This window comes from Ensifer sp. GW101-20A05, from assembly GCF_059424735.1.
This window is the reverse complement of record NZ_JBWKZT010000001.1, coordinates 948600-1004356: the sequence shown is the minus strand read 5'-3', so window position 1 is coordinate 1004356 and position 55757 is coordinate 948600. Positions and strand designations below refer to the sequence as shown.

The 55757-nt window shown below is 62.7% G+C and carries 56 protein-coding genes (2 of these 56 cut by a window edge); 41 read left to right on the top strand and 15 right to left on the bottom strand.

What is annotated here, in order from left to right; translation table 11 throughout:
- The 4 genes from AC070A_RS05055 to AC070A_RS05040 all read right to left on the bottom strand — a co-directional run.
- On the bottom strand, positions 1-160 hold the beginning of the coding sequence (locus AC070A_RS05055; protein ID WP_058326489.1) for a carbohydrate ABC transporter permease. 776 nt of this gene lie to the left of the window's left edge; the window shows 160 of its 936 coding nt (coding positions 1-160); it begins with the start codon at positions 158-160; its stop codon lies off the left edge, out of view.
- Between the two features lie 149 nt (positions 161-309).
- Positions 310-1572 carry an ABC transporter substrate-binding protein gene (locus AC070A_RS05050; protein WP_057248983.1) on the bottom strand — a complete coding sequence of 421 codons (1263 nt, stop codon included), beginning with the start codon at positions 1570-1572 and terminating at the stop codon, positions 310-312.
- Between the two features lie 83 nt (positions 1573-1655).
- On the bottom strand, positions 1656-2828 hold the full coding sequence (locus AC070A_RS05045) for a PLP-dependent transferase (RefSeq protein WP_113737705.1): 1173 nt from the start codon (positions 2826-2828) through the stop codon (positions 1656-1658).
- The gene (locus tag AC070A_RS05040) at positions 2825-3541 is read right to left on the bottom strand and encodes a FadR/GntR family transcriptional regulator (RefSeq protein ID WP_113737706.1); all 717 of its coding nucleotides are present in this window, start codon (positions 3539-3541) and stop codon (positions 2825-2827) included. Before AC070A_RS05040 ends, AC070A_RS05045 begins: the two co-directional genes overlap by 4 nt.
- A 143-nt stretch (positions 3542-3684) precedes the next feature.
- Here AC070A_RS05040 and AC070A_RS05035 point away from each other — a divergent pair, with 143 nt between their 5' ends.
- Positions 3685-3942 carry a hypothetical protein gene (locus tag AC070A_RS05035; protein ID WP_113737707.1) on the top strand — a complete coding sequence of 86 codons (258 nt, stop codon included), beginning with the start codon at positions 3685-3687 and terminating at the stop codon, positions 3940-3942.
- Between the two features lie 80 nt (positions 3943-4022).
- Here the strand turns inward: AC070A_RS05035 and AC070A_RS05030 are convergent, their stop codons facing one another.
- A complete protein-coding gene (locus AC070A_RS05030) occupies positions 4023-5126 on the bottom strand; it encodes a M24 family metallopeptidase (RefSeq protein ID WP_113737708.1) in 1104 nt (367 codons plus the stop codon).
- 326 nt (positions 5127-5452) lie between these two features.
- Positions 5453-6145, bottom strand: coding sequence for a GntR family transcriptional regulator (locus AC070A_RS05025; RefSeq protein WP_058326486.1), 693 nt, complete (start codon positions 6143-6145; stop codon positions 5453-5455).
- A gap of 119 nt (positions 6146-6264) precedes the next feature.
- Between AC070A_RS05025 and AC070A_RS05020 the strand changes: the two genes are divergently transcribed.
- The 3 genes from AC070A_RS05020 to AC070A_RS05010 all read left to right on the top strand — a co-directional run bounded on the left by AC070A_RS05020 (position 6265) and on the right by AC070A_RS05010 (position 10252).
- On the top strand, positions 6265-7632 hold the full coding sequence (locus tag AC070A_RS05020; protein WP_057248989.1) for a glutamine synthetase family protein: 1368 nt from the start codon (positions 6265-6267) through the stop codon (positions 7630-7632).
- Positions 7629-8942 carry an NAD(P)/FAD-dependent oxidoreductase gene (locus AC070A_RS05015; protein WP_162771019.1) on the top strand — a complete coding sequence of 438 codons (1314 nt, stop codon included), beginning with the start codon at positions 7629-7631 and terminating at the stop codon, positions 8940-8942. Before AC070A_RS05020 ends, AC070A_RS05015 begins: the two co-directional genes overlap by 4 nt.
- Before the next feature lie 395 nt (positions 8943-9337).
- Positions 9338-10252, top strand: coding sequence for a transglutaminase-like domain-containing protein (locus AC070A_RS05010; protein ID WP_113737710.1), 915 nt, complete (start codon positions 9338-9340; stop codon positions 10250-10252).
- 298 nt (positions 10253-10550) lie between these two features.
- On the opposite strand, the gene AC070A_RS05005 is transcribed toward AC070A_RS05010, so the two are convergent.
- Together AC070A_RS05005 and AC070A_RS05000 are read right to left on the bottom strand one after the other, a co-directional pair.
- Complete coding sequence (locus tag AC070A_RS05005) at positions 10551-10943, bottom strand: YybH family protein (RefSeq protein ID WP_057248992.1); 393 nt, start codon at positions 10941-10943, stop codon at positions 10551-10553.
- 54 nt (positions 10944-10997) lie between these two features.
- Positions 10998-11615 carry a TetR/AcrR family transcriptional regulator gene (locus AC070A_RS05000; RefSeq protein ID WP_057248993.1) on the bottom strand — a complete coding sequence of 206 codons (618 nt, stop codon included), beginning with the start codon at positions 11613-11615 and terminating at the stop codon, positions 10998-11000.
- A 119-nt stretch (positions 11616-11734) separates the two neighbouring features.
- Between AC070A_RS05000 and AC070A_RS04995 the strand changes: the two genes are divergently transcribed.
- The 7 genes from AC070A_RS04995 (at position 11735) to AC070A_RS04965 (ending at position 18956) form a co-directional block, all read left to right on the top strand.
- Positions 11735-12829, top strand: a complete 1095-nt coding sequence (locus AC070A_RS04995; RefSeq protein ID WP_057249122.1) for an ABC transporter substrate-binding protein — start codon at positions 11735-11737, stop codon at positions 12827-12829.
- Between the two features lie 104 nt (positions 12830-12933).
- Positions 12934-13818 (top strand): ABC transporter permease, encoded by an 885-nt coding sequence (locus AC070A_RS04990; RefSeq protein ID WP_112994659.1) that lies wholly within the window; start codon positions 12934-12936, stop codon positions 13816-13818.
- A gap of 2 nt (positions 13819-13820) precedes the next feature.
- Complete coding sequence (locus tag AC070A_RS04985) at positions 13821-14612, top strand: ABC transporter permease (protein ID WP_093235635.1); 792 nt, start codon at positions 13821-13823, stop codon at positions 14610-14612.
- Positions 14609-15709, top strand: coding sequence for an ABC transporter ATP-binding protein (locus AC070A_RS04980; protein WP_113737711.1), 1101 nt, complete (start codon positions 14609-14611; stop codon positions 15707-15709). Before AC070A_RS04985 ends, AC070A_RS04980 begins: the two co-directional genes overlap by 4 nt.
- 4 nt (positions 15710-15713) lie before the next feature.
- Entirely contained in the window at positions 15714-16448 is a 735-nt protein-coding gene (locus tag AC070A_RS04975; RefSeq protein WP_057248997.1) for an MBL fold metallo-hydrolase, read from the top strand.
- 16 nt (positions 16449-16464) lie between these two features.
- Positions 16465-17898, top strand: coding sequence for an aldehyde dehydrogenase family protein (locus AC070A_RS04970; protein ID WP_113737712.1), 1434 nt, complete (start codon positions 16465-16467; stop codon positions 17896-17898).
- A 212-nt stretch (positions 17899-18110) separates the two neighbouring features.
- Complete coding sequence (locus AC070A_RS04965) at positions 18111-18956, top strand: DMT family transporter (protein WP_113737722.1); 846 nt, start codon at positions 18111-18113, stop codon at positions 18954-18956.
- A 24-nt stretch (positions 18957-18980) separates the two neighbouring features.
- On the opposite strand, the gene AC070A_RS04960 is transcribed toward AC070A_RS04965, so the two are convergent.
- Together AC070A_RS04960 and AC070A_RS04955 are read right to left on the bottom strand one after the other, a co-directional pair.
- Entirely contained in the window at positions 18981-20159 is a 1179-nt protein-coding gene (locus AC070A_RS04960; protein ID WP_113737713.1) for an aminotransferase, read from the bottom strand.
- A gap of 80 nt (positions 20160-20239) precedes the next feature.
- A complete protein-coding gene (locus AC070A_RS04955) occupies positions 20240-21286 on the bottom strand; it encodes a LysR substrate-binding domain-containing protein (protein WP_057249123.1) in 1047 nt (348 codons plus the stop codon).
- A 223-nt stretch (positions 21287-21509) separates the two neighbouring features.
- On the opposite strand from AC070A_RS04955, the gene speB reads away from it, so the two are divergent.
- The 11 genes from speB to AC070A_RS04900 all read left to right on the top strand — a co-directional run bounded on the left by speB (position 21510) and on the right by AC070A_RS04900 (position 31517).
- The gene (gene speB / locus AC070A_RS04950; protein WP_065374416.1) at positions 21510-22571 is read left to right on the top strand and encodes an agmatinase; all 1062 of its coding nucleotides are present in this window, start codon (positions 21510-21512) and stop codon (positions 22569-22571) included.
- An 86-nt stretch (positions 22572-22657) separates the two neighbouring features.
- On the top strand, positions 22658-23452 hold the full coding sequence (locus tag AC070A_RS04945) for a transporter substrate-binding domain-containing protein (protein ID WP_057249002.1): 795 nt from the start codon (positions 22658-22660) through the stop codon (positions 23450-23452).
- A gap of 61 nt (positions 23453-23513) precedes the next feature.
- Positions 23514-24182: an amino acid ABC transporter permease gene (locus AC070A_RS04940; protein ID WP_057249003.1), complete on the top strand. Its 669-nt coding sequence runs from the start codon at positions 23514-23516 to the stop codon at positions 24180-24182.
- The gene (locus AC070A_RS04935; protein WP_113737714.1) at positions 24179-24826 is read left to right on the top strand and encodes an amino acid ABC transporter permease; all 648 of its coding nucleotides are present in this window, start codon (positions 24179-24181) and stop codon (positions 24824-24826) included. Before AC070A_RS04940 ends, AC070A_RS04935 begins: the two co-directional genes overlap by 4 nt.
- 110 nt (positions 24827-24936) lie before the next feature.
- Positions 24937-26016, top strand: coding sequence for an ABC transporter substrate-binding protein (locus tag AC070A_RS04930; RefSeq protein ID WP_058326474.1), 1080 nt, complete (start codon positions 24937-24939; stop codon positions 26014-26016).
- 119 nt (positions 26017-26135) lie between these two features.
- Positions 26136-27173: an ABC transporter ATP-binding protein gene (locus tag AC070A_RS04925; RefSeq protein ID WP_113737716.1), complete on the top strand. Its 1038-nt coding sequence runs from the start codon at positions 26136-26138 to the stop codon at positions 27171-27173.
- Complete coding sequence (locus AC070A_RS04920) at positions 27170-28024, top strand: ABC transporter permease (protein WP_058320742.1); 855 nt, start codon at positions 27170-27172, stop codon at positions 28022-28024. Before AC070A_RS04925 ends, AC070A_RS04920 begins: the two co-directional genes overlap by 4 nt.
- Positions 28021-28821: an ABC transporter permease gene (locus tag AC070A_RS04915; RefSeq protein WP_112994650.1), complete on the top strand. Its 801-nt coding sequence runs from the start codon at positions 28021-28023 to the stop codon at positions 28819-28821. Before AC070A_RS04920 ends, AC070A_RS04915 begins: the two co-directional genes overlap by 4 nt.
- Entirely contained in the window at positions 28818-29597 is a 780-nt protein-coding gene (locus AC070A_RS04910) for a carbon-nitrogen hydrolase family protein (RefSeq protein ID WP_112994649.1), read from the top strand. The genes AC070A_RS04915 and AC070A_RS04910 overlap by 4 nt, the downstream gene beginning before the upstream one ends.
- Before the next feature lie 180 nt (positions 29598-29777).
- Positions 29778-30731 (top strand): ring-cleaving dioxygenase, encoded by a 954-nt coding sequence (locus tag AC070A_RS04905; RefSeq protein ID WP_058326472.1) that lies wholly within the window; start codon positions 29778-29780, stop codon positions 30729-30731.
- A gap of 222 nt (positions 30732-30953) precedes the next feature.
- Positions 30954-31517, top strand: coding sequence for an NADPH-dependent FMN reductase (locus tag AC070A_RS04900; RefSeq protein ID WP_057249011.1), 564 nt, complete (start codon positions 30954-30956; stop codon positions 31515-31517).
- A gap of 144 nt (positions 31518-31661) precedes the next feature.
- Here the strand turns inward: AC070A_RS04900 and AC070A_RS04895 are convergent, their stop codons facing one another.
- Both AC070A_RS04895 and AC070A_RS04890 read right to left on the bottom strand, forming a co-directional pair.
- Positions 31662-33218 (bottom strand): VOC family protein, encoded by a 1557-nt coding sequence (locus tag AC070A_RS04895; RefSeq protein ID WP_113737717.1) that lies wholly within the window; start codon positions 33216-33218, stop codon positions 31662-31664.
- Positions 33219-33310: 92 nt separating this feature from the next.
- A complete protein-coding gene (locus AC070A_RS04890) occupies positions 33311-34168 on the bottom strand; it encodes an SDR family NAD(P)-dependent oxidoreductase (RefSeq protein WP_058320747.1) in 858 nt (285 codons plus the stop codon).
- A 189-nt stretch (positions 34169-34357) separates the two neighbouring features.
- Between AC070A_RS04890 and AC070A_RS04885 the strand changes: the two genes are divergently transcribed.
- A complete protein-coding gene (locus AC070A_RS04885) occupies positions 34358-35113 on the top strand; it encodes a Crp/Fnr family transcriptional regulator (protein ID WP_113737723.1) in 756 nt (251 codons plus the stop codon).
- Positions 35114-35179: 66 nt separating this feature from the next.
- Here the strand turns inward: AC070A_RS04885 and AC070A_RS04880 are convergent, their stop codons facing one another.
- Positions 35180-35692 carry a Dps family protein gene (locus AC070A_RS04880; protein WP_058320748.1) on the bottom strand — a complete coding sequence of 171 codons (513 nt, stop codon included), beginning with the start codon at positions 35690-35692 and terminating at the stop codon, positions 35180-35182.
- A gap of 223 nt (positions 35693-35915) precedes the next feature.
- On the opposite strand from AC070A_RS04880, the gene AC070A_RS04875 reads away from it, so the two are divergent.
- Positions 35916-36290 carry a response regulator gene (locus AC070A_RS04875; protein WP_058320749.1) on the top strand — a complete coding sequence of 125 codons (375 nt, stop codon included), beginning with the start codon at positions 35916-35918 and terminating at the stop codon, positions 36288-36290.
- Positions 36291-36309: 19 nt separating this feature from the next.
- On the opposite strand, the gene cysQ is transcribed toward AC070A_RS04875, so the two are convergent.
- Entirely contained in the window at positions 36310-37086 is a 777-nt protein-coding gene (gene cysQ, locus AC070A_RS04870) for a 3'(2'),5'-bisphosphate nucleotidase CysQ (RefSeq protein WP_058320750.1), read from the bottom strand.
- Positions 37087-37317: 231 nt separating this feature from the next.
- Here cysQ and AC070A_RS04865 point away from each other — a divergent pair, with 231 nt between their 5' ends.
- The 11 genes from AC070A_RS04865 (at position 37318) to AC070A_RS04815 (ending at position 50911) form a co-directional block, all read left to right on the top strand.
- Positions 37318-38568, top strand: a complete 1251-nt coding sequence (locus AC070A_RS04865; RefSeq protein WP_113737718.1) for a sarcosine oxidase subunit beta family protein — start codon at positions 37318-37320, stop codon at positions 38566-38568.
- 72 nt (positions 38569-38640) lie between these two features.
- The gene (locus AC070A_RS04860) at positions 38641-38919 is read left to right on the top strand and encodes a sarcosine oxidase subunit delta (protein ID WP_113737719.1); all 279 of its coding nucleotides are present in this window, start codon (positions 38641-38643) and stop codon (positions 38917-38919) included.
- Positions 38916-41873, top strand: coding sequence for a sarcosine oxidase subunit alpha family protein (locus AC070A_RS04855; RefSeq protein WP_113737720.1), 2958 nt, complete (start codon positions 38916-38918; stop codon positions 41871-41873). The genes AC070A_RS04860 and AC070A_RS04855 overlap by 4 nt, the downstream gene beginning before the upstream one ends.
- A gap of 10 nt (positions 41874-41883) precedes the next feature.
- The gene (locus AC070A_RS04850; RefSeq protein WP_057249020.1) at positions 41884-42438 is read left to right on the top strand and encodes a sarcosine oxidase subunit gamma; all 555 of its coding nucleotides are present in this window, start codon (positions 41884-41886) and stop codon (positions 42436-42438) included.
- 245 nt (positions 42439-42683) lie between these two features.
- Positions 42684-45110 carry a GcvT family protein gene (locus tag AC070A_RS04845; RefSeq protein ID WP_113737721.1) on the top strand — a complete coding sequence of 809 codons (2427 nt, stop codon included), beginning with the start codon at positions 42684-42686 and terminating at the stop codon, positions 45108-45110.
- Positions 45111-45399: 289 nt separating this feature from the next.
- Positions 45400-46302: a branched-chain amino acid ABC transporter permease gene (locus tag AC070A_RS04840; protein WP_053248038.1), complete on the top strand. Its 903-nt coding sequence runs from the start codon at positions 45400-45402 to the stop codon at positions 46300-46302.
- A 4-nt stretch (positions 46303-46306) separates the two neighbouring features.
- Complete coding sequence (gene livM / locus AC070A_RS04835; RefSeq protein WP_057249022.1) at positions 46307-47692, top strand: high-affinity branched-chain amino acid ABC transporter permease LivM; 1386 nt, start codon at positions 46307-46309, stop codon at positions 47690-47692.
- Entirely contained in the window at positions 47692-48585 is an 894-nt protein-coding gene (locus tag AC070A_RS04830; RefSeq protein ID WP_057249023.1) for an ABC transporter ATP-binding protein, read from the top strand. Before livM ends, AC070A_RS04830 begins: the two co-directional genes overlap by 1 nt.
- The gene (locus tag AC070A_RS04825; protein ID WP_057249024.1) at positions 48582-49307 is read left to right on the top strand and encodes an ABC transporter ATP-binding protein; all 726 of its coding nucleotides are present in this window, start codon (positions 48582-48584) and stop codon (positions 49305-49307) included. Before AC070A_RS04830 ends, AC070A_RS04825 begins: the two co-directional genes overlap by 4 nt.
- 24 nt (positions 49308-49331) lie before the next feature.
- Positions 49332-49676, top strand: coding sequence for a DUF6867 family protein (locus AC070A_RS04820; RefSeq protein WP_057249025.1), 345 nt, complete (start codon positions 49332-49334; stop codon positions 49674-49676).
- Between the two features lie 116 nt (positions 49677-49792).
- Positions 49793-50911 carry a branched-chain amino acid ABC transporter substrate-binding protein gene (locus AC070A_RS04815; RefSeq protein ID WP_058320754.1) on the top strand — a complete coding sequence of 373 codons (1119 nt, stop codon included), beginning with the start codon at positions 49793-49795 and terminating at the stop codon, positions 50909-50911.
- 155 nt (positions 50912-51066) lie between these two features.
- Here AC070A_RS04815 and AC070A_RS04810 read toward each other — a convergent pair whose 3' ends face one another.
- A complete protein-coding gene (locus AC070A_RS04810) occupies positions 51067-51519 on the bottom strand; it encodes a MarR family winged helix-turn-helix transcriptional regulator (RefSeq protein WP_110879262.1) in 453 nt (150 codons plus the stop codon).
- Positions 51520-51715: 196 nt separating this feature from the next.
- On the opposite strand from AC070A_RS04810, the gene AC070A_RS04805 reads away from it, so the two are divergent.
- From AC070A_RS04805 to AC070A_RS04780, 6 genes are all read left to right on the top strand, one after another.
- Complete coding sequence (locus AC070A_RS04805; protein ID WP_492384729.1) at positions 51716-52732, top strand: alpha/beta fold hydrolase; 1017 nt, start codon at positions 51716-51718, stop codon at positions 52730-52732.
- A gap of 141 nt (positions 52733-52873) precedes the next feature.
- Positions 52874-53848 (top strand): 2-hydroxyacid dehydrogenase, encoded by a 975-nt coding sequence (locus AC070A_RS04800; protein WP_113479279.1) that lies wholly within the window; start codon positions 52874-52876, stop codon positions 53846-53848.
- A gap of 176 nt (positions 53849-54024) precedes the next feature.
- The gene (locus AC070A_RS04795) at positions 54025-54858 is read left to right on the top strand and encodes an urease accessory protein UreD (protein WP_058320758.1); all 834 of its coding nucleotides are present in this window, start codon (positions 54025-54027) and stop codon (positions 54856-54858) included.
- 122 nt (positions 54859-54980) lie between these two features.
- Positions 54981-55283, top strand: coding sequence for an urease subunit gamma (locus tag AC070A_RS04790; RefSeq protein ID WP_034794185.1), 303 nt, complete (start codon positions 54981-54983; stop codon positions 55281-55283).
- A gap of 60 nt (positions 55284-55343) precedes the next feature.
- Positions 55344-55598, top strand: coding sequence for a DUF1272 domain-containing protein (locus tag AC070A_RS04785; protein WP_065374393.1), 255 nt, complete (start codon positions 55344-55346; stop codon positions 55596-55598).
- A gap of 10 nt (positions 55599-55608) precedes the next feature.
- On the top strand, positions 55609-55757 hold the 5' portion of the coding sequence (locus AC070A_RS04780; protein WP_058326461.1) for an urease subunit beta. The gene runs 157 nt beyond the window's last position; 149 of the gene's 306 nt are visible here — the first part of the coding sequence; its start codon is at positions 55609-55611; its stop codon lies off the right edge, out of view.

The following is a 55757-nucleotide window of genomic DNA, read 5'->3' as shown; positions in this document are numbered from 1 at the left end:
AGGCGTAGGAAACGCCAAGCACCAGCGGCACCAGCATGACGGTGACGATCAGGATCAGCGCCGGCGCGCTATAGAGATAGGGCGCGGCGCCGTCGGCGATGCGCTTCTTCAGCGGCGTCCTGCTTGCCGGCAAGCCGCTTTGGCGGGCGACATGGTCCATCGATCGAAATTTCCCCTGTGCGGCCGCCGGGTTTTTCGACGTGCCTCGTTTTCGTTCAGTCGGAGCGGGATGCAGGCGGAGACCGCGCCCACGTCATTCCGCTCAAGGTCACGAGGGCCGGCGGCGGCGAACCGCCGCCGGCCGAAGGCTTACTTCTTGCTGGCGAGGAACTTCTGCTGCGCCTTGGTCAGGTAGTCGGCCCACTGGTTGGCGAGCTCTTCCGGCGTGATGTCGCCGAGCAGGGCTTCCTGAGTCGTCTTGATGGCGAGCGAATCCTTGAAGAAGGCGAATTCCTCGAGGTAGGTCGGCATCACCGTCAATACGACGTCCTTGTCGGCAAGCTCGTCGAACCAGCCCTTGAACTGCGCGCTCGCATAGAAGGGATCCTTCTCGGCCGACTTGTGCACCGGCAGCGCGCCCGTGCGCTTGTTCCACTCGATGTTGCCTTCCGGCCCCTCGAGCGTCTCGATCAGCTTCCAGGAGAGATCCTTGTTCTGACTTGCCGACAGCATCGACCAGCCGGCAAAGCCGATGGTGGTAAACGCCTTGCCGCTCGGACCCTTCGGCATGGTGGTGACGCCGAAATCTTCCGACTTCATGCGCTCGGCAATGGCGATCAGCGCATCCGGATCCTGGTCGAGGAAGGCGCAGGTGCCGCTGTAAAAACCGGCGACGATTTCATTGAAGCCCCAGTTGACGCTGTCCTTCGGCGCCAGCCCCTTCTTGTAGAGGTCGATCACCCAGGTCAGGCCCTTGACCCAGCCTTCGCTGTTCATGGTCGAGGTGCCATCCTCATTGAAGAATTTGTTGCTGCCGGCCATGGTGGCGCCGAACATCACCCAGCCGTTGAGACCACCCGGTCCCCCGCGCAGGCAGTAGCCGGATTTGCCCGGAAGCTTGGATACGGCTTCCGATGCCTTGACGAAATCGTCCATGGTCTTCGGCGGTTCGCTGACGCCGGCTTCCGAGAGCAGCTTCTTGTTGTAGAACATCGCCCGCAGATAGAAGCCGTAGGGCAGCATGTAGGCGGTGTCGTTGACGTCGCGGCCGAGTTCGAGCGCGCGTTCGGTCAGGCCGCCCGTGTGTTCCCACTTGGCGAGGTAGGGCTCCAGGCTTTCGAGCATGCCGTTGTTGGCATAGAGCGACAGCCAGGTGTCGGGCATTTCCATCACGTCAGGCAGTTCGCCGGCCGAAACCATGGTCGCGAACTTCTGGAAGGCCTCGCCCCAGGGCAGCGAGATGATCTCGACCGTGGTGCCGGGGTTGGCTGCCTCGAACTTGGCCACGATCGACTTCAGCGTCTCGGTACGCTCCGGGCTGGTGATGACCTCGACCAGTTTCAGCTTGGTGTCGGCGAGCGCGCTTCCGGCCATCAGGCTGGCGAGAAGCGTTGCAGTGATCAGTTTCTTCATTCTTGTTCCCTCTTTTCTTCGTTGGTTTGGTTCAAAGTGGGGAGAGCGGGATGCGGGCGGAAAAGCGCCTGCAGCCGCTCCTGTCAGCCAGTCGAGGCGACGGCGAGCGCCGCTTCGAGATCGCTCCAGAGGGCCTCCGTTCCCTCCAGGCCGACATGGAGCCGTACCGACCGCGGTGAGATGCCGAAGGCGGCCGCGGAATTGGGCTGGGCTTTCTGCGACAGCACGACTTCGCCCGGCACGATGAGGCTTTCATGTCCGCCCCAGGAAACGCCGAGCTTGAAGAGTTCGAGATGATCCGCAAAGCGCCTGAGATCGACGCCCTCGCGGAAGATGAAGGAGAACAGGCCGGATGTGCCCGAAAGACCCGGCGGCAGGGTGTTGCCGAGGCCGGGGTGGCAGACGGTCTCGACCAGCGGATGGGCCTGCAGCCGCCGCGCGACTTCAAGCGCCGAGCGCTCATGCGATTTCATTCGGATCGGCAAAGTGCGCAGGCCACGGATCAGGAGCCAGGCATCGAAGGGCGAGAGCTTGCCGCCGAGATAAGGGTAGGCTTCCGAGCGGATGCGGCCGATCAGCTCCTTCGAGCCGGCAACCACGCCAGCAACCACATCGCTGTGTCCGCCGAGATACTTCGAAGCGGAATGGATGACGAGGTCGACGCCGAGCGAGATCGGCTGCTGGAAGATCGGGCTTGCCCAGCTGTTGTCGATCGCGGTGATGATGCCCTGGTCCTTGGCAAGGCGGGCGAGGGAGGCCACGTCGTGGGTGTCCATCACCCAGCTCGTCGGGCTTTCCATGTAGAAGAGCTTGGCGCCGGGCAGGGCCTTGGCAACCGCTTCCTCGTCGCGACCGTCGACATAGGTCACCTCGATCTTCATGCGCTTCAGATGCGTGCCGAAAAGCCGGAAGGCGTCGGGATAGACATGGTTGACGGCGACGATGCGGTCGCCCGGCTCGACGAAGGACAGCACGGTCGAGGAGATCGCCGACATGCCGCTGGCAAAACCGATCGCGTCTTCGCCGCCTTCGAGCTTCGCCAGCATCTCCTCGAACATGCGCACGGTCGGGTTGAGACCGCGGGTATAGATCGGCCGCACGCGCTCGCCCCGGTAGGACGCGACCATGTCGTCGTAGTCCTTGAAGGTGAAAAGCGAGGTCTGCACGATCGGCGGCACGACGGCATCGAAGGCGTGGCCTTCGTCGTGCGCGACGATCAGCGAGGCGTGGTCGAACGGATCGAGGCCGTTGGTCATTTGGACATTTCCTTGATGTCTTCCTCGACGATCGCGAGGATTTTCAGCGTTTCTTCGCGCGCGGTGTCAGGATCCTGGGCTGCGATCGCGTTGAAGAGGGTACGGTGGAACGGGAAGGAGCGGCGGGCGAAATCCGTGCGGTCGAAAGGATGGTCCCAGAAGCGCTCGAAGGCCTCGCGCATCTGTTCGAGCAACTGCCGGAACAAGGGATTATGCGTGGCGTCATAGATCGCGAGGTGAAAGGCGAGGTCTTCCGGCCCTGATGTGCCCTTGGCGATGTGCACGCGCTCCATCTCGTCGAGCTTGATTTCGATAACCTTCAGGTCTTCGTCGGTGCGCCGGCGGGCCGCGACCATATTGGCCTCAACCTCGATGCCGCGGCGCACTTCGAGCGTCATCAAAAGCACGTCGCGCAGATGCGCCGTGTCGAGGGTGAGCGGCATATGGACGGTGGCGCCAGAGATCGTGCGCAGGAGATAGGTGCCACTGCCCTTGCGCGCCTCGACGACACCGAGCGCCTGGAAGTGGCGGATGACCTCACGGATGGTGGAACGGCCGACGGCAAGCGCCGTCATCAATTCGCGCTCGGCTGGCAGACGGTCGCCGGGTTTCAGGCCTGAATGCTCGACGTAGTCGGCGAGCGCGGCAATGACCTGCTGCGCCCGGTCGGCGGGCGGCAATGGCAGAAGCGCGGCTCTGGCTTGTTCAGTCATTCAGCCTCCCCTCGGCGCCAAATTGGTCTGACATCTCACCACTATGGATAAGGCATGAGAGGTCGTCAAGCAGGAACTGATGGAACGGGAGGGATGTTGACCTTGCGCGCTTCAGGCGTAGACAGGGGGCAAGGAGCTTGAAGATGTTGAAATCGGGATATCTGTTTGCCATCGCCACGGTGGGCGCGGTCTTTGCCGTGACGGGCGTCGCGGGCGATGCGGAAGCGCAGATGCGCACCAGAAAGGGCGAGTATTACGAAGGCGTCCAGCGCAAGCCCTATGGCTATTACTGGATCTGGCCGCCGGTCGAACAGCGGCAGCCAGCCTACAGGCAACGTCCCGGCCAGGATGGTCCAGCCGGCAACACGACGACGAAACCCCGCAAGCGGCCGACCCAATAGGCATTGCTGTGCTGCCAAGCGAACCGGACAAAGAGAAGCGGCGCCAGAAGGCGCCGCAACTTTGATCAGATCTTGTTTGATCAGGCCTTGGCGACGTGAACGTCGCGGGGAAGGGAAGAGAGAACCTCCGGCCCGTCCTCGCGCAGGATGACGATGTCTTCCAGCCGGATGCCGAAGCGGCCGGGCAGATAAATGCCGGGCTCGATCGAGAAGACCATGCCTTCTTCCAGCACGGTTTCCGAAGTGGCGGTGATGTAGGGCGGCTCATGGCCGTCGATGCCCATGCCGTGGCCGGTGCGGTGAACGAAGTATTCGCCGTAGCCGGCATCGCTGATCACCTTGCGGGCGGCCGCGTCGACATCCTTGGCGAGCACGCCGGGACGGGCGGCCTTCAACGCTGCCTGCACGGCCCTTTCCACGATGGTGTGGATCTGGCCGTATCCCTCAGGCGCGCGGCCGACGATTGCCATGCGGGTGATGTCGCTCGGGAAACCCTGCTTGCGGCCGCCGATATCGATGACCACGGCATCGCCTTCCTCGATCACCCGCTCGCTCGCCGAGTGGTGCGGGAAGGCGCCATTGCCGCCGGCGCCGACGATCCAGAAGGCCGGGGCCGCACCTTCCGAGGAGAAGTGTCCGCGGATCTCGGCGGCCAGTTCCTTCTCGGTCATGCCCGGGCGGATCTTGGAAAACGCCGCCTGCATGGCGCGGTCGGCGATGCCGGCGTTCATCTTCAAAAGCGCGTATTCGCTCTTGTCCTTGCGCATGCGCAGGGCGCCGAGCGTTGCCGGGGTGAATTCGCGCGCGGTATCCTCCGGCAGCGCATCGATCAGCAGCAGGGCGAAATCGGCGCGCATGGTCTCGTCGAGCACGACGCAGCCAGGTGCAGCCGCGCCGACATCGGCGAGGGCAGACGTCAGAGCATCGGTTGGGCCCACGTCATCAGCCCAGTTGTGGAAGGCGATGTCGGTGTGTTCGCGCGTGCCCTCGGCGTTGAGCGCAGGCATCAGGAAGGCTTCCTTTTCCGGGCCGATCAGAAGCAGGCAGGGGCGCTCGTCCGGATGCGGATGGTAGCCGATCAGCCAATCCATGTACGATCCGGGCGCGAGCGCGACGAGGCCGACTTTGCTTTCGGCCATCTTGCGGCGGAGCGCAGCAAAACGGCTCTTGGTGAGTTCGTTCATGGTGTTTCCAGTTCTGGCTTGAGGATGCGCTCGCCATTCACGCGGCTGTAGCGCTCATCGACGGGCGGATGGGGTGGCCGGGCGGACCGGCGTGATGTGGCGGTTTTGGGGAATGCTATAGGCCGGCGCAGGTGTTGCCCCAGGCTGAAAATCTTTGGCTCTTCAAGCGGACTCCTCCCCCTCGAATACGCGGGCATTGGGCCGGAAGGCTCGCGCCTCCCGTCGCTATGCATCTGTATTTTCACGACTTTGGTGCCGTGCCTGAGCGTTGTCAATACGGAATTTTAGTCACACTAAAATTTATGAGGCCGTGGCCTGCCGTCGGCTCAGGCCGCCAGCCGCAGAAGGCGCGCGACCGCCTGCTGGTCGAAGCCGCCGATCCCCTCCCGGATGTCGGCAGCGATCGCATCGGCAACGGCCTCCTCGTCACGCCGCCTAAGGGCATCGATGGCCTCGCGGTGCCGATCCACGACATAGAGTTCGGTGACGTGCTCCATGGCGATGCCGAGGATGGGCCCGAGTTGCAGCCACACGCTTTCGATCAGCGGCATGGCGACCGGATCCGGATTGGCCGTGTAGATCATCCGATGGAACGCCTGGTTGGCGATCAGCGCTGCCACCTTGTTCCCCTTGCGGATCTCCGTCTCGATACTGTCATCGATTGCCGTGATTTTCTCGATCTGGCGCTCGGAGAGATGGGCGACAGCCCGGCGGGCGGCATGGCTTTCGAGCGCGATACGGAGCAAGATCAGCTCCTCGAAACGCGCGGGCGTGATGTGCGGCACGACGATACGGCGGTTCTCAAGGAATTGCAGCGCGCCGATCGACGTCAACTGACGTAGCGCCTCGCGTACCGGCGTCGGGCTGCTTTCGAGCGCTTCGGCAAGGCCGCGGATGGTGACGGATGTGCCGGGGCGGAAGGCGCCGACCATGATCGCCTGGCGCAGCCGGTTGAAGGCATAGTCATGCGTGGTCATGCCGTCGGGTCGGGCAAGTGGCGGCAAAACAAGGGGTTTCACGATCGCATATCCTTCTGCCTGGCGTCCTTCATGCGCCTGATACCATTGCCGATGCTTGACTCCAATTCCTGAATTATGTCAACTATCACAAAATGTGATCACAAAAAGAGATTTGCGATATGTCGCTCGACGCGGAAGACCCCAGCGCATTCAAGGCATGGCTCGAGCAGAACGGGCCGATCGAAAGCATCCAGGCGGTGGTCTGCGACCTCAACGGCATCATGCGGGGCAAACGCGTGCCGGTGGAGCAGGCGGCGAAGGTGCTCGGCGGCGGCATCCGCATGCCGCTCTCGATCGTCGGGGTCGATGTCTGGGGCGAGGATATCATCAACAGCGAGCAGGTGTTCGCCAGCGGCGACCGCGACGGTATCTGCGGTGTCACCGGCCGCGGCGCGCTGCCGGTCAACTGGACCTCCCGGCCGAGCGCCTTGGTGCCGCTCTGGCTGCAGCTTGAGGACGGCAAGCCGTTTCTTGCCGATCCGCGCCAGGCGCTGGCGGCGGTCGTGCGCGAATATCAGGAACTCGGTCTTCGCCCCGTCGTTGCGACCGAACTGGAGTTCTACCTGATCGATCCGGAGCCCGACAGCGCGGTGCCGCCGATCTCGCCCTATACCGGCAAGCGCCTCGATTCCGATGCGATCCTGTCGATCGACGAGCTCGACGATTTCGGCGAGTTCTTCTCGGACGTCTACAAGGAATGTGCCCGGCAGAACGTGCCGGCGGATGCGGCGATCGCCGAGAACGGCATCGGCCAGTTCGAGATCAATCTACTCCACACCGACGACCCGCTGAAGGCGGCCGACGACGCTATCTTCTTCAAGCGCATCGTCAAGGGTGTCGCGCGCAAGCATGGCCTCGCCGCCACCTTCATGGCCAAGCCCTACGGCACACGGTCGGGCAACGGCATGCATATCCATTTCAGCCTGCTCGACGAGGAGGGCAACAACGTCTTCAACGACGGCAGCGACGAAGGTTCGCCAATGCTGAAGAACGCCGTTGCCGGCCTCTTGCGCGGCATGGCCGAGACGACGCTGCTGTTTGCGCCGCATTTCAACTCCTACCGGCGGCTCAGGCCGGACACGCACGCGCCGACGGCCGTCTGCTGGGGCTATGAGAACCGCACCTCGGCAATCCGCATTCCAGGCGGCAATCCGGCCGCGCGCCGCATCGAGCATCGCGTCGCCGGAGCCGACGCCAATCCCTATCTCGTCATCGCCGCGATCCTCGGCGCTGCCCTCGTTGGCATCCGCAACAAGTGGAAGCCACCGGCGCCTGTTTCGGGTCGGGCCTATGCAGCGGAGAAACTGCCCAAAATTCCCTCGGAATGGGGGCAAGCGGTCGATAGCTTCGAGGCAGGACCGATTGCCGCCGAAATTTTCGATCCCGTGCTGCGCTCGATGCTGATCGCCTGCAAACGCCAGGAGATTGCAGGCTTTGCCGAGCAGGTCACGGATTACGAATTCAGCGCCTATCTGGAAATTGTCTGATGCTCACGAAACAGAACTCCTATGCCGGCGACGGCAGCTACCCGACCAGCTACTACGCCGCATCCCGCAACATCATCCGCACGCCGGTCCGACTTCAGGGCCGCGTCGAGACCGACGTGTGCGTTGTCGGTGCCGGTTACTCCGGCCTGTCGACGGCGATCCACCTTGCGGAAAAAGGCTACAAGGTCGTCGTCGTCGAAGGCGCGCAGGTCGGCTGGGGGGCTTCGGGCCGCAACGGCGGCCAGGTGGTCAACGGCCTCAACGCCAGCCTATCGACGATCCAGCGCCGCTACGGCGACGACGCCGCGCGCTTCATCGGCGGGCTGGTGCAGGAAGGCGGCAAGATCATCCGTCGTCTCGTCAGCCACTATCAGATAGACTGCGACCTGAAACCGGGCAACATCTATGCCGCCTATACGCCGGCGCATATGAAGGAACTCGAAGCCAAGCAGGCGCTCTGGCGTAAATACGGCATGGACGATCACCAGCTTCTCGATCGTGACGCGCTTCGCAAGCTCGTCACGTCGGATGCCTATTGCGGCGGCATGCTCGACACGACCGGTGGGCACATGCATCCGCTCAATCTCGTGCTCGGCGAGGCGCGCGCGCTCGAAAGCATCGGCGGCACGATCTACGAACAGTCGCCCGTGACGCGCGTCGACCACGAGGCGGCGCGGCCGACCGTCTATACCGAAGGCGGCGAGGTTTCGGCACGTATTGTCGTGCTTTGCGGCAATGCCTATCTCGGCGACGCGGTGCCGAAGCTCGTTTCGCGCGTCATGCCTGTTTCGACGCAGATGATCACGACGGCGCCGCTCGGCGAAGAGCTCGCCCATTCGCTGATCCCGAGCGACATGTGCGTCGAGGACGTGCGCTATATTCTCGACTACTTCCGGCTTTCCGCCGACAAGCGGATGATCTTCGGCGGCGGCACCGTCTATGGTGGCACCGATCCGGCCGATGTGGTCGCCAAGCTGAAGCCCAATCTTGAAAAGGTGTTCCCTGAGCTCAAGGGCGTGAAGATCGACTATGCGTGGAGCGGCAATTTCGCGCTCTCCTTCACGCGCGTGCCGCAGATGGGCCGGATCGGCAGCAACACCTATTTCGCCCACGGCTACAGCGGCCATGGGGTCACCGGATCGCATCTCTTCGGCCGCACGCTCGCCGAGGCGATCGATGGCGACATCACGCGCTACGACGTCTTCGAAAAGCTGCCCTGGTATCCCTTCCCGGGCGGGCGCATGTTCCGGGCGCAATATTCGACGATCGGTTCCTGGTGGTACCAGTTCAAGGACGCGGTCGGATTGTAGGGCAAAAGGCCGATGCTCTGTGATGGGGTGGCTTGCCATAAAGCCGGCCACGCCCCTTGCGCGCGAGTCGAATGGCAGATTTCCCGCGGAGTGTAATTCCGCCTTGCCGGCTGATGCGCTAGTATTAATCCCTTACTGCACGGTTCCTCAAATCGTCGCCGATTTGAGGATGCAGAAAATCAAAGTGCTACAGCGACCTTTGCGCGTCCGATAAGACGCGCGGCGCTGTAGCGCATCGGTTCGCCCGTTCGAAGGGCCCGTTGCATCTTTGGCATGCGGCCAATCCGTGGGAGCGGTGCTCGCGTGCAAACGGATACCAAGGAGGGCCCGCATTTCTGCGGGCAAGGCAGGCGGGGAGCATATGACTCCCGATTGATTTCCTGGGAGGCCTCGAGATGTTCGTGCGCTTTGGCTATGAAATCGGCATTCGTTGCCCGCAACCGACCCCGATGATGACCTATCTTTCCGTCGTGCCGGAACGGCGCGCAACTCTTCGGCGCGAACATGGGCCGGTTTCCATGCCAATCGTGAAGATGGAAGAGATCACCGATCCGCATGGCAATACATGTTTCCGGATGACCGTGCCCGAAGGCGACTTCAAGCTTTCCTATGACGCGGTGATCGAGGATGACGGCAGGCTCGACGCCTCCGATCCGCTGGCGGATGCTGTGCCGGTCGAAAACCTGCCGGCCGCTTGGCTACCCTATCTCGCGGCCAGCCGTTACTGCGAAACCGATCGGCTCGGTGCGCTCGCGTGGCGACTGTTCGGAGATGTGCCTGCCGGTTGGCAGCGCGTGCAGGCGATTTGCGACTATGTGCATGAGCGCCTGGTCTTCAGCTACGGCTATGCCCAGGCAATGCGCACCGCGCTCGAAGCCCATGAGGATCGCGTCGGCGTCAGCCGCGACTATGCGCATCTGGCGATCACCTTTTGCCGCTGCATGAACATGCCGGCGCGCTATGTGAACGGCTACATGGCCGACATCCCGAAGAGCGATCATCCGGCGCCGATGGATTTCAACGCGTGGTTCGAAGTCTTTCTTGGAGATCGCTGGCATACGTTCGACGCCAAGAACAATCAGCGACGGGCAGGGCGGATTGCGGTCGCCCGTGGCCGTGACGCGGCCGACATTCCGCTGATCCAGACTTTCGGCAAGCACGAACTGACGGCCTTCACCGTCTGGACCTGTGTCGAGACCGACAGTGCGCTCACGCGTTCGCATCACGGCTCCGATGTTTCGTTGCTGACCCCGTGGTTCAGCGAAACCTGGTCGAAACACCTCCTGGACCGCGACCGCAATCGCCATTAACGACGACGGTTTCGCCGAACCGATTTTTTACGACATGCGCATTTAGAGGAAAATAATATCTATAAACTCAATCGAAAATATAGGAAAACAAGAGAGAAGGCGGACTAAATCCCGCGAGTGAATGACGGAGAGACGCGATGAACGCTTCGAGGCCGATGGTCCAATCCCGATACGCGGCTTATGCATCAGCACCCCAGCGCCGGTCGTTCGTCCATCTGGTCCCGCACGCAATTGCGATCGTGGCCGCATTCTCCTTCGTCAGCGCCGTCGTCGTGGGCGCTTTCTGATCTTTCTTGATTCAGCTTTGGCGAGACAGATGTTCGTGCACGGCGATCCAATCGCCTGACGATGCCCGCCGGAACACGATCGTTTCCCGTTCGTCCGCCGTCGCCGGTTCGCCATTGAATTCCAGTTCCGTCTCGACGCGGTGCGTGAAGACCGCGACATCACCCACCGCCTGCACATGCCGTTCGCTCGAACGGCAGGCGCGCACCCGAAAACCATCCCGTTCCTCCCAGAGGGCCCATTCCGCCTCATAAGCCGCACGGCTCAGAAGCGGCCGGTCCAGCGTGTGGAAGATGAAGGTGGCATCCGGCGCGAAGGCCGAAAAATAGGAAGCGCGGTCGTGCCGCGCGAAGGCGGCAACCAGCCGGTCGGCGGCGGAAAGCACCGACTGTTCGAGATCCTGCATCGTGTTTCCTCTTTTTCCGGGCGCAGATTTGCTCCGGTCGTGTTTTTGTGATGGTCAGCGGGCCGAGATCAGTGTCGCGAGCGGACGGTTCTGGCGGGAAACGCGGGCTTTCAGGTCGTCGAGCGTCATTGGTTCGCGCTTGGCGAACTCGGTGAACATCATATTGAGATTGTTGAAGAACATCTCGCCGACCGCCTCGGCGTCGATATCGAGCGCGACGACACCCTTGGCCTTCAGCTTGAGGATCAGGGTCGAGATCTGATCGCAGAGCCGGCGGTCGAGTTCCGTATAGCGCTTGCTGAACGGGCCATCGGGCTGCTGGATGGCAATTGCCATGGCGGTGCGCCACATCTCCTTGCTGAGATAGAAGAGCGAGTGGTCGTAGTATTCGCCGATCAGCGCGTCCAGGGCACCCATGACGGAGGCGGGCGGGTTGTCGACGATCGAGCGGCCGGCAGTGAGCACTTCCTCGACTTCCATCGACACGGTGGCAAGCAGGATGTCGCCCTTGTTTTCATAGTAGTTGTAAAAGGTCCCGACCGAGATCTCGGCGCGCTCGGCGATGTCCTCGATGCGCGCGCTGTCATAGCCGACTTCGCGAAAAAGCACGGCGGCGGCGTCAAGAATCCGCCGGTTCCGATCGGCTTTTTGCCGTGCGCGCAGTCCCGTCATCTGATGTTTCCCCGAATTATGAATTGGTTCAAAATTGAGATTGACTTAAAAAATGAATTCATTCAATCTTTTTTTGAAGACGCCGAAACGAGCGTCAAAACCATGAGGGCAACAGCATGATGCAGTCAGTTCGTGACGGTGCGCCCCTGCGCCGTTTTCTCTCCTCCAGCGCCGCAATCGCGATCACCACGCTGTCGGCGGTTGCAGCGCCTGCACCCGTCTTCGCCCAGGAAGAGCTCAATGCGCTCGTCTGGTGCGACCACACCGATCCGGCGCTGCTCGAGCCGTTCGAGAAGGCCAATGACGTCAAGGTCAACGTCAAGGTCTATGAGGGCACCGGGGCAGGGCTCTCGATCCTCGACCAATCGCAGCCCGGCGACTGGGACGTGCTCGTCATCGACGGCGTTGATGTGCACCGCGCCATCGATCTCGATCTTCTCGCCGAAATGCCTGCCGATGCGCTGCCGACCGCCGACATCTTCCCGGAAGTCCGCATGGAGGCCAACAACACCAAGGACGGGAAGACCTACGCCGTCACCGAGAAGTTCGGCTACAACACGATTTCCTACGACAAGACCAAGGTCGACCCGAAGGACATGCAGGACCTGTCGGTCATCTGGTCGGACAAGTACAAGGGCCGCATCGCGCTTTATGACTACTATCTGCCGATGATCGGTCTCGTCGGGCTTGGCCTCGGCAAGAAGACCTCCGAGCTGACCGAAGCGGACATGCCGGCGATCAAGGAAAAGCTTGCGGCGATGCGCGCCGTGTCGAAACAGGTGAGCGACGTCGTGTCCTCGCAGACGGCGCTTGCGACCGGTGAAGTCGACATTCTCGTCGGCGGCGGCGAGTGGATCACCGCGGTTCTCTCGGCCGACAAGCCGAGCCTCGACTGGACCATTCCGGAGCAGGGTGCGGTGCGCTGGGCGCAATCGATCGGCGTCATGAAGGATTCGACCAAGCAGGATCTGGCGCTGAAATTCGTGCAGTACATCTTGAGTCCGGAAGGCCAGGCGCGGCTTGCGACCTCGTCCTGCTACTGGGCGATGCCGGCCAACGCCAAGGCGGGTGAATTCCTGAACGACCAGCAGAAGACGGCGCTGCGCTTCAGCGAGCAGGCCGAATACCTGAAGAAGACGCAGCTCTATCCGATCCCGTCGGCCGAACTCGACCAGCAGTTCCAGGACGCCTGGACGGAGATGCTGCAGCAGTAACGACAAGGGCGGATGCGATCGGCATCGCGTTCGCCTGATCAACGCCGCCTTGGCGGCGAACGAGGGCAAACCATGCCCCGCAACCCTTGAGCCCCGGGATAGCCATGGCAGACGCCGGAACCCTGACATCAGCGACAGCGCTCGAAGACGCCGACCGGCGCAAGGCCTGGGGCTTCGTTGCCCCGGCGCTGCTCTGGACCGCCGCCTTCTTCGTCGTGCCCTTCGCCTTCATGGCGGCGATGAGCCTCTGGAAGCGGGAAGGGCGGGAGCTCGTCCGCGTCTGGAACTTCGACAACTACGCGCGCTTCTTCTCCGAGAACGCGCTGTTCCAGGGGCTGGTCAATTCGCTGGAAATCACCGTCATCGTGACGGTGATCTCGGTGCTGCTTGCCTATCCGCTCGCCTGGATCATCGCCGAGCGGGTGCCGAAGCGGCTGCAGCGCATGGCGCTGATCCTGGCCATCCTACCGTTCTGGACCTCCTACGTGGTCCGCTCCTATTCCTGGCTGCTGGTTCTGTCGAAGAACGGCGTGATCAATCAGATGTTCATGAACATCGGGCTGATTTCCGAGCCGCTGGAGCTTGCCAGCACCCGCACGGCGACGGTCATCGGCTTCGTACATTTCTTCGTCATGCTTTTGACGCTGACGATCTATTCCAACCTGATCCAGCTGTCGCCCAACTACCGCCGCGCGGCCGCCGACCTTGGCGCCAATGCCTTCCAGACCTTCTGGCACGTGGTGCTGCCCTTGACCCTGCCCGGCATCATGACCGGCGCGTTTCTCACCTTCGTGCTCTGCATCGGCGACTATGTCACGCCGCAGATCCTCGGCGGCAACAACGAGCTGGTGCTGCCGCAGATCATCATGCTGCAGCTTGGGCGCAGGGCGGATTTCCCGATGGCCGCGGCGCTGTCGATCGTGCTGATGCTCGCCGTCACCGTCGCCTACGTTGCCTGCGCCCGCTGGCTGAAGATCGAGAGGGCCTGACGATGTTGCGCAAGATCTCCGCAAGCGTTCTGTCCTGGACCTATCTCGTCCTCGTCTACGCCTTCATCTTCCTGCCGGTTGCCGTGCTGGTGCTCTTTTCGTTCCAGGACGGCCGGCTGCCGGTGCCGCCCTTCAACGGCTTTTCGCTGCAGTGGTACGAGGCGGTTTTCGCCGACCGCAAGCTGATGGCAGCGCTCGGCAACTCAATGGTCGTGGCGCTTGCCTCCTCGGTCATCTCGGTGCTGCTCGGCTTCCTCGCGGCCTATGCGCTGGCGCGCTACAAGCTGCCGGGCTCGGCCCTGCAGCGCGGCTTGCTGATCGCGCCGATGACGGTCAGCTACCTGATCATCGCGCTTGGGCTGCTGTCAGTGCTCAATGCACTGCACGTTCCCTTGTCGCTGATGACGGTCGGGATCGGCCATGTGGTGATCAACCTGCCGCTCTGCTTTGCCATCATCTACGCCTCGATGGGCGACCATCACATCAACATCGAGCGGGCGGCGCGTGACCTCGGCGCCAACGATTTCAAGGTGATGGCGTTGGTGACGGCGCCGATGCTGATGCCGTCGATCCTCGCCGCCTTCTTCCTCTCCGTCACCTTCAGCTGGGACGAGTTCATCATTGCCTTTCTCTTGTCGCGCTTCGACGTGACGTTGCCTGTCGAGATCTGGAGCATGCTGCGCTCGGGTCTCAACCCCAAGACCAATGCCATCGGTTCGCTGGTGTTCCTGGCCTCTGTCGCCGTGCTCCTCATCCTTGAGCTTTCCCTGTTCGGAAGGACGAAAAAACAATGACCGCTTCCGTCACGATCGAAAACGTCAGCAAGATCTTCGGCGCCTTCACGGCACTGGACAACGTCTCGCTCGATATTCGGGCAGGTGAGTTCATCGTCCTGCTTGGACCGTCGGGCTGCGGCAAGACCACGCTGCTCTCGATCCTCGGCGGGTTCCAGTCGCCAAGCGCTGGCCGTGTGACCATCGCCGGCAAGGACATGACCTATGTGGCGCCGTCTAAGCGCCCGACGACGACGATGTTCCAGGACTATGCGCTGTTTCCGCATATGCGCCTCGTCGACAATGTCGGCTTTGGCCTCAGAATGCGCGGCCTTGCCAAGGCCGAGCGTGACGAAAAGGCACTGGGCTTCCTCGACCTCGTGGGCTTAAAGGCGTCCGCCGGCAAAAGGCCGCATGAACTCTCGGGCGGCCAGCGTCAGCGCGTGGCCCTTGCCCGTGCGCTGGCGGTCGATCCGGACGTGCTTCTGCTCGACGAACCGCTTGGCGCGCTCGATCTCAAACTCCGCCGCCAGATGCAGGACGAACTGAAGGCGATCCAGAAGCGGGTCGGCACGACCTTCGTGCACGTGACCCACGACCAGGAAGAGGCGATGGCGATCGCCGACCGCATCGTCGTGATGAACCAGGGGCGGATCGAGGATTTCGGCCCGCCCTCGGAGGTCTACATGCGGCCGCGTTCGCTGTTTTCCGCGGGCTTCATGGGCGAGGTCAACTTCGTTTCCGGCCGTGTTGCGGCGGCGGATGCGAGCTCCGCCCGGGTTGAGACCGCGCTCGGCAGCCTGGCGCTGCCTGCTCAGAATTTCACGGCATCGTCGCCGAAGGCCGGTGACCGCATCACGCTCACCATCCGGCCGGAGCATTTCCGCGCCGACGACCGGGCGGAAGGACCGACCGTGGCGCTCGGCGAGGCACGGGTCGCCGGCAGCGCCTTTTTCGGCACCCATTATCGCTGCCATCTGCAGCCCTGTGCCATGGATACCAGGGCGCTGGTGGCGCATCTGCCGCAATCGGCAAGCGTGCGCGAAGGCGAGATCGTGCCACTTGCAGTGCGCGCTGCCGACGTCGTAGCCTTGCCCGCCACAGGCGGACATGCGTAGCACCATGCAGAGAATTGCCCCCAAGGACTGGTATCGCGTGCGGCGGCTCGACGACGGCGTCACCGCCATCGACGAGCCCTACATCCAGGAGTTCTATCGCTGCAACATCTGGCACGTGCGCGGCCGCGACCGCGACATGCTTGTTGATAGCGGCATGGGCGTGGTGTCGCTGAGGGAATGGGTGCCGCTCGTCACCGAGCGTCCGCTGACCGCCGTCGCCAGCCACACCCACTTCGACCATATCGGCTGCCATCACGAGTTCGACTGCCGCTGCGTGCACGCGGCGGAAGCGCAGCTTCTCGCCCATCCGACGCGCAAGAACACGCTCGCCGACCCTTACGTCGCCGACGAGATCTTTGACGCGCTGCCGCCCGAACCCTATGCCTCCACCACCTACGCGGTGAAGGCGGCGCCGGCGACGCGGCTTTTGGAAGACGGCGATCATATCGATCTCGGCGACCGGGTCTTCGACGTGATCCATACGCCTGGCCATTCGCCCGGCGGTATCGCGCTCTTCGAGGCGAAGACCGGCATCATGTTCTCCGGCGACATCGTCTACGATGGGCCGCTGATCGAGGACACCTATCATTCCAATGCCGACGACTACCTGGCGTCGATGGAACGGCTGCTGAAGGTACCCGCGCGTATCGTTCACGGCGGACATTTTCCGAGCTTTTCCGGCGAGCGTTACAGAGCGCTTATCCGCGACTGGCTTGCTGAAAAACAAAAGACAAACTGACGGGAAGGAGGAGCGAATGCTCGACAAACGCAAGTTCTACATCAATGGCGCCTGGGTGGATCCCATCGTCGCCAACGACCTCGAGGTCCTGAACCCGGCGACGGAAAAGCCTGTTGCGGTGATCTCGATGGGCACGGCCGAAGACATTGACCGGGCCGTGGCCGCCGCCAAGAAGGCCTTTGTCACCTATAGCCAGACAAGCGTCGAAGAACGGCTGGCGCTGCTCGAAAAACTGCTCGCCGTCTACACGCGCCGTTATGACGAGATGGTCGACACCATCACCATGGAACTCGGCGCGCCGAAGACCATGACCCGCGAGCAGCAGGCCGATGTCGGCGTCGGCCACCTGCAAGGCTTCATCGATGCGCTGAAGCGCCTGAAGACCCGCGACCGGCTGCCGAACGGCGACGTGATCCTGCGCGAGCCGATCGGCGTCTGCGGCCTGATCACGCCGTGGAACTGGCCGATCAACCAGATCGCGCTGAAGGTGGTGCCGGCGCTTGCGACCGGTTCGACCTGCGTCTTGAAGCCGAGCGAATTCACGCCACTCAACGCCATGCTCTATGCCGAGATGATCGATGAGGCGGGCTTCCCCGCCGGCGTCTTCAACCTCGTCAACGGCGACGGTATCAATGCGGGTGCTGCCCTTTCCAAGCACCGCGACATCGACATGATGTCGTTCACCGGCTCGACGCGCGCGGGCATCGCCGTCAGCAAGGATGCGGCCGAGACCGTCAAACGCGTGACGCTGGAACTTGGCGGCAAGTCGCCGAACATCGTCTTTGCCGATGCCGATCTCGAAGATCGCGTGACCGGCAGTGTGCTCGAATGCTTCAACAATTCCGGCCAATCCTGCGACGCGCCGACCCGCATGCTGGTCGAGCGCAGCGTCTACGACCAGGTGGTCGAGATCGCCAAGCGCGTCGGCCGCGAGGCAAATGTGGGCGATCCGACCAAGGAAGGCAGCCATATCGGCCCGCTCGTCAGCCACGTCCAGTTTGGCCGGGTGCAGGCGCTGATCGAGGCGGGCATTGCCGAGGGCGCGCGTCTGCTCGTCGGCGGTGCCGGCAAGCCGGAGGGCTTCGAGACCGGCTACTTCGTCAAGCCGACGATCTTTGCCGACGTCAACAATGACATGCGCATCGCCCGTGAGGAGGTCTTCGGGCCGGTGCTTGCGATCATCCCCTTCGACACCGAGGAGGAAGCGATCGCCGTTGCCAACGACACCAATTACGGTCTCGCCGCCTATGTGCAGACGGGCGACCCGAAGCGGGCGGAGCGCGTCGCTGCACGCCTGCGGGCCGGGATGGTGCATATCAATGGCGGACCGCACCGCTACGGCAGCCCATTCGGCGGCTACAAGCAGTCGGGCAATGGTCGTGAGGGCGGCATCTTCGGTCTTGAGGACTTCCTCGAAGTGAAGACCGTGCACGTTCCGGACGCTGCCTGAGCGGCGGTGGAGCGCCACGCATTGAAAATCGGCCGTCGCATCCAGCGGCGGCCGTTTTTTCTTTCGGGCTTTGTGGTAGCAGGGGTTGTCGCCGGCCGCGCCCATCTGATAGCTGCGAAGCGCTCAGGGCCTCTTGCCTCTGGCTACCAAGCCCCTTCCGGATATCTCCCGTGACCCACGCATCGCATTCCACAGCCCGCAATCGCGTTGCCATGGCGGCACTCCTCATCGGCGGCGCTGCAATCGGCGGTTCGCCGATCTTCGTGCGGCTGTCGGAGGTGGGGCCGATGGCGACCGCTTTCTGGCGGGTGGCGCTGGCGCTGATCCCGCTGCTCGCGTGGTCGTGGTTTCGCGGGGAGAGTGCCAATGACCGGCGCCCGCAAAAGCTCTCGGAATATGCGCTGCTGATCCTGCCCGGCGTGTTTCTCGCGATCGATCTTGCGGCCTGGCACTACGCGCTGACCAAGACGTCGGTCGCCAACGCCACATTGCTTGCCAACCTCGCGCCGGTCTTCGTGACGCTCGCAAGCTGGCTTCTGTTTCGGGCTCGCATCAGCACCATCTTTGCAGTCGGCCTCGTGACGGCCGTTGCCGGGGTGGTGACCCTCAAGGGTGGCCCGATGGCGCTCGGCGAGGGAAACCTCGTCGGCGACGGCATCGCCGTCGTCGCGGCGATGTTCTATGCCGGCTACATCCTGGCGATCGGCCGGCTGCGCAGCCTGTTCAGCACCGTGCGCATCATGATCTGGAGCACGGCCTCGGCAGCGGTCTGCATGCTGCCGATGGCAGCACTGTTCGAGCCATCGCTTTTCCCGGCGACGGCCTTCGGCTGGGCGATGCTGTTCGGCCTTGCCTTCGTCAGCCATGCCGGCGGGCAGGTGGCGATCACCTATGCGCTCGCCTACCTACCGCCCGCCTTTTCCTCGCTGACCCTGCTGTTGCAGCCGGTTGTGGCGGCAATCCTCGCCTGGATCCTGCTTGCCGAGCCGGTCGGCCTGATGCAGGCGATCGGTGGGGCGATCGTGCTGGTCGGGATCCTCATTGCGCGGCGCGGATAGCGCCGCGCGCTTTCTGCTGACTTCTTAGAGGCCCGGCGGTGTGAAATTTGCCAGCCGCTCTTCGAGCTTGCGGATCGTCTCTGCGTCCGCATTGGCAAAGGCGAAGCGCAGGTAGTTCTCCTGGCCTTCGCCGAAATAATCGCCCGGTAGGCAGACGACGCCGGCGAGCTTTGCGAGCTTCTCGGCAATGAACTGTGAGTCGATATCGGGGAAGGGGTGGCGGACGTAGGCGAAATAGGCGCCGACCGCCTGCAGCTTCCATTTCGGCAACCGGCTCATGACATCGCGCAGCGCATCGGCGCGCGCCGCAATCTCGGCGCGGTTGGCCTGGCGCCAGTCGGCAAGCGCGGGGATGGCCTTGGCGACGGCGGCCTGGGCCGAGCGCGGCGCGCAGATCTGCAGGTTGTCCATGATCTTCGTCACCTGCTCGATGACAGCAGGGCCGGCGGTGATGGCACCGAGGCGATGGCCGGGTATGCAGAAGGATTTGGAGAAGCTGTAGAGGCCGATGAAGCTTTGCTGCCAGCCCTCGCTCGAAAGCAGGCCGTGCGGCGCGATGGACGCGTCGGGCAGGAAGTCGCGATAGGTCTCGTCGAGGATCAGCCAGACGCCCTTGGCGCGGCAGGCCTCGTGGATGCGGGCGAGCAGCTCCGGCGGATAGACGGCGCCGGTCGGGTTGTTGGGCGAGACGAGCGCAAGGGCCCGGATGCCGGGGCGAAGCGCTGCAGCAATCGCGTCGACTTCGGGCAGGAAGCCGGCACCGGCGTCGCAGGGTACGAGCTCGACATTTATCCCGAGCATCGAAAGCGTGGTTTCCTGGTTGAAGTAGTAGGGGTTGGTCATCAGGATCGTATCGCCCGCGCCGGCAATCGCCATCGCCGTGCAGATGAAGGCCTGGTTGCAGCCCGAGGTGATGTGAATGTTGTCGGCCGTCACCGCCGCGCCATAGAGCCCGGCGACATGAGCCGCATAGGCTTCGCGCAGCACTGCTTCGCCCTCGATCGCGCCATAGCCGGTATAGGCGGTGGAGGCGGCGGTCTCGCCGAGCCATGCCAGCATATCCGGATGCGCAGGATAGCCGGGCACGGCCTGCGACAGGTCGATCAGCGGGCCACGGGAGCCGTCGTAGGACTTCGCCCAGGCCAGCACCGAGGGCACGGGCGGCGGCGAGAGCTTTTCGACGAGCGGGTTGAAATGCGGCATGGCGGGTGTTCCTGCGTTAGATCACGATGGTTTGAAGCAGGATGCGGGCGGAAAACCGCGTACATTTTCCTCATCCTGCCTCAGGCCTTGGCTTTACGTTTCTGCGGGCGATCGGCGCGGCGGGCGCGGCTCGGCGCCGAGACCGGCTGAAAGCTGTCCTTGCCCGATTTACGATCTGTTGGCTCCAATTTCGAGGCCCGGCTGCGAATAATCGTGCGGGCCGAAGTCTGCAGTTCCGGCATAGGGTCGCTTTCGAGCGTCGAAAACATCCAGTCGATGAAGATGCGCACGATCGGGGCGGCCAGCACCTCGTTGCGGCAGGCGACGAAGAAGGCGTCGTTGGCAGGCACGGTCAGGTCGAAGGGGGCGATCAGTTCGCCGCGCGCGATCAGGCTGCCGGCGGTGATAGTGTCGCCGAGTGCCACGCCCTGATTGTGCAGCGCGGCTTCGGTCGAGAGCCGCGCATCGCTCATGAAATGCTGCCGCCCGCGCTGCAGGTCACTGGCATCGGCTGCGGCGAGCCAGGTGTTCCACTCGCGGCCGTCGTCGCCATGCAGCATCACGTGGTCGCGCAGATCCCGCACGGAGCGCAGCGGCCGCATGTTGAGCAGTGTCGGGCTCACGACCGGAAAAAGCTCCAGCCGACTCCAAAGCTTCGCCCACGCGCCCGACCAGTTGCCGTCGCCATAGATCAGGCAGACGTCGACATCGGGCGAATGCAGATAGGCCTCGTCATTGGAAGCGATCAGCGTCAGGCGCACGTCCGGATACTGTTCGGTGAAGAGATGCAGCCGCGGGATCAGCCAGAAGGAGAGAAGTGCGGGAACGCAGGTAATGCGCAGTTCGCCGCTCGTCGTCGGACGCGTCATCGCCGCCGTCGCCGCGGCGATCTCGGCAAAGGCATGGGTGACGGCCGGCAGGAGCAGCGCGCCCTGCGGCGTCAGCTTCAGCCGCTTGCCGCCCCGTTCAAAGAGGGCCGCCTTGACCGAGAGTTCAAGCGCGCGGATCTGGTGGCTGATCGCACCGTGAGTGACGTTCAGCTCACGCGCGGCAGCCGATACGGAGCCCCGTCGCGCCGTCGCTTCGAAGGCTCGCAAAGGGTTCAAGGGCGGCAGGCGGCTGGACAAATCGAGCGGTTCCGGCAATTGCTGTTATGTGAATTTTTCTCACACGAAACGCTATAACAATGTCAATTGATTTTCTAGGGGAATTGCCGCCTAATAATCGTCAACAAAGGCGAAAAAGCCTGGGGAACATGATCGCGCCGGATGAGCCGGCCCCATCCGCAGACAAAATTCTGTGGCGCCTCGCGCGCATGCCTCGGGCTATGGATGACGGAGGATTGAACCGATGGCCTGGGACGACAACAAGCTTGCCGAACTGAAGGCGAAATACGGCGAAAGCCATGGCGGCGAGCTGTTCGACCCCACCTTCCGCAAGGTTGCCGACAAGATCTTCAACAAGAGCGGCACGCGCCTTGCTCCCTATTCCGGCATCCCGACCTTCCTGACCGCGCCGCACATGCCGGTCGATGCGGAAAACCCGGATTTCGGCAACCTTCAGGTGGCGATCGTCGGCATTCCCATGGACCTCGGCGTCACCAACCGCCCGGGCTCCCGCTTTGGACCGCGGGCGCTACGTTCGATCGAGCGCATCGGTCCCTATAACCATGTGCTCGGCTGCACGCCGGTGCAGGAACTGCGTGTCGCCGATATCGGTGACGTACCGTTCCAGAGCCGCTACCGGCTGGAGCTCAGCCATGAGGATATCGAAAAGCGCATCAACCAGATCGTTGATGCCGGCGTTCTTCCGCTCTCGGTCGGCGGCGACCATTCGATCACCCATCCGATCCTGAAGGCGGTCGGCAAGAAGCGTCCGGTCGGCATGATCCACATCGACGCCCATTGCGACACCGGCGGCGCCTACGATCTTACCAAGTTCCACCATGGCGGTCCGTTCCGCAACGCCGTGCTCGACGGCGTGCTCGATCCGACCCGCGTCGTGCAGATCGGCATTCGCGGCTCGGCCGAATATCTCTGGGAGTTCTCCTACGAGTCCGGCATGACCGTCATCCACGCCGAAGAAGTGACCGGCCTCGGCATTCCCGCGATCATCGAGAAGGCGAAGAAGATCGTCGGCGACGGCCCGACCTATCTCTCCTTCGACATCGACAGCCTCGATCCGAGCTTTGCGCCGGGCACCGGCACACCGGAAGTGGGCGGTCTCACGACCCGCGAGGTACTGGAACTGATCCGCGGCCTCAAGGGCATCAACCTCGTCGGCGGCGACGTCGTCGAAGTGGCGCCGCAATACGATTCGACGACCAACACGGCCCATGCCGGCGCGCAGGTGCTCTTCGAGATTTTGAGCCTGATGGTCTATAGCCCGGCCATTACCGGCAAGTCCGCCTGACACAAACGTTTGTCGGCTGCCGGACCGGAAACGGCGGCCGACCACCAGACTGCACAATCACAAAGCTTCCGGGTAGGGGAATAACCATGACGATCCATGCAAAACTGAAGACAGCATTCGCTGCCGCCCTGATGCTCGGTGCGGCCGCCGGCATCGCCAAGGCTGATGCACTTGCCGATATCAAGTCCGCCGGCCAGATCAATGTCGGCATCTTCTCCGACTTCCCACCCTTCTCCTCGGCCAGCGCCGACATGAGCATCAAGGGCTATGACGTCGACGTGGCGCAGCAGATCGCCGACGACCTCGGCGTCAAGCTCAACCTCGTCAGCGTCACCGGCCAGAACCGCATTCCCTATCTCAACGACAAGCGCGTCGACATCCTGATGAGCGTCGGCTTCTCCAAGGAACGCGCCGAGGTGATCGACTTCGCCGCCGCCTACGCACCTTACTACATCGCCGTCATCGGTCCGGCCGAGCTCAAGGTCGCCGGTAAGGAAGACCTTGCCGAGAAGACCATTGCCGTCAACCGCGGCACGCTCGAGGACACCTCGCTCACCGAGGCGGCTCCCGCCAACGCCGACATTCAGCGCTTCGACAACTACAATGCCGTGATCCAGGCCTTCATCTCCGGCCAGGCCCAGCTGATGGTCGTCGGCAACGACGTCGGCGCCCAGGTGCTGGCGCGCCAGGAGGCGCTGAAGCCGGAGCAGAAGTTCCAGCTTCTGACTTCGCCGTCGCATATCGGCCTCAACAAGAACGAAGACGGCCTGAAGAAGGCGGTCAACGACGTGGTCGCCAAGATGCTTGCCGATGGCAAGCTGAACGCGAGTTCCGAGTCCTGGCTGAAGACGCCGCTCAACCCCGACAACCTCAAGGACTAATTAGAGCCTGATGGCCGCGAGGAGCCCTGCTTCTCGCGGACCTGTTCGAAAGGTTGCGACGATGGGCTACGGCCTCAGCTTCGGTTGGCTCAAGGACGCCGCGGGCGCAATCGCCCATGGCGCGGCTATGACCGTGTTTCTGATCGCCTGCACGACGGTGCTCGGCATCCTGATCAGCATTCTCTTCGCGGCCGCCCGCCGCAGCCGCTATGCCGTGCTGCGCAAGGCCGTGGCCGTCTATGTCGAAGTCGTCAGGAACACGCCGTTTCTGGTGCAGTTGTTCTTCATCTATTTCGGCCTGCCGAGCCTCGGTATCCGCCTCGACCCGATCGTCGCGGCGATCGTGGCGATGACGCTCAACATGGCCGCCTATACGACCGAGATCGTCGGGGCCGGGCTCGATGCGGTGCCGAAGGGGCAGAGCGAGGCGGCATTTGCGCTCGGGCTGAAACCGCGACAGGTCTTCATCAAGATCATCCTGCCGCAGGCGCTGAAGGTGATCTTCCCGGCGCTCACCAGCCAGGTCATCATCATGATGCTGGAATCGGCGGTCGTCTCGCAGATCGCGGTGCGGGAACTGGCGCACGAAGCGGATCTCCTGCAGGCGCGTACCTTCCGCTCGTTCGAGACCTATTTCGTCGTCACGCTGATTTACCTCGCCCTCTCGATGGCCGTCCGGCGGCTCTTCGTTGCCGGCGGCCGGCGTGTGCTGGGAGCCGGCGTGTCATGATCGAATTCACCTTCTGGGACATCCTGCGCAACCTGATCTTCGCCACACGCTGGACCGTGCTTCTGTCTGGCGTCGCCTTCGCGGGCGGTGCCGCTGTGGGATTGGCGATCCTTGCGGCCCGCATCTCCGAACGCCCGTGGTTGCGCCGCTTCGGTTCGGGCTACATCGCGCTCTTCCAGGGCACGCCGCTCCTGATGCAGCTCTTCCTGATGTTCTTCGGTCTGCCGATGTTGGGCTTCCGCATCGAACCCTGGACGGCGGCCGCCCTCGGGCTCACCTTCTATGCCAGCGCCTATCTTGCCGAGATCTGGCGCGGCGGCGTGGAAGCATTGCCGCGCGGGCAATGGGATGCCGGTGCAAGCCTCGGGCTGCATCGGCTTCAGGAACTGCGCCTCGTGATCCTGCCGCAGGCCTTCGCCATTACCCGGCCGGCCGCCGTCGGCTTCCTCGTGCAGTTGATCAAGAGCACGGCGCTCACCTCGATCATCGGCTTCGAGGAGCTTCTCAGAACCGCCAATGCGATCAATAATGCAACCTTCGAACCTTTCACGGTCTATGGGCTGGTTGCGGTGATCTTCTTCGTGCTGTGTTATCCGCTAACGCAATATGCGCGCATGCTCGAGCGGAGCGCGCCGGCGCACTAGGCCACGGATTTTGGGGCGCATCCTGATCGCGCCCCGGACTGAAAACATGTAAGGAATCAAATACAACAGGGAACGAGGCGGGCAACGCCGAAACAAAAAGGAGAACGAGAATGATCACCACTCCCATCAAGCGCCGCACGCTGCTTGGCGCCGGTCTTGCCGGCGCTTCCATGCTGGCGATGCCGTCGATCCTGCGGGCGCAGGACAAGTCGCTGAAGGTCGGCGTCTACGGCGGTTACTTCAAGGATTCGTTCGACAAGAACATCTTCCCGGAATTTACCAAGGCGACCGGCATCGCGGTTGAATCGATCGCCGAACCGACCGGTGAAGCCTGGCTGGTCCAGCTCGAACAGGCCGCCCGCGCCGGCCAGGCGCCGGCCGACGTCTCGATGATGTCGCAGGTGGCAATGCTGAAAGGCCAATCGACCGATCTCTGGACGCCGATCGATACGGCGAAGATCAAGAACGCATCGGACCTGCTCGATCGCTTTGTCAACAAGTATCCGGATGGCCGCATCGCCGGCATCGGCGCCGTCTCCTGGTACATCACGCTGGTGACCAACACCGACGTCTACAAGGAAGCGCCGACTTCCTGGTCCGCCTTCTGGGATCCGGCGAATGCCGACAAGCTCGGCCTTCTGGCGCTCGTTTCCAACTCGTTCCTGCTCGAAGTGACGGCCAAGACCTTCATGGGCGGCACCAACGCGCTCGACACGGAAGAAGGCTTGCTCAAGGCATTCGACAAGCTTGCCGAAGTGAAGCCGAACGTTCGCCTGTGGTACCGCGACGAGGCGCAGTTCGAACAGTCGCTGAAGTCGGGCGAAATCCCGATGGGCCAGTACTATCACGACGTGACCGGCCTTGCCGCCGCCGACGGCCATCCTGTTCGTTCGACCTTCCCGAAGGAAGGCGGCATTCAGGATTCCGGTTGCTGGGCGCTGTCGCGTGCCTCGCAGAAGTCGGAAGAGGCCCATATCTTCATCGACTATATGTGCCAGCCCTCGATCCAGGCGACGCTGTCGCGTAAGGTCGGGACGTCGCCGACCGTCAAGCGCGAGGTCACGGATCTCACCGACAAGGAATTCGCAGCGGTTTCGTCGGACATCGAGCCGATCGTTCCGCGCTACGATCTCTACCAGACGAAGTCGGATTGGCTGAATCAGAAGTGGACCGAGCTGATCGTCGGCTGATCCTGCCTGCTCCCCGGTCATCGGGGAGAAACACCGACCTAACGACGGGGAGGGGCTGCCGGCCGCTCCCCGCCTGAACCCCTCCCATGAGGCGGAGGGGACTTTTCCGCGGAGAAACAATGTCCGGACTTGCCCTTCAAAACGTCGTCAAGGAATTCGGAACCTTTAGGGCCGTCAACAACGTCGACCTGACGGTGCCGCACGGCACCTTCGTCTGCATGCTCGGACCGTCCGGCTGCGGCAAGACAACGCTTCTGAGGATGATCGCTGGCCTCGACCTGCCGACGGGCGGCGCGATCCGGCTTGACGGCGAGGACATCACCCGGGTGCCGACGCACAAGCGCAACCTCGGCATGGTGTTCCAGTCGCTGGCGCTGTTCCCGCATCTGACCGTCGGCGAAAACATCGCCTATCCCTTGCGCATCCGCGGTGCGGCAAAGGAAGACCAGAAGAAGCGCGTCGACGAACTGTTGTCGATGATCCATCTGACTGGTTATGCCGACCGGCCCGTTGCCAAGCTTTCCGGCGGCCAGCGCCAGCGCGTGGCGATCGCCCGGGCGCTGTCGATCTCGCCGAAACTGTTCCTGCTTGACGAGCCGCTTTCGGCGCTCGACGCCAAGCTGCGCGAAGCGATGCAGGTGGAACTTCGCCAGCTTCAGCAGAAGCTCGGCATCACCACGATCGTCGTCACCCACGACCAGCGCGAAGCAATGACCATGGCCGACACCGTCGTCGTCATGAGCGGTGGCGAAATCCGCCAGGCCGCGTCGCCGATCGAGATCTACCGCCGTCCGGCCGACAGCTTCGTCGCCGACTTCATCGGCCAGACGAACCTGCTCGATGTTGCGGGCGACAGCTCTGGCCGCGCCGTCGTTCTCGGCCAGGCGGTCCCCGGCCTTGAATTGCCGGCCGGTGCCGCCAAGGGCACCCTGTCGGTGCGCCCGGAAGACGTGCACCTAACTGCCCCTGGCGCCGGCGCGCTCACCGGCAAGGTCACCTTCGTGCGTGATCTCGGCGGCACGATCGAAACCTTCGTCGACATCGCCGGACATCAGATCGTTGCCGTCTCCACGCCGCGCGCCCGGCCCGACGTCACCGTCGGCCAGGAGGTCGGCATCGCGCTTACCCCCGATGTCTGCGTGGTGCTGAAGAAATGAGACGCGAACCGCCCCAGACCCTCGGCGACTACGCGCCACTCCTCTTTCCCGCAGCGATGCTGACGATTTTCTTTGTCGTGCCCTTCGGCACGATGATCGCCGTCAGCTTCTTCCAGCGCCAGCAGGGCGGCTTCTATACGCCGGCGTTCGTCTTCGACAATTACGCCCGCTTCCTCTCGGTCTTCTTCGGCGGGGTGCTCGGCTTCTCGCTGATGCTCGCCATCATCGTGGCGATCTGTTGCGTCGTGCTCGCCTTGCCCTTCACTTACATGCTGACGCGCATGGCGCGGAAGGTGCAGGTCGTCTGGCTGGTGGCGCTTCTGTCGATCCTGTCGCTGTCGGAAGTCATCATCGGCTTTGCCTGGTCGACGCTGTTTTCGCGCACCGCCGGCATCACCAATATCCTGGTCGCGCTCGGCATAATGGCCGAGGCCAAGGCGTTGACGCCGAGTTTTGGTGCGGTGCTGACCGGCATGGTCTACCAGGCCTTCCCCTATACGGTGCTGGTGCTTTTCCCGGCGCTTGTGCGTCTCGATCCGACCCTGACGGAAGCGGCGCGCACGCTCGGCGCCTCGCCGCTCAAAGCCTTCTTCACCGTGGTCGTGCCGGCGCTTCGCAACACCATCACAGCCACCTTGATCATGGTCTTCATCTTCGCGCTCGGCTCCTACCTGTTGCCGCAGCTTCTCGGCCGGCCGCAGCACTGGACGTTGTCGGTGCTGATCACCGACCAGGCGATCTACCAGTCGAACATGCCGTTCGCCGCCGCCATGGCCGTTTTCCTCGTGCTCGTGACGCTCGGGCTCGTGGCACTCACCGTGATTGCCGGACGCAAGGGAGAAGCGGCATGACCTCGATCTTCCGCAAGGCCTATTTCTTCCTGATTGGCCTGTTCCTGTCGTTGCCGCTGATCGTCGTTGCCGGCGTTTCGGTCAATCAGAAGCAGACGCTCGCCTTTCCACCCCAGGGCTTTTCGCTCTCCTGGTACGGCGAGATCTTCCTCAATCCGGAATGGCGCAACGCCCTTTTTGCCTCGGTGACGCTGGCGATGCTTTCGGCAGCCCTTGCGGTTGCGATCGCGCTGCCGCTCTCCTGGTTCCTGTGGCGGCGTATCGCGCCCTGGGCGAACATCTTCCAGCTTCTCGGCGTCGCACCCTTTACCCTGCCGCCGGTCATTACCGCGCTTGGCATGCTCACCTTCTGGGCGACGGTCGGCTTTTATGGCCAACCCTGGACGGCCGTGGTCAGCCACGCGATCTTCTTCGTGACGCTGCCGCTGGTGACCCTTTCGCTCGGCTTTACCTCGATCGACCGTTCGCTGGTCGAGGCAGCCTCGACCATGGGGGCCGACGAGCGCACGATCTTCCGCACCGTCGTGCTGCCGCTGATCCTGCCCTATATCGTCTCCGGCTATGCTTTCGCCTTCGTGCTGTCGCTCAACGAATACATCGTTGCCTACATGACGGTCGGCTTTACCGTGGAAACGCTGCCGATCAAGATCTTCAACGCGCTTCGCTACGGCTACACGCCGACCATGGCTTCGGTGACGGTTCTGTTCGTCACGACGGCTGCGGTGATCTTCGGTCTCGTCGCCCGCTTCGGCGACCTGCCGAAGCTGCTCGGTGCCATGTCGTCGGATGGAAAATGATGAAGCTCGCCGCTCTCCAGATGCAGTCGGCGGCGGGTGACGTCGTCGCCAATCTCGACCGCATCGCGCGCGCCGCCAAGGATGCTGCGGCCGAAGGCGCGACGCTGCTGCTGACGCCGGAGCTCGGCGTCACCGGTTATGGCGCCGGTGAGGCGCTGACGGCGCTCGCCGAGCCCGCAGACGGTGCGATCGTTCAGCGTCTCAAGGCGATATCGGCGGAGACCGGCATTGCGATCATCGCCGGCTTTGCCGAGCGCGACGGCAACGACGTCTACAACAGCGCCGTCTACGTCGACGGCGAGGCAACACCGGTCATCTACCGCAAGTCCCATCTCTACGGCGATTACGAGCGCGCGATCTTCCGGGCGCCGGAACCGTCGACCCGGCTCTTCGTGCACCGTGGCGTCACCTGCGGCATGCTGATCTGCTACGACGTCGAGTTTCCGGAGAACGTGCGACGGCTGGCTCTGGCTGGTGCAGAGGCCGTGCTGGTGCCGACGGCGCTTCCGGCCGGCTGGTCCGGTAATTTCATCGCCGAGCACATGATCCAGACGCGCGCCTTCGAAAACCAGGTGTTCGTCGCCTACATCAATCATCACGGCTCGGACCCGCTGTTTTCCTTCGCCGGCCTGTCGCGCATTGCCGCACCCGACGGGCAGTTGCTCGCCAAGGCGGGGGCAGGGCAGGAAACCATGCTGCTGGTCGAGATCGACCCGCGGGCCTATGCAATCTCCCGCCTTGAAAACACCTATCTCGGCGATCTCAATCGGCGTTGAGGGTGTGCGGGTTGCGCCCGATCTCGCTGGTGGCAACCGTGAACTAGGTGCTTTTTCAGCGACGATGCGGGGGTGATTGTTCACCGTGAGGGAACGTTCCGTTCTTTATTGATCCACTGTCGGAAACGATCCGACATCCCATATGGTGCTCAACAGAAATGCCACGCTTTGGAGGCAATCATGAGCTTGCAACTGACTGGGATCCATCACCTGACGGCGATCACCGCGAACGCGCCGGAGAACCTGCGCTTCTATACCGAGACGCTTGGTCTGCGGCTGGTCAAGAAGACCGTCAATCAGGACGATACCACCGCCTATCACCTTTTCTACGCTGACGGCCGTGCCACGCCCGGAACCGACCTGACCTTCTTCGATTGGCCGGTCGGGCCCGAGGGCCGCGGCACGCACAGCATTTCGCGCACGGGCCTGAGGGTCGGCAGCGCCGAGAGCGTACGCTGGTGGAAGCGTCGTTTCGACGAGCTGAAGGTAACGGTCGGCGAAGTCTCCGAAATCGACGGACGCCTGTCGCTTGATTTCGAGGACGGCGAAGGCCAGCGCTTCCGGCTGATCGACGACGGCGGACTTCAGCCCTCGCATCCTTGGGAAAAGAGCCCGGTTCCAGCCGAACATCAGATCAAGGGCCTCGGGCCGATCACGATCAGCGTGCCCGACATCACCAACACAGAACTGGTCCTGACTCATGTGATGAACATGAGCGCGGCGCGGACCTATCCGTCGCCGGATGGTGAGGGTGAGGTCCATGTCTTCACGATGGGCGAAGGGGGACCAGCGGCGGAACTGCATGTCGCGGTCCAGCCGGGTCTGCCGATTGCCCGGCAGGGCGCTGGTGCGGTGCATCACGTCGCCTTCCGGGCGCCCGACAATGCGGCGCTGACGGAATGGACCGAACGTCTCAATGGCTTCCGCCTGCCGTCGAGCGGCGAGGTCGAACGCTTCTATTTCCGCTCGCTCTATTTCCGCGAGCCGAATGGCGTTCTCTTCGAGATCGCGACCGATGGTCCCGGTTTCGCCGTCGACGAGCCGATGGAAACGCTTGGCGAGAGCCTGTCGCTGCCGCCGTTCCTGGAGCCGAAGCGCGCCCAGATCGAGGCACGGCTGAAGCCGCTGGTCTAACAGTCTGGTCCGAACGACAAGCCGGGGGTTCGTCCCCGGCTTTTTTGTCTCTATCCCTCTGGTCCTGTTGGACATCGGTCGCGCACGGACCCATCATGACGGCTGTCGCGTTCTGCATCAGAGCGGGGTGAGGAAAACATGTGCAGCTTTCCGCCCTTAACCCGCCCTCACCTTGTCGAGGCGCGCCCGCAAGGACCTGTAGAGTAGGAAGGATCAGATCTCATGACGAAAATCCTCGGCATATCCGGGAGCCTGCGCAAAGCGTCGTTCAACACGGGCCTGATGCGGGCGGCCGCGGAAAATCTGCCGGATGACGTCAAATTCGACACCGCGACACTGCACGGTATTCCGCTCTATGATGGCGATATCGAAAAAGAGAGCGGTATTCCGCCGGCTGTGACGGTTCTGAAGCAGCAGGTGATGGCCGCCGATGGCGTCATCCTGTTCACGCCTGAATACAACAACTCCATTCCGGGCGTGTTCAAGAACGCGATCGACTGGTTGAGCCGGCCATCGGCCGATATCGCCAAGGTGTTTCGCAACCGACCTTTCGCGCTCGCCGGCGCCTCGCCCGGCAATTTCGGCACCATTCTCAGTCAGAACGCGTGGCTGCCCGTCATGCGCACGCTCGGTGCCGAGCTCTGGTCGGGCAAGCGGCTGATGTTGCCCAAAGCGGACACGCTTTTCGACGACGAGGGGACGCTGACGGATGCGGCTGCCCGCGACCGACTGGCAGCCTTCGTCAAGGCGTTCGCGGATTTTGCCAGGGCGGAAAAAGAAGCGTAGGCGGCTGACATCGTCGTAACGCGACGCTCTCGTCATCCTCGGGTTCGACCGAGGATCCACGATGCGGCACCGGCTTGGCAATGGATGCTCGGGTGAAGCCCGACCAGAGGGGGTGCCGGACAGTCGGAGGCGGGGCGGGGGGACTTACAGCCCCTTCTCCTCCAGCCATTGCTGGATTGCAGCAATATCAGGTGCGCCGATCTCGTGCCCCATGTCGAGTTCTGTCGTCGTCAGATCCGCGCCGGTGCGTGACAGCTCCGCCTTCAGGCGAGGCGCGAATTCTCCGTAGCTGTCGTGCTGGCCCGTCAGCAGCAGGATGTTCGTGCCCGAGAGATCAGGAGGCGGCACATCGTCGAGCACGAGCATCGAGCGCATCAGCACGACGTTGCGGATCAGTCCCGGATGCAGGAGCATCAGCGCGACCAGCAGGTTGGCGCCGTTGGAGTAGCCGATGAAGACGGTCTTCTCGAGATCGATGCGGTAGCCTTCTTCGGCTCCCTCGACGAAGGCAGCGAAGGCATCGGCCTCCGCGCGCACGTCCTTCTGGTCGAAGGTCGTCGGTGAATAGCGGCGGAACCAGCGCGGCAAACCTTCTTCGTTCGCCCGGCCACGAATGCCGACGAGTGTCGCTTCGCGGTCGACCTGGTGCGCAAGATGGAGGAGCTGCGTCTCGTTGGCGCCGCTGCCGTGCAGCAGCATGAAGGTGCGGTCGTTCAGGTGCTCCGGATGGTAGAAACGGTGCACGAAGGGCAGATCCCTTTGCGTCAGGCGCGGTTCTCCCGGCAGTGCGAACTGCGGCATGGCGAGCAGCAATTCTTCCCTGGCGGCGCCGAAATGTGCGGGGACGAAGAGTTCGGTGCCGAGGGTTTCCTCGGGTTCGTCGACGGTGAAACCGGGCACGTCGCTTGCCAGTTCGTAGAGCGAGCCGCCGGGCTCGCGCACGTAGAGCGAATAGAAGTATTTGCGGTCATGCGCGTTGATGGCGCCGGCGCCATCGCGTCGCAGGTCGACCCCCACTTGTTCCACGGCAGCCCGATCCGGCGCGCGGAAAGCAACGTGGTCGATCGTCCCGGTTCCAGGCGCAGACGTCCAGAAGCCAGTCGCGTCGCGCACGTCGATAACGTCGCCGGAGGCGGAGGTGAGGCGACGGATGGTATCGCTGGAGGCCGTTTCACTGTAACCGAAATGGGTCTTCAGGAAGCGAACGGATTCTGCCGGCTTCTCGGTAAGGATTGTGGCGCCGCGCAGGCGTCGGATCGCATCCTCTTCCGGGATATCGCGCGTGCTCCAGGGAGCCGTGGCCGAAACCGCCTCGGTGCCGACGAGCTTGACGATGACGCCGTCCGGATCCTTGAGGCGCAGCACCGGTTCGCCGAACTCCTGCGACGGCCCTGAGGTGGCGATGTTGAATTGCAGCGCCCGAGTCAGCCAGAAGCCGATGCTCTCCGGCCGGATAGCGAAGGCGATTTCGCTCGGCTGGCTGTGGCCCACCCGGCCGCGACCGCCGTCCTCCCACATCAGGAAGGTGACGAGCGATCCGGGCGAGCCCTCGGCGTCACCATAAAAGAGGTGCAGCTGGTTGGCGTCTTCGTATCCGCCCGTCCGCTTGACGAGGCGCAAACCCAGGAACCCCACATAGAAATCGACGTTTGCCTGGACCTTCCGGGCAATCAGGGTGATGTGGTGGATGCCGCTCGTCATTCTTGATTCCTCATTGGTCTCTGCTCACAAAACACGGAGCGCGGCGCCAGCACCAGAAGCGCTGCGGCGAACGCTGTGTTTACGTCCGGGGATCAGTCGCGATCCTTTTCGAGGAACGCCTTGAACGCTTCCCCGTACTTCGGATGCCAGCGAGACAGCGGCGGCCGGTTCTCGACGATGTCGCCGGCAGCCCAGAGAATGCGTCGCTCATCGGTGGCGCGGGCGACGTCGTTGTCGGGGCAGAGGATATAGAAATCGCCGCGGGCGAGACTTTCCATCATGAAGTCGACGGTCTGCTCGGCCGTCCAGGCGCCGGCGGGCTTCTCGGTGCGGCCATGGGCCGTCAGCGACGTATAGACGAAGCCGGGGATCAGGAGGTGGGCGTGAACCTGGCTGCCGGCGGTGTTGCGCAACTCGTGTTCCAGCGCTTCGGTGAAGACCTTCACACCCGCCTTCGAGACATTGTAGGCCGGGTCGCCCGGCGGCGTGGTGATGCCCTGCTTCGAGCCGGTGTTGATGATGACCGCCGCCTTGCCATGGGCGACCATGCCCGGCGCGAAGGTGCGGGCACCATTGATGACACCCCAGAGATTGACGCCGATCGTCGCCTCCCAGGCTGCCAACGCACCGAGTATGTCGCTGCCGGGCTGGATACCGGCATTGTTCATGAGTACGTGCACCTCGCCGAACCGTCGACGCGTCTCGCGTTCGAGCGCTTCCAGATCTTCGAGGCGCGAGACATCAGTCGGGACCGCAACGACGTGCTGCGCACCCGCCGGCGCGACGGCAGCGACCTCGGCGGCCGCTTTGTCCAATCTCTCGCCTGCGAGGTCGGCGAGCACGACGCGCAGGCCGAGCGAGGCGAAATGGCGCGATGCTGCCAATCCAATGCCGGAGGCGGCGCCGGTGACGACGGCAACATTGTTGGGGGCGAAGGCGGGGTGCAGCATGGCGGAAGCTCCAGCGGTGGGATCGAATGCAAGAGATAGGGCGCCAAGGACGGCCTGTCCATTGGCGTCTCGGCAAGAGGCTCCTGAAAACCATGTGTTTTCAAGGCCGTCCCTTGTCCCGGGCAGCTCCGGCGCTACTTGCAGTTTTGCATTGAACGCGTGGCCGAAGGCATTTTCGCGGATGGAACGATGAACGGAACTGCAACTCGAAACGAAAAACGCACACCTTGCGAAAGCTGTCCATTGCGGAAGCTCGACCATTTTCGCGCCTTCACAAATGAAGAACTCGCCTTCGTGTCGCAATTCAAGACCGGTGAACTCGCAGTCGATGGCGGCGCAACCATCCTCGTTGAAGGCGCGCACAGCGCCCACCTCTTCACGGTGCTTTCCGGCTGGGGCTTTCGCTACAAGATGCTCGATGACGGACGCCGCCAGATCCTGAATTATGTGATGCCGGGTGATCTGATCGGCCTGCAGGGCAGCCTGATGGGGGAGATGCAGCATTCGATTGAAGCGCTGTCGCCGGTGACCCTTTGCGTTTTCGAGCGCGGCAAGCTGAACCGCCTGTTCGCCAACTATCCCGAACTCGCCTATGACCTCACCTGGATCGCGGCGCGCGAGGAGCGAATCCTCGACGAGAACCTGTTGAGCATCGGCCGCCGGTCGGCCCTCGAGAGAGCCGCCTACCTGCTTGCCTTCCTCTATCAGAGAGCGGAGGCGCTCAACCTGTTCGACGGCAACCGCGTCGCCATTCCGATCACCCAGCAGCACGTGGCGGACACGCTTGGGCTTTCGATCGTGCATACCAACAAGACATTGAAGAAGCTTGCGGCGCGCGGTGTCATCCGTTGGGCGGAAAAAGGCTGCAACGTCGGCGATATCAAGGGCTTGCTGGCGATCTCCGGATGGGACGGGTACCGGGAAACCAAGCGTCCGTTCATTTGAGAGCGGAAAGACGATCACCGGAGGATGCGGCGAACGTCGCCGCATCGATGCCGGACCCCGATAGGATCAGGCTGCGACGATCGCGCGCAGCATCCAAAGCGCCTTTTCGTGGAAGTTGAGGCGATCGGTCAGCATGTCCGTGGTGACAAGGTCGTCGTTCTCGTCCGCCTTGGTGCCGGCGTCGCGCATGCGGCGCACGGCCGCCTCGTGATCGGCAATCAGGTCGGCCACCATGTCGGCCGCGCTCGCGTGGTTGACGGAGCCGCCGCTCGGGGCAAATGCCGCCGCCTCGGTGAGTTTGGCTGGGGCGAGGTGACCCAGTGCACGTATCCGCTCGGCAATCACGTCAGTCGCCTGAAAGAGCGTGTTGTAGTGCTCTTCCGTCAATTCGTGCAGCGGCTTGAACAATGGGCCGACCACATTCCAATGGTAGATGTGGCTCTTGATCACCAGCTTGTAGGTATCGGCAAGGATGTCGGACAGGGCCGCTGCCATCTGCTGACGGTAGGCCCTGGTCAGGCCGATGTCGAATTCTTCGTCCTTGACCTTCGGTTTAAGCACGGAGGCTGTCTGCTTCATTCTCCTGCTCCCGTTCTATCTTGAGAAAGCCGCGAAACAGCGATCGCTTGCGATCGTGATCCGCGTACCGGTGTTGAACGTCAGTACCGGTCGGTTGTTCCGCGCTTGGCCCCAATCGACGCTACATGTCTTATTTAAATGCCGGGCCGCCTCGAGGCGCCTATAGCTTGCTCTTATCGGCGCAAATGCCCTGTCGGTGCGCGCAAAAGGTGGAGTAAGCTGGATGGACGAAGTTCCGCCGCAGGTCCGGACCGTTCTTGTTCTCGAAGACAATTTCCTCATTGCATCGGATGCCGAAGAAATCCTGACGTCGCTCGGTATTGCCGAGGTGACGATCGCGGCGAATGCGGACCAGGCGATGGAGATCCTGTCTCGACAGAGCTTTGACTTTGCAATCCTCGACGTCCGTCTCGATAACCATACGAGCTTCGGCGTTGCCGATGCGATGCTTGCACGCGGCATGCCGTTTGGGTTCACCAGCGGCTACAGCGACATGGAGCTTTTCCCAGGGCATCTGCGGGACGTCCCGCGGATAGACAAGCCGTTCAACGAGAGGACGCTCGGCCAGCTGATCGCGGCCGGAATTCGGCAAGAGTGATGGGTTCCCGGCGGGGTCCTTACGGCTTGCCGCGCGAAACGAACCAGGGGTTGGCGAAGTCGCTGTCGTTCTTCTGGTTGCGCTTGCCGTAGGTGAGCGGCGCACCGTCCATCGTCAGTGTTTCGCCGCCAGCCGCCCGGAGGATGGCATCGCCCGCGGCCGTGTCCCATTCCATCGTGCGGCTGAAGCGCGGATAGACGTCGGCGAGCCCCTCGGCGAGAAGGCAGAACTTGAGGGACGAGCCGACCGCTCTGTAGTCGGCTATGCCGTGCTCGGCGAGGTAGGCGATCGTCTCGGCGCTGTTGTGCGAACGGCTGGCTAGACCCACCATGCGATCGCCGCAACTGCGGCAGCCAATGATCGTTTCATGGTCGAGGCGAAAGGTCTCGTCGATGACCGCCTTCACTGCCTTGCCGTGGTTCGCCGCATAGAGGATGCCGAGCGCCGGTGCGTAAACGACGCCGGCCACGGGCGCGCCGTTTTCGATCAACGCGATATTGACGGTAAAGTCGTCATGCCGACCGATGAATTCCTTCGTGCCGTCGAGCGGATCGACAAGGAAGAAGGATTTGCCGGCGATGTCAGGCACGAAGCCTGCGGCGACAGCCTCTTCGGCGACCACAGGCACCTCCGGGAAGGCGCGGGCGAGGTCCGCCAGGATGATGCGCTCGGCGCAGGCATCGGCGTCGGTGACCGGCGAAAAGTCCGGCTTGTAGGTGACCGCCGGGCCTGCGTTGTAGATGTCGAGAATGGCCCGACCCGCTGATATCGCCGATTGTTGCAGTATCTCCAGCATTCGCCCTTACTTTCCGTCCATCACCAAGCCCATAGCATATCGGGAACAGGATGGTACCCGTGCTTTTGGCGGTAGGTGCATTCGATTGGAGACGAACATCGATCCACTCCGCTGCGCAGCGAAGTGCACGATGAGCCAGCGAACGGTTTTTTGCACCTGCGCCAGGCTTGCGTCTTGGCTTCCGCCTCACGGCTGTGCAAATGTGCCGACGCAACTCACCTGGATGCCTTCATGCGTTATTCCGCCTTCTCGCTCGTCAGGAACGCCCTTTCCGGAAACCTGAATTGGAAGCCGCAATGGCGCCAGCCCCAGCCGAAACCGCATTACGACGTGATCATCGTCGGCGGCGGCGGGCACGGTCTTTCGACCGCCTACTACCTCGCCAAGGAATTCGGCGTGAAGAACGTCGCGGTGCTGGAGAAGGGCTATCTCGGCTCGGGCAATGTCGGGCGCAACACGACGATCGTGCGCTCCAACTACATGCTGCCCGGCAACGAACCCTTCTACGAGTTTTCAATGAAGCTTTGGGAAGGGCTGGAGCAGGACCTCAACTACAATGTGATGCTGTCGCAACGCGGCGTCATCATGCTCTATCACAGCGACGCCCAGCGCGACGCCTATGTCCGGCGCGGAAACGCGATGTGGATGGAAGGCGTGGCGGCCGAGCTCATCGAGCGTGAACAGTTGAAGAAGATGATCCCCTTTCTCAACTACGACCACGCCCGTTATCCGATCCTCGGCGGCCTGTTGCAGCGCCGCGCCGGCACGGCGCGGCACGACGCGGTCGCCTGGGGCTATGCCCGCGGTGCCGACCGGCATGGCGTCGACATCATCGAACATTGCGAAGTGACCGGCATCCGCCGAGAAAACGGCGTCGTCACCGGCGTCGAAACGACCAAGGGCTTCATCGGCTGCGGCAAGCTGGCGCTGGCTGCGGCCGGCAATTCCTCGCGCGTCGGCGAGATGGCCGACCTCAAGCTGCCGCTCGAAAGCCATGTACTTCAGGCCTTCGTCACCGAGGGGCTGAAGCCCTGCATCGACCACGTGATCGTCTATGGCGGCGGCCATTTCTACATCTCGCAGTCGGACAAGGGCGGCCTCGTCTTCGGGGCGGAGATTGACGGTTATTCCTCCTATGCTCAGCGCGGCAATCTTGCGACCGCCGAGCACGTGATGGAGGAAGGGGTGACGATGATCCCCGGCCTGTCACGCGTTCGGGTGCTGCGCGCCTGGGGCGGCGTCATGGACATGAGCATGGACGGCTCGCCCATCATCGACCGCACCTCGATCGACAATCTCTACCTGAACTGCGGCTGGTGCACCGGCGGCTTCAAGGCGACGCCGGCCTCCGGTTATTGCTTCGCTCATCTGATCGCCAAGAACGATACCCATCCGGTGGCGCGCGCCCTCAGGCTCGATCGCTTCGCGCGCGGCTATGCCGTTGACGAGGCCGGCGCCGGCCCACAGCCCAACCTTCACTGACAGCACTTTGCCGGCCCGCCCGGCAGTACGGAATGAACGGGGGCCGAGGTCGGCTTCAGGATACGGAAGACAATGGCAAGCCTGATTACCTGCCCGCATTGCGGGGTTCGACCGAAGGAAGAATTCGCGGTCCGCGGCGATGCCTCGCGCGGCCGCCCCGAACCGATGGACGCTGACGAAGCCTGGCACGACTATGTCTATGTGCGCGCCAACCCGCGCGGCCGGACCTTCGAGCACTGGCATCACGTCGCCGGCTGTCGCCGCTTCCTTGTCGTCGAGCGTGATACGGCCACCCACGAGGTCTATTCCGTCGTCGATGCCGCCGAGTTCGCGCGGAGGGTTGAGCGATGAGCGGCTATCGTCTCTCCTCCGGCGGTCTGATCGATCGCAGCAAAACGCTGAGCTTCACTTTCGATGGACGGCCGTTGCGCGGCTTTGCGGGCGATACGCTGGCCTCGGCGCTCCTTGCCAACGACCAACTGCTCGTCGGCCGCAGCTTCAAGTACCATCGGCCGCGCGGCATTGTCAGCGCCGGGCCCTCTGAGCCGAACGCGCTCGTCACCATCGGCTCCGGTGCCCGCACCGATGCGAACACCAAGGCGACCGTCGCCGAACTCTATGGCGGGCTGACGGCGCGAAGCCAGAACCGTTGGCCGTCGCTGGGCTTCGATATCGGCGCGGGCAACGGCTTGCTGTCGCCCTTCCTCGGCGCCGGCTTCTACTATAAGACCTTCATGTGGCCGAAGCAGTTCTGGGAGCGGATCTACGAACCCTTCATTCGCCGTGCTGCCGGCCTCGGCCGGGCGGTGCTCGAGCGCGACCCCGAGGCTTATGAGAAATCCTGGGCTTTCTGCGATCTGCTCGTCGTCGGTGCCGGTCCCACCGGACTGATGGCGGCGCTGACGGCCGGCCGCGCCGGCCTCCGCGTCATCGTTGCAGACGAGGATTTCCGGCTCGGCGGTTCCCTGCTTTCGACCAGCGAGACCATCGACGGTGCCCCGGCATCAGTCTTCGCCGACCGCACGGTCGCGGAACTGCAATCGCTGCCCAACGTCACGCTGCTTTCGCGCACCACCGTCTTTGGCTGGTACGACGACAACGTCTTCGGCGCGGTCGAGCGCGTGCAGAAACACGTCGCCGAGCCGTCGTCGAAGCTTGCAAGCGAGCGCGTCTGGCGCATCGTTGCCAAGCGCGCGCTGCTCGCAACCGGTGCCGAGGAACGGCCGCTGGTCTTCGGCGGCAACGATCGCCCCGGCGTGATGATGGCCGGTGCCATGACCACCTATGCCGAACGCTACGGCGTGGCCGCAGGCAAGACGGTCGCGATCTTCACCAGCGGCAGCGCCGGCTATCGCACGGCGCGGGCGCTTTCTGCGAAAGGCGTCGCGATCGCAGCGATCGTCGATGCCCGTGCGGAATCCGGCGATCAGGCGCCCGATGGCATCAGGGTCATCCGTTCGGCCTCCATCGTCGATACCAAGGGCAGCAAGCGTCTCAAGGGCATCGTCGTCGAGCGCTCCGGTTTCGAGGAACTGATCGCCTGCGATGCCCTCGGCATGTCCGGCGGCTGGAGCCCGGTCGTGCATCTTGCCTGCCAGCGGGGTGCAAGACCGGTCTGGTCGGAGGAGTTGAAGGCATTCGCTGCCCCCGATGTCGGTGGCGGTCTGCGCCCCGTCGGTGCTGCCAACGGTATCTATACGCTCGCCGGCTGTCTGTCTGATGGTGCGGACAAGGCCGCAGCGATTGCCGCGGATCTCGGTTTCAGCGCCACCTCGGCCGCGATGCCCGTCGTTGACGGTGAAGAAGCCTCTTCCTTCACTGCGCTCTGGTATGTCCCGGGTGCCAAGTCGAAAGCTTTCGTCGATTTCCAGAACGACGTGCATGCGAAGGATCTTGGCCTCGCGCTTCGCGAAGGCTTCGGCCATGTGGAGCATGCCAAGCGCTACACCACCAACGGCATGGCGACCGACCAGGGCAAGCTTTCCAACATCAACGCTGTCGGCATTCTCGCGGGCATGCGCGGTGTCAGCCCGGCGGAGGTCGGCACCACGACCTTCCGGCCTTTCTACACACCGGTCTCCCTTGGTGCGCTTGCCGGGACGGCACGCGACGAACACGCGGCGCCGGCACGGAAGTCACCGCTGCATAGCTGGGCGATGAAAAACGGTGCGACCTTCGTCGAGGCGGGGCTCTGGCATCGCTCGGCGTGGTTCCCGCGCGCCGGCGAGAAGACCTGGCGCGAAAGCGTCGATCGCGAAGTGCTGAACGTGCGAGCCAATGTCGGCCTCTGCGACGTCTCGACGCTCGGCAAGATCGAGGTTTTCGGCCCCGACGCCGCGGAGTTCCTCAACCGGCTCTACTGCAACCCGGTCTTGAAGCTGCCGGTCGGCAAGGCGCGCTATGGCCTGATGCTGCGCGAGGACGGGTTCGTCTTCGACGACGGCACGGTGAGCCGGTTCGACGAGGCGCATTTCTTCGTCACCACGACGACGGCGATGGCCGGCCCGGTCATGGCGCACATGGAATATTGCGCCCAGGCGCTCTGGCCGGAACTCGAAGTCCGTTTCACCTCGTCGACCGACCAATGGGCGCAGATGGCGATCGCCGGCCCGAAGGCACGCGCGGTGTTGCAGCAGATTGTCGACGGCGACATTTCCGACGGCGCATTTCCGTTCCTTTCCGCCCGGAAGATTGTTCTGAAAAGCGGCGTGGCCGCGCGGCTCTTCCGCATCTCCTTCTCCGGGGAACTCGCCTTCGAACTGGCCGTGCCGGCCGGCAACGGCGAAGCGGTGGCGGACCAGATCATGGAGGCCGGCCGGCCCCACGATATCTGCGCCTATGGCGTCGAGGCGCTCAATGTGCTGCGGCTCGAGAAGGGACTGCTGACGCATGCCGAATTCGACGGTCGCGTGACACCCGACGACGCCGGCCTTGGCCGCATGCTGTCGATGCAGAAAGTCGACTTCATCGGCAAGCGGCTGTCGACGCGCTACGGGCTGACGGCCGCCGATCGCATGCAGCTCGTCGGGCTGAAGCCCGTCGATGCCGACAAGGACATGCGCGCCGGCGCCCATCTCCTGAAGGAAGGTACGAAGCCCTCGACGCTGAACGATCAGGGTTGGGTAAGCTCGGCCGGCTTCTCGCCGGTCCTGGGGCATGCCATCGCACTTGCCTTCCTGAAGTCCGGGCGTGAGCGGTACGGCGAGAAGGTCATCGTTTTCGACAAGCTGCGCGATCAGGAGATCGTCGCCGAGGTCTGCGATCCGGTCTTCGTCGATCCGCAAAACGCAAAGCTGAAGGCCTGAGGAGGCGGCGATGGTTCGCGACTACAACAACCGCCACGCACTGGAACAGAAACTGCGCTCTGCACCGAGGCCCGCGGCCGCCGATCACCTGATGGTCGGCCATTGGCGTGCGATGGCGACGGTTCTTGCCCGTGCCGGGCAGGCGGAGGCAGTGCGGCAGTCGATTGCTTCGGTGCCCGAGCTGTCGCTCCGTTTCTCAGGCCCCGGGGAATGGCTGGTGGTCTCCGAGGTGGAGGCGCCGAGCGGGCTCGTGCGTCGCCTCGAAGAGCTCTGCGACGGGGGCGCCTATGTCGTCGACCAAAGCGACGGGCGCGTCGTCTTCCGCCTCACCGGCCCGAACGTGCGCAGCATCCTTGCCAAAGGTATCGGCCTCGACGTCCATCCCGCGACCTTCTCGCTTGGGGGGAGTGCCAATGTTCTGTGCGGCCACATCCCGGTCAATCTCGCCCGGACGGACGAGGATACGTTTGAACTGATCGTGCCGCGAAGCTACGCCGAATCGCTCTTCGACGACCTGATGCGGATGGGGCGGGCGTTCGATCTCACCGCCGCTTTTTCAGACTGAACAGCCTCTTTCGTGAGGCTGAAAACAAATGCGGCATGAAATGCCGCAATCGGGTCGCCTATCCGCCAGCAAACGGCGGAAATGGACAAGCGCCCTTCGCAGCCGTGTCTTTATCGGCGCCGCCTTTCTGACTAGGCTGCCACCATTCGCCGCCTGCGCTTCTGTCCGGAAGGTAAGCGGTCTTGATTTTCTTCCTGACAATTTGGCCATGCCTCCTCCGGAGCATGGAAAGACGGAGTGTACGCATGAAAAGCCATGCCAAGGTCGTCGTTATCGGAGGCGGTGTCGTCGGTTGCTCGGTGCTCTATCATCTGACGAAGTTCGGCTGGACCGATGCTGTCCTGCTCGAACGGTCGGAGCTCACGTCCGGCTCCACCTGGCATGCGGCCGGCGGCATGCACACGATCAACGGTGACCCGAACGTCGCCAAGCTGCAGAAATATACGGTCGAGCTCTACAAGGAGATTGAGGAGTATTCCGGTCAGGACGTCGGCCTGCACATGACATCGGGCATGATGCTGGCGGCCACCAAGGAGCGCTTCGACTGGATGAAGTCGATCCTCGCCAAGGGGCGCTACATGGGGCTCGAGGCCGAGCTGCTGACGCCCAAGGAAGCGCACGACCTGATGCCGCTGCTCGATCCAGACCAGTTCGTCGGTGCGGTATTCGATCCGGTCGAGGGGCATCTCGACCCCTATGGCACGACGCATGCCTATGCCAAATCGGCGAAGAAGAACGGTGCGGAGATCTATCTGCACACCAAGGTCGAGGATCTGGTGCAGCGGGAAGACGGTTGCTGGCGGGTCATCACCAACCAGGGCGAGATTGTCGCCGAACACGTCGTCAACGCCGCCGGCCTCTGGGCCCGCGAGGTGGGGCGCATGGTGGGGCTGGAACTCCCGGTGCTCGCTATGGAGCACATGTATCTCATCACCGAGGATATGCCAGAGGTCATCGAGTTCAACCAGACGCGCGGCAAGGAGCTGATGCACTGCGTCGATTTTGATGGCGAAATCTACTTGCGCCAGGAACGTCAGGGCATGCTGATGGGCACCTATGAGAAGGCGTGCCGTCCGTGGTCGCCGATCTCCACGCCCTGGGATTTTGGCCATGAGCTGCTGGCAGAGGATATCGACCGCATTTCGCCGGAACTCGAAGTCGGCTTCAGGCATTTCCCGGCCTTCAACAAAGCCGGCATCAAGAAGATCATCAACGGCCCTTTCACCTTCTCGCCGGACGGTAACCCGCTCGTCGGCCCGGTGCGGGGCTTGAGGAATTTCTGGTCGGCCTGCGCCGTCATGGCCGGCTTCAGCCAGGGCGGCGGCGTTGGGCTGGCGCTTGCCAACTGGATGATCCATGGCGACCCCGGCTTCGACGTCTTTGCCATGGACGTCTCGCGCTACGGCGATTTCGCCACGCTTGCCTATACCAATGCCAAGGTGCGCGAGAACTACTCACGTCGCTTCTCGATCCGTTATCCGAACGAGGAGCTGCCGGCGGCAAGGCCGCTGCTGACGACGCCGATCTACGACCGGCTGAAGGCTGCCGGCGCCGTCTTCGGCGCGTCCTACGGGCTTGAAACGCCGCTGTGGTTTGCACCCGAAGGCGTCAAGGACGCCTTCTCCTGGCGGCGCTCGACCGACTTCGAGACGGTGGGCGCGGAGGCCCGGGCCGTGCGCGAAGGCGTCGGCCTGATGGAGACATCGGGCTTTGCCAAATATGCGATCACGGGTGAGGGCGCTGAAGCCTGGCTCGACCGGCTGCTCGCCTGCCGTATTCCGCAGGTGGGGCGCATGACGCTGGCGCCAATGCTGAAGGACGACGGCAAGCTGATCGGCGACTTCACGCTTGCCAAGCTCGGGGAGGAAGACTTCCTGCTGATCGGCTCCGGCATCGCCGAGGACTATCACATGCGCTGGTTCGAGGCGCATCTGCCTGAGGACGGCTCGGTTTCGCTGAAGGCGCTGAAGCTGGAACTGGTTGGCCTGTCGATCGCCGGACCGAAGGCGCGCGACGTGCTTGCCGGTCTCACCCATCTCGACGTCTCCGACGCCGCCTTTCCATTCCTGGACATCCGCCGGATGGACCTCGGCATGGCGCCCGTGATCGTCGGCCGCGTGAGCTACACCGGCGATCTCGGCTACGAGATCTGGATGAAGCCCGAATACCAGCGTTATCTCTTCGAGCTGCTGATGGAGAAGGGGGCAGCGTCCGGGATCCGGCTGTTCGGCCTCAGGGCGCTGAATGCGCTGCGCGTCGAGAAATCCTTCGGCAGCTGGGCGCGCGAGTACCGTCCGCTCTATGGCCCGGTCGAGGCCGGCCTCGGCCGCTTCATCGCGACCGGCAAGGACGCGGACTTTATCGGCAAGGTGGCTGCAATGAAGGAGAAGGCGGACGGTGGCGCCCTGCGTCTCAGGACCTTCGTCCTCGAGGCCAGGGATGCCGACGTCATCGGCGACGAGCCGATCTATCTCGACGGAGTCGTGCGCGGATGGGTGACATCGGGCGGTTATGCGCACACGAGCGGCGTTTCGGTGGCCATGGGTTACGTATCGAAGGAGATCGCCGATCGCAGCGATGGCTGGTCGATCGAACTCCTGGGCGAGATTCTGCCGGCACGCCTCCAGGCGAACCCCTTGTTCGACGCAAACGGGCAGCGGATGCGCACCTGAGCGGCGAAGCAGCGCACCGGCCTGGCCATTTGGTGGCTAGGCCTCCAGGCGAATCCCCGGGCATTTACGGCTAAAGTTGATGATTTTGCGGGCGAAAGCTGCGGAAGTTTTGGTTTTTCTGGCTCTAAAAGCGTCAAATCGATTTTATCGGGGAAGTTTTTGCCGAAGTCGCGTTTTTTAGCTTTCCTTTTTGTTTGAAAAAGGTATGGAATCGATCAAACACAGCGCTCAAAATGAGCTCAAAAAACAAGAGACCGGACCTTCAAGGATCTGGTCCAGGGGAAGATTGATGGAGTATTTCGTCCAGCAGCTCGTCAACGGGCTGACTCTTGGGTCTATTTATGGTATGATCGCAATCGGTTATACCATGGTCTACGGCATCATTGGCATGATCAACTTCGCCCACGGCGATATCTTCATGCTCGGCGGCTTTGCTGCTTTGATTGTCTTTCTGCTTCTCACCTCATTTATAGCAGGCGTGCCGGTTGTACTTGCGCTTTTGCTTATGATGGTCGTGGCTATGCTCGCGGCGTCGCTGTGGAACTGGACGATCGAGAAGGTGGCCTACCGGCCACTGCGCGGGTCATTCCGGCTGGCGCCGCTGATCACCGCAATCGGCATGTCGATCGTGTTGTCGAACTTTATCCAGGTGACGCAGGGACCGCGCAACAAGCCGATCCCGCCGCTCGTCTCGTCCGTCTATGAGGTTTTCGGCATCTCCATTTCGCTGAAGCAGATCATCATCATCATCATCACGGCGATCCTGCTTTCCGTCTTCTGGTACATCGTCAACAGGACGCCGCTTGGTCGTGCACAGCGCGCCACCGAGCAGGATCGCAAGATGGCGGCTCTGCTCGGCGTCGACGTCGACCGCACCATCTCGGTGACCTTCATCATGGGTGCGGCACTCGCTGCTGTCGCGGGAACCATGTACCTGATGTATTACGGCGTGGTCGTTTTTACCGACGGCTTCGTTCCCGGGGTCAAGGCATTCACCGCCGCCGTTCTCGGAGGCATTGGCTCGCTGCCGGGCGCTGTTTTGGGCGGACTTCTGATCGGCCTGATCGAGTCCCTGTGGTCGGCCTATTTCACCATCGACTATAAGGACGTTGCGACATTCTCCATTCTCGCAATCGTTCTGATCTTCAAGCCGTCGGGTATTCTCGGACGACCGGAAGTCGAGAAGGTATAATTCAATGGCAAACATTGCTTCTACAACTGCAAGCGCCGGCACTGAGGTGACGGCGCGGGCCCTGCGCGAGTCTGTCTTCGCGGGCCTCATCACGCTCGGACTGTTCGTGCTGTTCGTCGGCCTCAAGACCGACCAGAACATCCGCAACGAGCTGATCCTGACACAACGTTGGGGCCTGCTGGCGATCTTCGTGATCATCGCTATGGTTGGCCGCTTCCTCATGGTCGCCTATGTCCAACCGCGGCTTGCCCAGCGAAAGGCTGCCAAAGCGGCGGCGCCGGAGGTTGCCAAGGAGGAAAGCTTCTTCAGCCGCAATTTCTCGACGATTGCGATACTTGCCTTGATCCTTTATCCGCCGGTCATCGTCGCGCTAACCGGTGTTCAGGGCTCGCTGAAATGGGTGGACAATTTCGGCATCCAGATCTTGATCTATGTGATGCTCGCCTGGGGCCTGAATATCGTCGTCGGCCTCGCCGGCCTGCTCGACCTCGGTTACGTCGCTTTCTACGCAGTCGGTGCCTATTCCTACGCGCTGCTCTCCACCTATCTGGGCCTGTCCTTCTGGGTGTTGTTGCCGGTGGCCGGCCTCCTCGCCGCCTGCTGGGGCGTGGTCCTCGGCTTCCCGGTGCTTCGTCTGCGCGGAGACTATCTGGCGATCGTCACGCTCGCCTTCGGCGAAATCATCCGTCTTGTCCTGATCAACTGGACCGAGGTCACCAAAGGTACGTTCGGCGTGTCCGGCATTGCCAAGGCAACGCTGTTCGGCATCAAGTTCGATGCCTCCAAGGATGGCTTTGCCGCATTGATGGGGCTGCCGATCTCGTCGGTCTACTACAAGATCTTCCTATTCTACCTGATCCTCGGTCTTTGCTTGATCACGGCCTTCGTGACGATCCGCATGCGTCGGATGCCGATCGGGCGCGCCTGGGAAGCGCTGCGCGAAGATGAGATCGCTTGCAAGTCGCTTGGCATCAACACGGTTACCACCAAGCTGACGGCTTTCGCCATGGGCGCCATGTTCGGCGGCATCGCCGGGTCCTTCTTCGCGGTACGCCAGGGCTTCGTGTCGCCCGAATCCTTCGTGTTCCTCGAATCGGCAGTGATCCTCGCGATCGTCGTCCTCGGCGGCATGGGGTCGCTGACCGGCATTGCGATCGCAGCGATCGTCATGATCGGCGGTACCGAAATTCTGCGTGAGCTTGACTTCCTGAAGGCCGTCTTCGGACCGAACTTCACGCCGGAACTCTACCGCATGCTGATCTTTGGCCTGGCCATGGTCGTCGTCATGGTCTGGAAGCCGCGCGGCTTCGTTGGATCGCGTGAACCGACCGCGTTCCTGCGCGAACGCAAGGCCGTCTCCGGCAGCTTTACCAAGGAAGGGCATGGCTGATGGCCCTCGAGACCACGACGATGACAATGACACAAGATCCCATTCTCAAGGTTGAGCACCTGTCGATGCGCTTCGGCGGTCTGATGGCCATCAACGACTTCTCTTTCGAGGCCTATCGCGGCGACATCACCGCGCTGATCGGCCCGAACGGGGCAGGTAAGACGACGGTATTCAACTGCATCACCGGTTTCTACAAGCCGACGATGGGTATGATCACGATGAAGCAGAAGTCCGGAAAGGAGTATCTCCTCGAGCGGCTGCCGGACTTCGAGATCACCAAGCATGCAAAGGTGGCGCGTACGTTCCAGAACATCCGGATGTTCTCCGGCATGACCGTGCTCGAGAACCTGCTGGTCGCGCAGCACAACAAACTGATGCTGGCGTCGGGCTATACCGTGCTCGGGCTCCTTGGATTTCCTGCCTACCGGCAGGCCTCCAGGGAGGCGACTGAACTCGCCAAGCATTGGCTCGAAAAGGCATCGCTGATCGACCGGGCAGACGACCCTGCCGGGGACTTGCCCTACGGCGCGCAGCGGCGGTTGGAGATTGCTCGTGCCATGTGCACGGGACCGGAGTTGCTGTGCCTCGATGAGCCTGCGGCTGGCCTCAATCCGCGCGAATCGCATGCCCTCAATGAACTGTTGCAGGGCATCCGCAGCGACACCGGCACCTCCATCCTGCTGATCGAGCATGACATGTCCGTGGTCATGGAGATATCGGACCATGTCGTCGTGCTCGAATATGGGCAGAAGATCTCCGACGGCACCCCGGATTTCGTGAAGAACGATCCAAGGGTCATCGCGGCCTATCTGGGTGTCGAGGATGAAGAGGTTGAACAGGTGATCGAACAAATCGAGGAAATCGAAGGCGGGCAGGGAGGCACCAAGCAATGACTGCGCCGCTGCTGCAAGTGAAAGCCGTCGAAACCTACTACGGCAACATTCGGGCGCTGAGCGGCGTCGATGTCGAGGTCCATCGCGGAGAAATCGTTTCGCTGATCGGTGCCAACGGCGCGGGCAAGTCGACATTGATGATGACGATCTGCGGCAGCCCGCAGGCGCGCACCGGCACGGTGATGTTCGACGGCCATGACATCACGCGCCTGCCGACCCACGAAATCGCGCGTATGAGGATTGCCCAGTCGCCGGAGGGACGGCGCATCTTCCCGCGCATGACGGTTTTCGAAAACCTGCAGATGGGGGCGAGCCTCGACAACCTGAAGCATTTCGACGAGGACGTGGAAAAGATCTTCAGGCTCTTTCCCCGGCTCAAGGAGCGTAAGGCGCAGCGCGGCGGCACGCTGTCAGGCGGCGAGCAGCAGATGCTCTCGATCGGCCGCGCGCTGATGGCCCGGCCGAAGCTGTTGCTTCTCGACGAGCCGTCGCTTGGTCTTGCGCCGCTGATCGTCAAGGGCATCTTCGAAGCGATCAAGAAACTCAACAAGGAGGAAGGCCTGACCGTCTTCCTCGTCGAGCAGAACGCCTTCGGCGCGCTCAAGCTTTCGGACCGCGGCTATGTGATGGTCAACGGACGGGTGACGATGAGCGGCAGCGGCAGGGATCTGCTCGCCAATCCGGAAGTGCGCGCGGCCTATCTCGAAGGCGGCCGTCATTGATCGGCCGCATCTGGAGCAAGTGACATGCAGGGAATTCTCTACGAAGAAGCGTCGATCTGGCAGTTTCTTTTCATAAGCTGCGTGCTTGGCGGCTGGACCGCCTGGCGCACAGGCAAGAGCGTGGCCGAAAGTTGGCATAACGTTCCGCGGCTGCTGCTCTACGTGGCGTTGCTCGGGCTGGCGATCCGTTTCATCCATCACGCCCTCTTCGGCGGCACGATGTTCAGCCTGCAATACTATATCGTGGACACGATCGTGCTTTTGTTGTTTGCTACCGTAGCTTTCCGGTACTACCGGACCAAGCAAATGACCAAAATCTACTATTGGCTCTACGAGAAGGCTTCACCTTTCTCCTGGAAGACCAAATAAAGGGAACAGCGCGTGCCGGTCCGCCGCGGCCGGTGCGAAGGAAACACCGGCGCAACTATGGTGGGCATTGCGCAGGTTGATAACGAGACCCGCTCGAATATTTGGGAGTAACAAGAATGAAAAAATCTCTTCTGTCGGCCGTTGCGCTGACGGCGATGGTCGCCTTCAGCGGCACCGCCTGGGCTGATATTCTCGTTGGTGTCGCCGGCCCGCTGACTGGCCCGAACGCCGCCTTCGGTGCGCAGCTCCAGAAAGGTGCCGAACAGGCCGCTGCCGACATCAACGCCGCTGGCGGTATCAACGGGGAACAGATCAAGCTTGTGCTCGGCGACGACGTTTCGGACCCGAAGCAGGGCATCTCGGTCGCCAACAAGTTCGTCGCTGACGGTGTGAAGTTCGTCGTTGGTCACTTCAACTCCGGTGTGTCGATCCCGGCATCGGAAGTCTATGCCGAAAACGGCATCCTGGAGATCACGCCGTCTGCGACCAACCCGCAGTTCACCGAGCGCGGTATGTGGAACACGTTCCGCACCTGCGGCCGTGACGACCAGCAGGGCGCAGTAGCCGGTGCCTACCTTGCCGCCAACTTCAAGGACGCGAAGATCGCCGTCATTCATGACAAGACCCCCTATGGTCAGGGTCTTGCTGATGAAACCAAGAAGTCGATGAACGAAGCCGGCCTCACCGAGGCCCTCTATGAAGGTGTCAACATCGGCGACAAGGACTTCTCGGCTCTGATCGCCAAGATGAAGGAAGCCGGCGTTTCGGTCGTCTACTGGGGCGGTCTGCACACCGAGGCCGGCCTGATCATGCGCCAGATGAAGGACCAGGGCCTGAAGGCAACGATGATGTCGGGTGACGGTATCGTTTCGAACGAACTGGCCTCGATCGCCGGCGACGCCGTCGACGGCACGCTGATGACCTTCGCGCCGGATCCGCGAAAGAACCCCGCTTCCAAGGAACTCGTCGAGAAGTTCCGTGCTGCCGGCTTCGAGCCGGAAGCCTATACGCTCTATTCCTACGCCGCTCTCCAAGTCATCGCAGAAGCTGCGAAGGCTGGCGGCACGACCGATGCGCAGGCTGTTGCCGAAGCGATCAAGGCCAAGGGTCCGTTCAAGACCGCGATCGGCGAGCTCGGCTATGACGAAAAGGGCGACATCACCCGCCCGGACTACGTCATGTACACCTGGAAGAAGGGCGACGACGGCAAGTACACCTACTTCCAGAACGAGTAGTTCTGATTTCGGACCTTGCGTCCGATCTGTTGGGCCCGGCGAGCGATCGCCGGGCTTTTCTTTTTGGCGAGGCCGAGAGCATAACGCTTTCAAGTGGAACTGCTGGAAGCGGAAGGATGCTCATCTAAGCGATGGGGCTTTGGCGCAGCGATTGGCTATTTCAGCAAGGTGTCTCGCAGTGACGAGACTTCGGCGCGCAACCGCTCGAGATCATCGGCGCCAAGTTTTGTCGCCTCCGTGAGGCCGCGCGGCACATCGACCGCCTTCCGGCGCAGTGCCTTGCCCATGTCGGTCAATTGTACCCGGACCTGCCGCTCGTCCGTCTTATCCCGCACGCGGGCGATGTAGGCGGCCGCTTCGAGGCGTTTCAGCATCGGGGTGAGTGTGCTCGATTCCAGGAAGAGCCGTTCGCCGAGGCTGCCGACGGTCTGGTCGTCCTTTTCCCACAGCAACACCATCACGAGATATTGCGGGTAGGTGAGGTCGAGTTCCTCCAGCAGAGGCTTGTAGATGCGCGTTAAGGCGTGGTTTGCGGAATAGACCGCAAAGCAGAGGAAACTATCGAGCGTCAGCATCGCATCGTCATCCTTGAGTTCGGTGCCAGTCATCGTTCTCTCCTGTCATCTCCTTAAAATAAATCGTTCGCGATATAATCGCAAGGTATTGACAGGTGTGCGATCGCAATATAAAGCTTTGTGCACGATCTAATTGATGGCGATTTAAACGGGAATATATCGCGCACGATTTAATCGCTAGTTATTTACCGGCAGCGCGGCATGACCGCAGGGAAGAAGGAGCGTTTCCATGAGCAAGGCAGTCAGCAAGACCGAAACCAGCAGCATCTCCCGCCGTGATGTCCTCTCGGCCGCTTTCGGCGCTGCGGCGACCGCTGCAGCCGTATCGGCCGTCAACAGCTCGGCCAAGGCCGCCGACGTGTCAGCGGCAAGCAACAACCAGTCGAGCGCCCGTTCGCACGGTGGGGGGATTTCGGGCAGCCGCATCACCACCCGCGATGGCGTCGAGATCTATTACAAGGACTGGGGTCCAAAGGATGGCCCGGTCGTCGTGCTCAGCCACGGCTGGCCGCTGTCGTCGGACAGCTGGGAAGCGCAGGCCTTCCACCTCGCCGCCAATGGCTTCCGCGTCATCACCCATGACCGCCGCGGCCACGGCCGCTCGTCGCAGCCCTGGGACGGCAACGACATGGATCACTACGCCGACGACCTTGCCGATCTGATCAACGCGCTGGATCTGAAGGACATCTTCCTTGCCGGCTTTTCCACCGGCGGCGGCGAGATCAGCCGTTATATCGGCCGTCACGGCACGGGCCGTGTCGCCAAGGCCGGTTTGATCTCGGCAGTGCCGCCGCTGATGGTCAAGACCGACAAGAACCCCGGCGGCCTGCCGAAGGAGGTGTTCGACGGGCTGCAGGCGGCAAGCCTCAAGGATCGCTCGAAGCTCTACCGCGATATCGCCTCGGGTCCGTTCTTCGGCTTCAACCGGCCGGGTGCGGTCGCCTCCCAAGGCATGATCGACAGCTTCTGGCTGCAGGGCATGACGGGCGGCCACAAGAACACCTACGACTCGATCGTCGCCTTCTCGCAGACCGATTTCACCGAGGACCTGAAGACGTTCGACGTGCCGACCCTGATCATCCATGGCGACGACGACCAGATCGTGCCGATCGATGCGGCCGCCAGAGCTTCGAAGACGCTGGTGCCGCATGCCGAGCTCAAGGTCTATGCCGGCGCGCCGCACGGCATTACCGATACGCACAAGGACCAGCTTAACGCCGACCTGCTCGCGTTTGCCAAGGCCTGATGTGTCTGAAGTCACGGGAAGAGGCGCCTGCAACGGCGCCTCCTTCTCGCTTTTCGTGATAGGTGTTTCGCTTGTCGAGATGGCTGTCGTGTCGCGCCGTTTCGTGCACTATCTCCCGACGATTCTGTTCCGGAGGCAGGCATGAGCTCGAAACCCCGCATTCTCGTCACCCGTCGCTGGCCGGCGGCGGTGGAACAGGTGCTTGCAGAGCGGTTCGACGTCACCTTGAACGAAGGCGACGTGCCGATGACGGCCGAAGGGCTGACCGATGCGCTGCGTACCTTTGATGCCGTTCTCCCAACCGTTTCCGATCGGCTTCCGGCCGAACTCTTCGCCGGCGGCGGCCTCCGGGCGAAGATCCTTGGAAATTATGGCGTCGGCTACAACCACATCGACGTCGCGGCCGCCAAGGCCGCCAATATCGTCGTGACCAACACACCGGGTGTTCTGACCGACTGCACCGCCGACATTGCCATGACGCTGCTGCTTGCAGTCGCGCGCCGGGCGGGCGAGGGGGAGCGCCAGGTTCGGGCCGGCGAATGGACCGGATGGCGCCCGACCCACATGATCGGCAGCAAGGTCACCGGCAAGACGCTCGGCATCATCGGCTTTGGCCGCATCGGCAAGGCGATGGCCAAACGCTGTCATTTCGGCTTCGACATGGATGTCGTCTTCTACAACCGCTCGCGCATCGACCCGGCGGAAGCGAGCCGCTACGGCGCCCGGCAATTGGACACCGTCGAGGATGTGCTGAGAGCTTCGGACTTCGTGTCGTTGCATTGCCCCGGTGGTGGCGAAAACCGGCATCTGATCAATGCGGAACGCTTGGCGCTGATGAAACCGGGTGCTTACCTCATCAATACGGCGCGCGGCGATGTCATTGATGAAGCGGCCTTGGTTGCCGCTCTCGAAAACGGCGTCATTCGCGGTGCCGGCCTTGATGTCTTCGAGGCGGAGCCGAATGTGCCGGAGCGTCTGCGCAGGCTCGAAAATGTCGTGCTGCTCCCGCATCTCGGCAGTGCCGCGGAGGAAACGCGGGTTGCCATGGGTATGAAGGTGGTCGCCAACGTCACCGCTTTCTTCGAGGGCCGCGAGCCGCCGGATCGCGTGGCGTAAGCGGCTGCCTGTTTTCTGCGCAGTGCCTGCATGGAAATGTAGCATGCTGGCGATTTTCTTTGCAAAACAATAACTTGACTTGTCGTTCCGCGATGCGGACGATAGCGCGGAGGCAAGGCGATCGGCCCTATGGGTGTAGCGCCAGGAATCGAAGGACACCGCTCGGCGGTCGAAACATGAACAAGGCAGCAAGCATCGCCCCGCAACGGGCCTGGGGTAAGGGCCGGCTGGTCGCCAAGACGGCGCTCGGCCAAAGCCGCATTGCCGAACTCTATCAGGAAGGCTGCGCAAAGATCCGGTTGCCGAAGACCTTCGACGCCTCCATGGAAGCGGTGCTGATCAATTCCTCCGGCGGCCTCACCGGCGGCGACCGCATGGTCTGGGAGGTTGCGGCAAGGGCCGGAACCGATGTGACGGTGACGACGCAGGCCTGCGAGAAGATCTATAAGGCGAGTGCCGATACGGTCGAGGTGGCCACGCGTATCGAGGTTGCCGCCGGCGCGCGCGTCGACTGGCTGCCGCAGGAGACGATCCTCTTCGACCGCGCCTCGTTGTCGCGTTCGCTGGAGGTGGAGCTTGCCGCGGACGCGACATTCCTGGCGGTGGAAGCGGTTCTGCTTGGTCGCAAGGCGATGGGCGAGGTGGTGCAAACCGGGCTCTTCCGCGATCGCTGGCGCATCCGCGCCGAAGGCAAGCTGCTGCATGCGGACAATCTGGCGCTTGCCGGAGAGATCGCCAGTCTCGGCCAGCGCCGGGCGGTGCTCGATGGCGCAGCCGCCTTTGCCACGCTCCTCTATGTCGGCCCCGATTGCGAGCCCTTGTTGCCGCGTCTTCGATCGCTCATTGACGGCGAGGCTGGCGTCGGCATCAGCCATTTTCAGGTTGATGGCCGCGACAAGCTGGTTGCCCGCTTCGTGGCGCCGGATGGGTTCGCGCTCAGAAAAATCCTCATCCCCGTTATTTCGCACTTGCGCAAGCAGAAGACAGTGCCGAAAGTCTGGGTTCTCTAGGTCATTTCATATTTTTATTGAAACAGTGAAATGATCTAACACGTTGAAACTTTGTAATTCCTGGCGGAAAATCGCTTCGCAGATTTCCTGGGAATTGCTTCACGAACAACCGGTGGCGACGCATGAATCTTACTCCGCGCGAAAAGGACAAATTGCTGATTTCCATGGCGGCCATGGTCGCGCGCCGGCGCCTGGAGCGCGGCGTGAAACTCAACCATCCCGAGGCGATCGCGCTGATCACCGATTTCGTCGTGGAAGGCGCCCGCGACGGGCGCTCGGTTGCCGAGCTGATGGAGGCGGGCGCCCAGGTGCTGACGCGCGATCAGGTGATGGAGGGCATCCCCGAGATGATCCACGACATCCAGATCGAAGCGACGTTCCCCGACGGTACCAAGCTCGTCACCGTTCACGAACCGATCCGCTAAACGAAGGAAACGCGGCCCTTTCCGGCCGTATCCCTCCAACCCTGATCTCAGGAGGCAAGCATGCTGGCTTTGCGCCCCAATTGCGAGTGCTGCGACAAGGATCTGCCGCCGGATAGCCGCGAGGCGATGATCTGTACTTTCGAATGCACCTTCTGCGTCGATTGTGTCGATGGAAAGCTCGGTGGCACCTGCCCGAATTGCGGCGGCGAATTCACTCGCCGGCCGGTGCGTCCGGCTGCCCTGCTTGAAAAATATCCGGCCTCCACCGAGCGGGTGCTGAAACCGCAGGGCTGCGCCGGTTCGAAGGCGGCTTGAGGAGACAACCATGATCCCAGGAGAAATCATCGCGGTTGCCGGAGAGATCGAGCTCAATGCCGGCCTCGACACGACAACCATCGAGGTTGCCAATACCGGTGACCGCCCGATCCAGGTCGGCAGCCACTACCATTTCGCCGAAACCAATGCCGGGCTGCA

What these genes read in the sequence shown, in the direction of transcription:
- AC070A_RS05050 (WP_057248983.1), bottom strand. Translation starts at nt 1,572, where the DNA reads ATGAAGAAACTGATCACTGCAACGCTTCTCGCCAGCCTGATGGCCGGA.
- AC070A_RS05045 (WP_113737705.1), bottom strand. Translation starts at nt 2,828, where the DNA reads ATGACCAACGGCCTCGATCCGTTCGACCACGCCTCGCTGATCGTCGCG.
- AC070A_RS05040 (WP_113737706.1), bottom strand. Translation starts at nt 3,541, where the DNA reads ATGACTGAACAAGCCAGAGCCGCGCTTCTGCCATTGCCGCCCGCCGAC.
- AC070A_RS05035 (WP_113737707.1), top strand. Translation starts at nt 3,685, where the DNA reads ATGTTGAAATCGGGATATCTGTTTGCCATCGCCACGGTGGGCGCGGTC.
- AC070A_RS05030 (WP_113737708.1), bottom strand. Translation starts at nt 5,126, where the DNA reads ATGAACGAACTCACCAAGAGCCGTTTTGCTGCGCTCCGCCGCAAGATG.
- AC070A_RS05020 (WP_057248989.1), top strand. Translation starts at nt 6,265, where the DNA reads ATGTCGCTCGACGCGGAAGACCCCAGCGCATTCAAGGCATGGCTCGAG.
- AC070A_RS05010 (WP_113737710.1), top strand. Translation starts at nt 9,338, where the DNA reads ATGTTCGTGCGCTTTGGCTATGAAATCGGCATTCGTTGCCCGCAACCG.
- AC070A_RS05005 (WP_057248992.1), bottom strand. Translation starts at nt 10,943, where the DNA reads ATGCAGGATCTCGAACAGTCGGTGCTTTCCGCCGCCGACCGGCTGGTT.
- AC070A_RS05000 (WP_057248993.1), bottom strand. Translation starts at nt 11,615, where the DNA reads ATGACGGGACTGCGCGCACGGCAAAAAGCCGATCGGAACCGGCGGATT.
- AC070A_RS04995 (WP_057249122.1), top strand. Translation starts at nt 11,735, where the DNA reads ATGCAGTCAGTTCGTGACGGTGCGCCCCTGCGCCGTTTTCTCTCCTCC.
- AC070A_RS04990 (WP_112994659.1), top strand. Translation starts at nt 12,934, where the DNA reads ATGGCAGACGCCGGAACCCTGACATCAGCGACAGCGCTCGAAGACGCC.
- AC070A_RS04985 (WP_093235635.1), top strand. Translation starts at nt 13,821, where the DNA reads ATGTTGCGCAAGATCTCCGCAAGCGTTCTGTCCTGGACCTATCTCGTC.
- AC070A_RS04980 (WP_113737711.1), top strand. Translation starts at nt 14,609, where the DNA reads ATGACCGCTTCCGTCACGATCGAAAACGTCAGCAAGATCTTCGGCGCC.
- AC070A_RS04975 (WP_057248997.1), top strand. Translation starts at nt 15,714, where the DNA reads ATGCAGAGAATTGCCCCCAAGGACTGGTATCGCGTGCGGCGGCTCGAC.
- AC070A_RS04970 (WP_113737712.1), top strand. Translation starts at nt 16,465, where the DNA reads ATGCTCGACAAACGCAAGTTCTACATCAATGGCGCCTGGGTGGATCCC.
- AC070A_RS04965 (WP_113737722.1), top strand. Translation starts at nt 18,111, where the DNA reads ATGGCGGCACTCCTCATCGGCGGCGCTGCAATCGGCGGTTCGCCGATC.
- AC070A_RS04960 (WP_113737713.1), bottom strand. Translation starts at nt 20,159, where the DNA reads ATGCCGCATTTCAACCCGCTCGTCGAAAAGCTCTCGCCGCCGCCCGTG.
- speB (WP_065374416.1), top strand. Translation starts at nt 21,510, where the DNA reads ATGGCCTGGGACGACAACAAGCTTGCCGAACTGAAGGCGAAATACGGC.
- AC070A_RS04945 (WP_057249002.1), top strand. Translation starts at nt 22,658, where the DNA reads ATGACGATCCATGCAAAACTGAAGACAGCATTCGCTGCCGCCCTGATG.
- AC070A_RS04940 (WP_057249003.1), top strand. Translation starts at nt 23,514, where the DNA reads ATGGGCTACGGCCTCAGCTTCGGTTGGCTCAAGGACGCCGCGGGCGCA.
- AC070A_RS04935 (WP_113737714.1), top strand. Translation starts at nt 24,179, where the DNA reads ATGATCGAATTCACCTTCTGGGACATCCTGCGCAACCTGATCTTCGCC.
- AC070A_RS04930 (WP_058326474.1), top strand. Translation starts at nt 24,937, where the DNA reads ATGATCACCACTCCCATCAAGCGCCGCACGCTGCTTGGCGCCGGTCTT.
- AC070A_RS04925 (WP_113737716.1), top strand. Translation starts at nt 26,136, where the DNA reads ATGTCCGGACTTGCCCTTCAAAACGTCGTCAAGGAATTCGGAACCTTT.
- AC070A_RS04920 (WP_058320742.1), top strand. Translation starts at nt 27,170, where the DNA reads ATGAGACGCGAACCGCCCCAGACCCTCGGCGACTACGCGCCACTCCTC.
- AC070A_RS04915 (WP_112994650.1), top strand. Translation starts at nt 28,021, where the DNA reads ATGACCTCGATCTTCCGCAAGGCCTATTTCTTCCTGATTGGCCTGTTC.
- AC070A_RS04910 (WP_112994649.1), top strand. Translation starts at nt 28,818, where the DNA reads ATGATGAAGCTCGCCGCTCTCCAGATGCAGTCGGCGGCGGGTGACGTC.
- AC070A_RS04905 (WP_058326472.1), top strand. Translation starts at nt 29,778, where the DNA reads ATGAGCTTGCAACTGACTGGGATCCATCACCTGACGGCGATCACCGCG.
- AC070A_RS04900 (WP_057249011.1), top strand. Translation starts at nt 30,954, where the DNA reads ATGACGAAAATCCTCGGCATATCCGGGAGCCTGCGCAAAGCGTCGTTC.
- AC070A_RS04895 (WP_113737717.1), bottom strand. Translation starts at nt 33,218, where the DNA reads ATGACGAGCGGCATCCACCACATCACCCTGATTGCCCGGAAGGTCCAG.
- AC070A_RS04890 (WP_058320747.1), bottom strand. Translation starts at nt 34,168, where the DNA reads ATGCTGCACCCCGCCTTCGCCCCCAACAATGTTGCCGTCGTCACCGGC.
- AC070A_RS04885 (WP_113737723.1), top strand. Translation starts at nt 34,358, where the DNA reads ATGAACGGAACTGCAACTCGAAACGAAAAACGCACACCTTGCGAAAGC.
- AC070A_RS04880 (WP_058320748.1), bottom strand. Translation starts at nt 35,692, where the DNA reads ATGAAGCAGACAGCCTCCGTGCTTAAACCGAAGGTCAAGGACGAAGAA.
- AC070A_RS04875 (WP_058320749.1), top strand. Translation starts at nt 35,916, where the DNA reads ATGGACGAAGTTCCGCCGCAGGTCCGGACCGTTCTTGTTCTCGAAGAC.
- cysQ (WP_058320750.1), bottom strand. Translation starts at nt 37,086, where the DNA reads ATGCTGGAGATACTGCAACAATCGGCGATATCAGCGGGTCGGGCCATT.
- AC070A_RS04865 (WP_113737718.1), top strand. Translation starts at nt 37,318, where the DNA reads ATGCGTTATTCCGCCTTCTCGCTCGTCAGGAACGCCCTTTCCGGAAAC.
- AC070A_RS04860 (WP_113737719.1), top strand. Translation starts at nt 38,641, where the DNA reads ATGGCAAGCCTGATTACCTGCCCGCATTGCGGGGTTCGACCGAAGGAA.
- AC070A_RS04855 (WP_113737720.1), top strand. Translation starts at nt 38,916, where the DNA reads ATGAGCGGCTATCGTCTCTCCTCCGGCGGTCTGATCGATCGCAGCAAA.
- AC070A_RS04850 (WP_057249020.1), top strand. Translation starts at nt 41,884, where the DNA reads ATGGTTCGCGACTACAACAACCGCCACGCACTGGAACAGAAACTGCGC.
- AC070A_RS04845 (WP_113737721.1), top strand. Translation starts at nt 42,684, where the DNA reads ATGAAAAGCCATGCCAAGGTCGTCGTTATCGGAGGCGGTGTCGTCGGT.
- AC070A_RS04840 (WP_053248038.1), top strand. Translation starts at nt 45,400, where the DNA reads ATGGAGTATTTCGTCCAGCAGCTCGTCAACGGGCTGACTCTTGGGTCT.
- livM (WP_057249022.1), top strand. Translation starts at nt 46,307, where the DNA reads ATGGCAAACATTGCTTCTACAACTGCAAGCGCCGGCACTGAGGTGACG.
- AC070A_RS04830 (WP_057249023.1), top strand. Translation starts at nt 47,692, where the DNA reads ATGGCCCTCGAGACCACGACGATGACAATGACACAAGATCCCATTCTC.
- AC070A_RS04825 (WP_057249024.1), top strand. Translation starts at nt 48,582, where the DNA reads ATGACTGCGCCGCTGCTGCAAGTGAAAGCCGTCGAAACCTACTACGGC.
- AC070A_RS04820 (WP_057249025.1), top strand. Translation starts at nt 49,332, where the DNA reads ATGCAGGGAATTCTCTACGAAGAAGCGTCGATCTGGCAGTTTCTTTTC.
- AC070A_RS04815 (WP_058320754.1), top strand. Translation starts at nt 49,793, where the DNA reads ATGAAAAAATCTCTTCTGTCGGCCGTTGCGCTGACGGCGATGGTCGCC.
- AC070A_RS04810 (WP_110879262.1), bottom strand. Translation starts at nt 51,519, where the DNA reads ATGACTGGCACCGAACTCAAGGATGACGATGCGATGCTGACGCTCGAT.
- AC070A_RS04805 (WP_492384729.1), top strand. Translation starts at nt 51,716, where the DNA reads ATGAGCAAGGCAGTCAGCAAGACCGAAACCAGCAGCATCTCCCGCCGT.
- AC070A_RS04800 (WP_113479279.1), top strand. Translation starts at nt 52,874, where the DNA reads ATGAGCTCGAAACCCCGCATTCTCGTCACCCGTCGCTGGCCGGCGGCG.
- AC070A_RS04795 (WP_058320758.1), top strand. Translation starts at nt 54,025, where the DNA reads ATGAACAAGGCAGCAAGCATCGCCCCGCAACGGGCCTGGGGTAAGGGC.
- AC070A_RS04790 (WP_034794185.1), top strand. Translation starts at nt 54,981, where the DNA reads ATGAATCTTACTCCGCGCGAAAAGGACAAATTGCTGATTTCCATGGCG.
- AC070A_RS04785 (WP_065374393.1), top strand. Translation starts at nt 55,344, where the DNA reads ATGCTGGCTTTGCGCCCCAATTGCGAGTGCTGCGACAAGGATCTGCCG.